Consider the following 49,225-nt stretch of genomic DNA (forward strand, 5'->3'; position numbering starts at 1 on the left):
TCGGAATAACCAGGAATTCTTAAGACAAACACCCATTGAAGCGCTAAGTCTTAGGAAGCTCCGTCTGTACCCGCAGGGTCAGAGGGAGAGACTTCACACCAGTGAGATCGCTACACAAGTATTAGAGTCGGGTTCAACCAAACATATGGAAGTTTTGCAAGGTCGCTATCTCAAACCGATTGAGTCGGGTAAAGGCAAGCTCAGGGGGGTGCAGCTAGAGACTGATGGAGGGGTGCAAACCGTGTATCTGCCGAAGTCGCTGCGAGCGATCGCCCAACAAGAGCTAATACCAGGCGAACCCGTCCGAATCTGGGCAGATCTAGACGGCAAATCCAAAAAGCAAAAGCTGCTAGCGCGACAGCTGATTCCCCTGACGCCCCGATCTACCGTTCTTGCCGAACGCCCTGATCGCTCTAAAAGAGCTGACCAGACAAAAGCAAAACAAACTGCCAAAGCCCCGCTAACGGTGCAGCTCTGTCAAAAAAAGAACTGCTGTCAGCGCGGCGGCGATGATCTCTGGCAAGACTTTGAAAAGCGCAGTGCTGACCAGCAAAGCTTTAAACTAGAGGCCATCGGTTGCTTAGGCGGCTGCAAACGAGGGCCTAACATTCGGCTGCTGCCAGATAACGTTAAGTATCGTCACGTTCAGCCAGAAGATATTAACGAAATTTTGCAGCGTCACGGCGCATAGCGCTCTAGAGCCTTACCTTTGTCTTAACCGGTTCATAATCTTACTGTCCCAATAGCTTCATACACTAAGTGAGCTTTACGCGCCTTAGTGAAGCTTTCATGCGGATAGGCGTTCGTAGAGCTGTATATCTAATAGGGTTATGTAACTACATATTTTGATAGATGCCAGGGACGATTGGGCTTACTAAGTGAGATTACCAAGCAGTGGCTTTTTACATCAAAAATCAGGGGTATGGCGACGGTTCTTCAGATTGGTCAGATGGGGCTAGATGGCCCTGCACTCATTGCTAAGCTCAGGCAGTATCAGCTGATGCCTAAGCTGGTGCAGGAGATGGTAATTGACGAGGCGATCGCCCCCATTGAATGCGAGGCGCAGATAGCGCTACAGGCTTTTTGTGCCAAGCGCGGCCTATTTTCTACCGAGCAGCAGCAAGCCTGGTGTGACCAGCAGCAGCAAACCCCCGAGCAGATGACGCTGGCCGCCATCAGAGAATGTAAGCTGCTGAAGTTCCAGGAAGAAACCTGGGGCGAGCAAATAGAGTCTTACTTTTTGCAGCGCAAAGCCCATCTCGATCAGGTGCGCTACTCGCTGATTCGCACGAAAGATGCGAGCCTGGCTCAAGAAATCTATTTTCGTATTAATGACGACGGCGCGGCCTTTTCTGAGCTGGCCAGCCAATATTCTGAGGGGCAGGAGGCCAAAACCGGCGGTCTGATTGGCCCCGTAGAGCTAAATGTGCCGCACCCGATTTTAGCGAGGATGCTGATGATCAGTCAGCCCGGTCAGCTTTGGGCCCCGACGCAAATTGGCGAGTGGCTGGTGATTACCCGGCACGAGCAGCTGCTTCCGGCCCAATTTGACCCGGCGATGCGCCAGCGGCTGCTGAACGAGCGGTTTCAGGCATGGCTTCAGCAGCAACTGCAAGACACCGCCGTAATCGAGCCTGAGCCCACTGCATCTGGCACCCCGACGCTGGCAGGTGAAGAACTAACCGCTCACAGCTGAATGCTGTCTACAGTTGACTGCCTACTGGCGACTGTTCCCTCACTGCCTGCTCTAACCACCGCCTTGAGCGTCCCGTGCTGCTCCCCTAGTTCGCTATGACCTACACCAAAGTCTCACTTGAACAAAGCCTGGGGGCGACTTTCCCCTTTGACCACCTGCCAGTAGCGGCCCTGGAGGCGATCGCCAGTAGCGGTCAAATGCTTCGGTATCGCATCGGTCAGCCGATCATGCGCCAAGAGCTAATGCCGCATCAACTGGTGGTCATTTTAGAAGGGCAGGGCAGACTACTGGGCGCTGACCCTTACCAAAAGACGCCGATGACGCTGGCGCTATTGCAGCCGGGCGCGGCCTTAGGCTTGGCCGGACTGGTGCGAGGCGTGCCCTGCGAGCAGGCGATCGCCTCTTCAGAAGTGATCGCGGTGGCCGTGCCGATCACCACCATTCGGCAGCTGATGGGCGAGCACAAGAAATTTTCTGAGGCGATCGCCAGTCGCTGCTATTTGGCAGAAGTGTTTGATCTGGTGGCTCAGTACTTTAAGACGCAGGCTCGCAGCGTTGGCGACCTGGCTAAAACTGCCCAGCGGCTGCAGACAGAGGCGATCACCGCTACCGTCAGCGCCGGGCCGATCAAGCTCACTGACCCCAACCCCCATCATCTGTGGTTCATTAGCTCTGAGACGATATCCAGCCATGCTGCCGGTAGCTGGCTTCTGCCTGAGATGCTAGATGGCCGCGTTACCTGCCAGCGCAATACCCGGCTCGTGGGTATTGACATGCGTCAGTTGGCTACTCAGCGGACAGAGTCGGATGGGGGAGCGATCGCGCTAGCCTCATCCACCGATCTTACAAAGGCCGATCTGACACAGACAGAGTCTACTGACGGTCAAAATGGCCATGCGCCGATTCCCCCCAGGCATAGCCGCCCGATTAACGACAGCGGTATGCCGGTCCCCCAAGATCCTATTCCCTATGCGCCCGAGCTTTCCTACGGCTCCAACCTGATTGAGGCCGGTTCAGCCCGGGCCAGGGCGATCAAGTACCCGGTGCTGCGCGGTCGCGGCGAAGTGGGTTCAGCCCTGGCCTGCTTTGCCATGATGGCGCAGCACTTAGGCATGCCTTTTAAGCGCGATGTGGTGCAGCGGGTGTTGTCCAACCAGAGCGAGCGATTGGGTCACCTGTCGCTGACGGCCTGCGGCGCAGTGGCCGACTTGGTGGGGTTAAAGCCGCAGCTTGCCAAAGTACCGGCAAGTGCCGTCGCTCGCCTGCCCAAACTAGCCCTGATCAAATGGCGAGACGGCTTTGCCGTGATCTACGAAACCTCCGAACGGGAATACGTTATCGGCGTACCCGCTGACAACAAGATTGTGCGCCACTCGCCGCAAGCCTTCGCCGAGATTTGGGGGCCAGAAGGGGAAATTTTACTGGTCGAAACCACTGAGCAAACGCCGCAGCAAAAGTTTGGGCTGGGCTGGTTTATCCCCTCACTAAAGCGCTATCGAGGCGTGCTGACAACAGTGCTAGTAGCCTCGTTGTTTGTGCAGGTATTTGGTCTGGCCAATCCGCTAATGGTGCAGGTAATCATCGACAAGGTGATTTTGCAAAATAGTACCGATACTTTGCAGGTGCTGGGCATTCTGCTAGTCGTCGTCGCCATCTTTGAGGCGATTCTCACCAGTTTGCGCACCTACCTATTTGTCGATACCACCAACCGGATTGACATGGCCCTCGGGGCCGAAATTATTGACCATTTGTTGCGGCTGCCACTGCGCTACTTTGACCGTCGCCCGGTGGGTGAGCTTTCTAGCCGGGTGAACGAACTTGAAAATATTCGTCAGTTTTTGACCGGTACCGCTCTGACGGTGGTGCTCGATGCGCTGTTTTCGGTGGTTTACATCCTGGTGATGTTTATCTACAGCGTGAAGCTAACCTTTGTCGCGCTGGCAACCATTCCGCTGTTTATGATTCTCACCTTTTTTGTCTCGCCGATTGTGCGCCGTCAGCTGCGGACTAAGGCTGAGCGCAATGCCGAGACCCAGTCTTTTTTGGTGGAAGCGCTCTCGGGTGTGCAGACGGTAAAAGCTCAAAATATGGAGCTAAAAACCCGCTGGAAATGGCAGGAAAAGTACGCTCGCTACGTCAGCGACGGTTTTAAAACCGTGCAGACTTCTACCACTGCCGGATCGGCCAGCGGCTTTCTCAATAAGCTATCGGGGCTTTTGGTGCTGTGGGTTGGGGCGACGCTGGTATTAGATGGAACGCTGACCTTGGGCGGCCTGATTGCCTTTCGCATTATCTCTGGCTACGTGACTCAGCCTTTGCTCCGCCTGACTCAGCTCTGGCAAAACTTTCAGGAGACGGCCCTATCGCTAGAGCGGCTGAGCGATATTATTGACTATCCTCAGGAGCAGGCCCCGGAAGATCGCGCTCAGATCCCGATGCCTGAGATTAGAGGCAATGTGCGCTACGAAAATCTTTCTTTTCGGTTTTCGCCTTCTGGCCCCCTGCAGCTAGTCAATGTCAACCTGGAATTTGCAGCGGGCGAATTTATCGGCATTGTCGGGCAGAGCGGCTCGGGTAAAAGTACGCTGATGAAGCTGCTGCCGCGCCTTTACAACGCCGAGTCGGGGCGAATTTTGATCGACAGTTACGACATCAGCAAAGTGGAGCTATATTCGCTGCGTCAGCAGGTGGGCATTGTGCCGCAAGATAGCTTGCTCTTCGAGGGCAGCATTCAAGAAAATATTGCCCTGACCAATCCGCAGGCCGATACTGACAGCATTGTCACAGCTGCAAAAATTGCCGGGGCTCATGACTTTATTATGGATCTGCCCAGTGGCTACAATTCCCGAGTGGGCGAACGGGGGGCTTCGCTCTCGGGCGGACAGCGGCAGCGAATTGCGATCGCCCGCACCGTCTTACAAAATCCTCGGCTGCTAATCTTAGACGAAGCCACCAGTGCCCTTGACTACGATACCGAAGCTCAGGTTTGCCGTAACCTGAAGCAGTGGGCCAATGGCCGCACCGTATTTTTTATTACGCACCGTCTGAGCACCATTCGCCAGTCCGACCGGATCTTGGTGATGGAAAAAGGAGCCGTCGTTGAGCTAGGCACACATGCTGAGCTGATGGCGCTCAAGGGTCGCTACTACTGCCTATCTGAGCAGAAGGGAGAGAACTAACGATGACCAGCACTTCTGACCAGCCTCAGGCTGTCAACGTATCTAGTAATGGCAATGGCAATGGCAGCAAGGCCCTAGTCAACGGCAGCGGCGCAGGGTTGCCCCCCAATGACAACCCGCCGCAGTTTGACGCTTACATACCGCAGTCATTCGATAAGCCGGTGATCTTAAGGCAGTCGCCGCGCTGGTCGAAGGCGATTGTCTGGGCGATTATGGGCGTAACCTCAGCCTCAGTGCTGTGGGCCTGCTTAGCTAAAGTCGATGAAGCAATTACCGCTCAGGGCAAGCTCGAACCCGAAGGCGTTGTACAGGTGGTGCAGGCCCCTGTGGGCGGCGTAGTAGAAGAGATTTTGGTCGAAGAAGGCGAACAGGTAGAGAAAGGTCAGGTAGTTGCCACTCTGGATGAAACCACGACTGCCGCGCAGCTCAAGTCCAGTGAGGAAATTGCCGAACGGCTGCGGGCCGAAAGTGCCTACTACCGGGCTCAACTCAATGGCTCAGTAGATGCAGTTGCCCCAGAAGGGGTGTCTACTGACTTGATTCAGCGAGGACGCGATCGCGCCGAACTCGTCGCCAGCAACCGCCTGTACCGGGCCCAAATGGACGGCGGTACAGCGGGCCTTAACCCCGAACAGCTAGACCGATTAGAAACCTCTCAGTCTCGGCTAAATTCGCAGCAGCAGATCAACCGCCTGCAAACTGATCAGTTCCGTGAGCAGATCGGCCAGACCCGCGTGCAGCTCAGCAATGCCAGGAGCGATCTGGCGACCAATCAGGAGATCTTATCCCGGCTAAAGGTGCTCAATGAGCAAGGCGCTGTCGCCGAACTCTCTTACCTCCAGCAAGAGCAAGAGGTGAATAATAAGCGGACAGAGGTAAATACCCTACAGCAAGAAATTGACCGACTGAGCTTTCAAATCTCTCAGGCGGAGCAGGAGGTCTCTCGCACCTCTTTTGAATCTCGCGAGAGCCTGCAAGACCGCATTTCAGTCAACGATCAGCGCATTGCCGAGATTGACAGTCAGCTCACCCAGCGAATTTTAGAAAACGACCAACAGCTCTCAGAGCTCGACGGCCAGCTTGCCGAACTCAATCAAAGCATTAAGTACCAGGAATTGACTGCGCCTGTGAGCGGCACTGTTTTCAATCTCAAGGCCAACCGAGCGGGCTATGTCGCCAACTCTACCGAGCCGATGATGGAAATCGTCCCTCAAGATGCGCTGGTGGCCCGCATATTCATCCCTAACAAAGACATTGGCTTTGTAGAAGTCGGCCAAAAAGTAGACGTACGAATTGATGCCTTTTCGTATAGCGAGTTTGGCGATATGGAGGGCACTCTGACGCGCATCGGTACTGACGCGCTCCCGCCGGATGAAGTCTTTCAGTACTACCGTTTTCCTGCGGAAGTAACGCTAGACGCACAGCAGTTTGTCGCCAATGGCAATGCCCTTAGCCTGCGCTCAGGCATGTCTCTCAATGCCAATATCAAACTGCGTAAGCGCCGGGTGATCACCTTCTTTACCGATCTGTTTGTTCGCAAGGTTGACTCTGTCAAGTCTGGCAGCTAACACCCCTCTAGAGAAAGAGACTACAAATGCTCACCTCTAACCTGAGGCAGAGATTGGCGTCAAAAGTTGAATTTTTGCATTGTTTTTATGCAAAAGCTACATACTTTTTGATGTCTTCATTGCGAAAGGTAAAGGTTGCTACAAATGTCGGTCAGCATAGTTGAGATCCTATAAAGGTAGTTTTTACCTGGCTTATGAATAGGCTTATGAATAACTTAGCGCCGCTTATTTTGCCTGCTGTTTTAGGATTATTGGCCGGTATGGGCCAGGGTGTGGTTACTTACCTAGCAGGTTTACCCGTGCCGCTAGTTGATCAGCTCTCGCAGCCTTTTGAGTCTAATCAGACGCTCAGAGATTAGTTTGGTACGTTACTGGGTGTGCCAAAACTGTATACGCAAATACAAAATAATTGTAAACAGTATACAGCGATACTAAAAAAAGTGAGATCATAGGGAGTGAAGGCATTACTACAGGCTAAACTCCCATGCGCTACAACCAGTTAAACCACGCTTCTACTGCTGACCGGGCGGTTGCCGGCATCTTTGTGGCAGGCGTAACGTTCGTTTTAGGCTACACCATTGTCCGCACTGCTTTAGGGCCAGTGCAGCAGAGCACGTCAGTTGACACTACGACTGATGCAGAAATTGTGATTCCGCACGAAGCTACGCTGTGGGCTGATTTTGCTAAGAGCTACTAAACACTGCTCTCCCAATTTTCAGATAGAGCAGTATCTTTTACGGGCAAAAGCTACTGCTTTGCTTTAGCTGCTTTCTTTGAGATAGCTGGAGACGCTGTGAGATACCAGCGCCAGCAGATATCAGCCCCTTTGGTAAGGCCAATGCGGGTGGTCTGAGTGATAGCAGCGGGGTCGGCGGCGAGGTGCTGAGCGACTGCGGGCGATCGCGCTTCTACCCACAGCCCCGAATTTGGGTGGATCTGCGTGCCTCGCCAAGATTCATCTAGCTGTAGTGTGCGGCACAGCTTACCTGGCCCGGCGCATACTCTAGAGAGCTTTTCTTTGGCTGGGTCTATCCAGCTCGGGCGCTGTTCTAAATCAATTGCTCTAATTAAAATAGTGCTGGCAAAGTCATCGCGATCAGTGACGATGTTGAAGCAGTGATACTGCCGGTAGATCCGATAGATATAGGCGATTCCGGCTGGCCCAAAGACGACTTCATTTCGCTTTGTTTTTTCCTGATAGGCATACATGGCCGGGTCGCCCGCTTCGTAGGCTTCGGTTTCTACAATGTGGCCGCGTACCGTCTCGCCGTTAATGTCTCGAACCAGAACGCAGCCGATCAAGTCTACGGCGACTTGCGGTGAAGGGCGGTTGAACCAGTCGGCTGTTAGCGGACGAGGGGCTGTAGAGTGAGGCATTTCTCCTATTAGCTTGACTGCCTGTGAAAATACGCTTATCTTCCTATCTTCTATGGTAGCGATCGCGCTTTCATACCATTCATGAAGAACCACGTCTAAATCTTCCCAGCCATCAGAGGCGATCGCTGCACTACTGGTATGCCTCAGAGTCTATGGACGTTTTTAGAGAGTAAATTCCGCACCAAAAGATTCAAGAAAATGACAGGAGAAAAATTGAAATTTGCAAACAAATAGGAGTTACGCATTGACAAATACAGTGTGACAATGCTAGGCGAAAGCAGTTTCCTCCACGTTTTCTAGAATAAACTGGCGAATGACCGGCACAAATAGCTGACGCGATATCTCATAGCAGTTGTTGATGATCCCTTTGATGCACATCGTCTGTAGCTTGCAAAAAGCACGTAGTGCACAAAAAACGTGATTACGAATAGCCTGTTCATCTCGCACATAAAAGCGCTCGATATTACACACCTGTTTAATCACTCTATGAAAACATTCAATCTGCCAATGCTCACTATGAACTTGCTTAAAGGTCTCTCGTGAGAGCTGTTTCAAAGCCTCTAAGTCTGGTCGATACAAGATGTAATATCGCTGCTCGTTTTTGAACGGCGCACAAAACACTTTGACCCAGCCAAATGCCTTGAGATAGACCATCAAGCCATCAGCTGTAATCTCTAGAGTCCCTATCTGCACTGACGTTCCACGCTCTACCGAGACCAGCCGATTATTCGCTACCCCAAATAGAAAACCCACTTTCTCGTTTCTGAGAAACTTCAGATTCTCTAGGCTCGAATACCAACTGTCTCCGGTCACCCACGACGGCTTCAGGCCCCAGGATTGAACCTCTAGCACCATCTCTCTAAAATAGTCGTTCTTCGTCTTGCCCGCTGCTTTGTCATACAGTCTGAAGTTGACCGGATAAGAATGACCGGAGGGGTCACTGTAGTACAGAGTAATTAGGTTGAGTCCCTTCACCGGTCGCTTGTGCTTGCCCGAGTAAAAGTAATCCACCAAGGCACTTTTGCTGGGGTCGCGATACGGTTTGTCTTCCACACTATCGTCTACGCTGAGCGTCCCGGATTCTAGGTTCAGCTCGCCTTTAACCTCGTCAAAGAGGTCTTTGGGCGTGTAACGTTCGCGTAATAAAAAGCGATTCACGCTATCGTGGCTCAAATCTGCCAAAATTTCTGAGAGCCGCACGCAGCTCACATACTTCGGCTCTGAGAGCAAAAATAAGGTGTAGAGCGTGCTATCGCACTGGGCTGTAGATGGTTTTGATAGCTCACGCATGGCCTAGCGATCACTCAAAAAGAAGGGGGCTCCTGCCAGCATACAGGCTGGCTACTCTGTCAATGCGTAAGTCCTAATAGTATTACGTTCCTCTCCTCCTCGAAAGATGACTACTCCTACGGCTCCATCCTCAGAATTCCCAGACCCTGGACCAGATTTTGGCAGCCATGAAATGTCGGCCCTGTCCCCCACCGCCCTGGCGCTTGTGGCAGACTTTTTTAAGGTGCTGTCTGAACCCAGCCGTCTTCAAATCCTCTGTGTTTTGAAAGAGGAGTCTAGAAATGTGAGTGAAATTGTCGAGGCGAGTGGGTTGGGGCAGACCAATGTCTCCAAGCATCTTAAAATACTGGCTCAAGCCGGTATCATATCTCGCCAGAGCTAGGGGGTCAGTGCTTATTACAGCATTGCGAACCCTTTTATCTTTGAGCTGTGCAACCTGGTTTGTAGCTCTCTGGCAATTCGCATGGAGCAGCAGTCTCAACTCTTAAAAGAATTTGCAGAGAGCGCTCACAGATCCTGATTGAATGCCGACCTGCCGATTCTTTCTCAGGAGACGGCGGGTCAGCACGCTATTTGGTTACGTTCTGAGCTGAGTTCGGCTAACAACAACTATGCTGCTACAGCCACATCAGCCATTTTGCGATAGGCTTCAGCGCAAGCTTTGGCATGAGGAGCAGTGAAGTAAGAGCCTCGCACCATCAGTGTAGCCAAGCTCCGACAGCCTTCAGCGACACATACGAGCGCATTTTTTCATGTTTGCGGTGCCCATGCAGGCTTCGGCACAGTGCTCACACTCCACCATACAAGCCATGAATTTATCGAAGTTAGATTGGTATTCTTCGTGTTGAAGAAGCATCGTGTTCACCTGTTGTTGGAGGCAAAATAAAGTGTAACAAAGTTTACTTCTGCCGGCACCCACCCGAAGAGCTAATGACAATCTCTTTCCCTTGAAGTAGGCCGATTTCACGCTGGTTTCATAATTGAGCTGTAGGCTGTATCGCCAGCGATCGCTTTTCGTATAACGGCCTATATTTTTGTTGTCTTTGTCGAGGTATTCGTTGGCAGATAATCTTTACAGAAAAGGATTGACTCTATACCCGGCTGTAGCGTTTACAGTGATTGCTGTGGGGTAATCGCCCCTAAAAAATCTGACTGAGGCTGGCTTCAACATCCATGAGACCGATACAACGAAGAGACTTTTTGCGGCTGAGTGCAGGCACCACGGCGGCCATACTGCTGTCCCAGTGTTCCAGGTCGCGGCCCCAGTCCACTGCGCCCATCTCTGCGCCCATCTCTGCGCCCATCTCTGCGCCCATTCAGTTTCAAAAGCAGACGAGCGAAGGCGGACTGCTCAGCCTGGATTTAGAGGCTAAAGCTCAGATGGTTCAGTTAGGCAATCGCCGCGCTAACTTGCTCACCTACAATGGTCAAATGCCTGGCCCGCTGCTAGAAGCCAGCCCAGGCGACAGGGTACAAATTCGCTTTACCAATCAGCTCGATCAGCCGACGAATCTCCACTATCACGGGCTGCACATTCCACCAACAGGGACAGGTGACAATGTTTTCTTAGAAATTCCTACCGGTGAAAGCCACACCTACGAATTTGAGATCCCTGAGAACCATCCCGCCGGAACCTTCTGGTACCATCCTCACTACCACGGGCTCGTCGCCGAGCAGCTCTTTGGCGGCTTAGCCGGACTCTTTATCGTCCGGGGCGCGCTAGACGAAATTCCGGAGATTAAAGCGGCTCAAGAGGAATTCTTAGTGCTTAAAGACTTCGCGCTCGATGACGGTGGCAACATTGCCGATACCGGCCATATGGCGGCAATGACTGGGCGAGTGGGCGGATTGCTAACGGCCAGCGGGCAGATCAATCCGGCGATAGCTATGGCAAAGGGCGGCCTGTTGCGATTGCGATTTTTAAATGCCTCCCCTTCTCGTTTCTTTCGCCTATCGCTAGAAGATCATCCAATGCACCTGATTGCCACAGACGGCGGCGCTATCTCGTCACCGGTTGAGTTGAGTGATGTTGTACTAGCCCCTGGCGAGCGGGCTGAGGTATTGGTGCAGGGAAATCAAAAGCCGGGTGACTATCGTCTGATCAACCGACCTTTCAATCCTGCGCAAGGCGGCATGATGGGTGGCACGATGGGGGGACAAAATTCAGACCGTGCTGAGACGGTGGCAACGCTCACTTATGACGGCGAGAGGAGCGAGATTTCTCTACCCAGTCAGCTCATCGCAGTTGAGCCCTTACCGGAACCGCAGACGACCCGGCAGTTCACATTGAACCACGGCATGGGCGGCGGTATGATGGGTGGCGGTATGATGGGTGGCGGCATGGTGTTTATGATTAACGGTCGAGCCTTCGATCCCAACCGCATTGATACTCAAGTGATGTTGGGCACTGTTGAAGACTGGGAGATTATAAATACGGGCTCAATGGCTCATCCCTTCCACGTTCACACCAACAAGTTCCAAATTGTCAGCCAGAATGGTCAGCCTATGCCTTATTCGGCATGGAAGGATGTGGTGTCGGTGAGCCCCGGCGAAACTGTTCGGATTCGGATGCCTTTTCGTGACCACACTGGTAAAACGGTTTACCACTGCCACGTGCTCGACCACGAAGATCGCGGCATGATGGGAATCTTGGAAATACAACAGGCTTAGAAGCTAGAGATGCTAAGCCATGCTACAAAACAGAAATTAAGGAAGACTGATGGAACTTCGCACTGCCCAGCTGATTTTGCCTTTGGGGAAAAACGATGGCGTCGCTCTCAGCTTTCGCGTGAAAGACGTTGATGAAGCTTGCGAATATCTCGAAGCCAAGACTGTAGAAAGCCAAGACTGTAGAAATCGTTAGTCCACCCTGTAATTTTGCCGATTTGGGAATTAAAGCAGCGCTAGCTCGCGATCCTGACGGTCATTTGATCGAGCTGACTCAGATGGGCGATATGGTAGGTGCAGACTCCAACGGATAAGCAGAAATGGGATTGAAGGTGCGGAAAAGCGATGGCTAAAAAGAAGCAGCGGCTAAAACTTTTATTGAACAGGCAGAATCTGATTGCGTTGGCCGTTCTACTGCTGTCTCTGCTAGTTTACGCCTGGGTGTCGACCCAGATAGACGCGAATCTATTAACGCCTGAAGGGTTACAGCAAGCCGTCACCAATGCGGGTATCTGGGGCATATTGGTTTATATTGCAGTCATTGCCCTGGCCGTAGTGATGAGTCCTATACCAGGCGCACCTTTGACGATCGCAGCAGGTGCTGTATGGGGCGCTATTCCGGCTGGTATTTACAGTGTCATTGGTGGGTTTTCAGGCAGCCTGATTGCCTATTTTATTGGGCGATCGCTCGGTCGCTCAGCCGTGAAAGCGCTAACCGGTAAAATCATCTACTTTTCAAAAGAGAAAGGAGAATGGCTATTAGGTGGACTCATCTTTGTGACTCGTCTGCTGCCAGTACTGTCTTTTGACTTAATCAGCTATGGCGCAGGGCTTACGGGGTTATCTCTACCCATATACGCTTCATCAACGCTCCTCGGCATGATTCCATCAACGCTGCTACTGACTTATTTGGGTGAAGCTTTTACGCTGGGTGCTTGGCCTGCGGTCACGCTCTCCTTATTATTCGTCGCGCTCCTGGTGCTTTTACCCTGGGGCATCCGCCGATACAACTGGTTTGGTTTACGAGACATCGTTCGTATCGAGTAGTTATCCGCTAAAGAAAAGTTTTCAACAATGGGAGCTTTGTTGATTTTGATGGCAACCATCCAGCAGTTCTGCCTTATTCTGTATTCTTTCGACTGACGAACAGCCGAGCTACAGCCTTCAATTACGCTGCGTCCCAAACATAGAGTGAAAATTGATTTGCAACGAAAGCCAACAAACTGACAGATAAATATGAAATCAAGATAAAATGGCGCTCTCTCACTTGAAACAATTCATACTTGTTGCAGAGGTGTGGGGCCTATTTCTGGAGAGAGATGAAGTTCTGAAAACCAGATGGTATATTGCCTTCATGCAAATTTTGAGAGAGCCACCGTGAGTGCCAATAAATCAACAACAGTAAAACCTTCCGATAGGCAAGACCATAAAGAGATGAAAGGCGGAATGCAGAGCAGCTACGCTCGGTTCTTCGCCATGATAGGCACCTCTATTGTCGTCATGTTCTTTCTTATGTACGTACACTCCTATCAGGTTCTTGACCACGCTTGGTTTAGTGAAACCAGAATGTTCATGGCGCTTATCATGGGTGCGGCAATGATGGTAATCATGCTATCGTTCATGCTCAATATGTACAAAAACAAGAAGGTCAATATCGCGATCTTCTTGAGTGCCATTGTATTGTTTGGGTCGTCTTTGTAGCTAGTGCGCAGTCAGATTACAGTCAACGACGTAGACTGGATGGAAGGCATGATTCCGCACCACTCGATTGCGATCTTGACGAGCGAGCGAGCCCGGATAGAAGACCCACGCGTCCGCGAGCTTGCCGACGAAATTATCGAAGGGCAGCGTCGAGAAATTAATGAAATGGAGTGGCTGATCGCTGACATCAACGAGAGCGGGATCGTCAATACACCTGAAGAAGCCGAAGCCAGGCTGATGCCAGAGTTCTCTTCTCAACCGGAGTAATTAGAGTCGTTGCGAAATAACGAAAATAGTCGCTGAAACCATTGACACCACGTAACAAAGCGATGATAGATGAATCGATCCTCATAGAATCTTCATATATGTTTTCTACTCTGAAAAGTGTCACTCACTTTTAGGAAACGTAGCCCATGGTTGCCTCAGCTTTAGCAGCGCAAAGCACAGTTCAAAGTACAGCTCCGTACCGATTTTTAGTCATCGGTCGGGGTAGCGAACTGTGGGGTGATGCGGCGGCGGGGCCGCAGGTAGCTAGGGCTGTCGCCGATTGGCAGCTGGCGTCGGTCGAGGCGCTAACGGTGCCTCACTTCACCTCGAACTTGGTCGAGGCGATCGCCCAGTCAGACTACATCCTTTTTGTCGAGGCCTGTGACGACAAGAGCTGCGCCCGTACGGTTCAGCTAGAGCCCATTGTGGGTGAGCCTCAGCCGGCGGGTACGGTGCTCTCTATGGCCTATCGCTGCGATCCGTGGGTTTTACTCAGCCTCACCCGGCAGCGCTATGGTTACGCGCCGCAGGCCTGGCTGCTGCAAATTCCTACTGAGCGCTGTGAGTTAGGTGAAGCCCTGTCTTCAACGGCTCAAAGGGGATGCGATCGCGCGCTTAGAACCATTGAACAGTTTTTTCGAACCTATCAGCAGCGCCCATACATGAGCCAGTCAGCCTGCTTGTAATCGGTTCGTTAGCACGATTTTGAACTACATTTTGAACTACATACTGCGAACTGTGGCTTCGCCATCTGTGACTTCGCCGATCAGCACTTCGGTGGCAAGGCCGATAAACAGTCCATTATCCAGTACGCCTGGAATATTGTTGATGTCTTTTTCCATCTCAGCCGGGTTGTCGATGCCGTTAAAGGTGACATCGAGCACCATATTACCCTGATCGGTGATGACTGGGCCGTCTTTTTTGATGCCCATACGCATTTCTACTTTGCCGCCGAGCTTTTTTAGGGCGCGAGTGACGGGGGCGATCGCCATCGGAATCGCTTCTACGGGCAGCGCAAAGATCGTGCCAATTTTGTTGCTCAGCTTGGAGCTATCGACCACCACAATAAATCGCTCAGCGAGCCCATCGATCACTTTTTCACGGGTGTGAGCTGCGCCGCCGCCCTTAATCAGATTCATCTGCGGATCAACTTCATCAGCGCCGTCAATAGCAATGTCAATATGATCCACATCGTCTAGCGTGGCCAGCGGAATACCGTGTTGCTTGGCCAATACCGATGCCTGAAAAGAAGTCGGGATGCCCTTAATATCTTTGAGTTCGCCTGAGGCAATCCGTTCGCCGATGAACTGAATGGCAAAGGCCGTCGTCGAACCAGTGCCCAAGCCTACAACTGTGCCAGATTTGACCTGCGCAGCAGCGGCGCGACCGACTTCCTGCTTCATCAGCTTGACGGGATCCATGAGGGTTTATCTCCTAAAACTGTCTTTGATCTATAGCATGGAGGAAAGCGGGTAGCGAGTAAAGTGACTGCATGGAGCCTATTCTCTCTTCTTCAAATCCTGGTACTTTTTCGTTGGGCGAGCAGCGCTTTTGGCACTGGCGCGGCTGGCGAATTCGCTACACCCATTTAGCCGAGTCGCCTGGCACTCAAAATGAACCCCCCTTTTTGTTGCTACATGGGGCGGGCTCCAGTCTGGAGCAGTGGCGAGCAAATTTGACCGCTCTGGCTCAAGAGCGGCCAGTCTATGCGCTCGATTTGGTCGGCTTTGGCGGATCTGAAAAGGTCGCTACTGAGTTAAATACTGACCTGTGGGTGGCGCAGGTGGCCGCTTTTTGGCAGAGCTATCTGCGTCGCCCGATGATTTTAATGGGCCATTCGCTGGGGGCCTTGGTAGCTTTGCAATCGGCTACAAGTCACCCCGAGCAGGTGGCCAGGTTGATTATGCTGACGCTGCCAGCGGCCCGCCAGGAACTAGGCGGTACGGCGGCGCAGGTGGGTGCGGTGGTAGAGCGCTGGTTTGCTTCACCCCTACTGCTTCGTCCTTTGTTTAAGCTAGTGCGCCGACCCGGGCTGATTCGCTCGGTGCTGCTGAAGCTGCATCTGGATGCCAGCCGGGTCGATCAGGTGTTGGTAGATGCGTTTGTGCGGCCCACTCAGGGGCGCGGCGCGGCGCGAACTTTTTGCTATTTGGTGAAGTCACGGACATCCGACAGCTTTAGTCCGATGACGCGAGATTTGATTCCCCTGGTGCAGGTACCGACACTGCTGCTGTGGGGTAAGCGCGATCGCGTCATTCCCATTGCTTGGGGCCAGTATGTCAATACGCTCAGCGCCCAGCTTACCTTCGTAGAAGTCGAGGATGCAGGGCACTTTTTTTACGACGAAAGTGCCGCTAATCTGCACGATCTAGTTGATCGGTGGTTAGCAGACCAGCTACCAGCGACGAACGAGAACTTGATAGACCCGAAGCCCTGAACAGACCTGACCAGTGGCGTTGCAGAAACTCTCGTGCTGACACAACAGCCTAACGCATATGACTGCTGGACTGTAGCTGTCCGCGAATGGCGCCGTTAGGATACTGAGGATTATGCACATTCACATAAAAATCTTCAGGGTTGTTGAGAATGCGCTGCACGATGCCCGTTTCGCCAGTCGGAAATTTACCTTCTTCGCCTTCAGTGAGACAGTCAGCGGCGTTGCCGTCTTCGGGGCCAGCTAGAGCGGCGACGACAGGGCCATTTTCACCCATCGCGCCTTCGTGAATGTGTGCTGCCATCCCTTCACCGACGGGTACCGTCTGCACACCCGAGACAAACAGTGAGTAGCACAGCGTGGTTTCATCGCCATCTATGCCAAACACATAGGCTTCGCCCATGCCGTTGGCATCACCAACCAACATGCTCAGGTCGCCATCTTCAGCCACTTCTGCGCTGCCATCTAGCATGGTGTGGAGAATGGTATTGGTATGTCCGGCTAGGGCGGGTTGGGTCGTCCCAACGCCTATAGTTAGCGCTGCCAATCCGAGTGCCCAGCTGAATCCTTGTTGCTTATTCATCATATTCCTTTAATTAAGTATGAGACCTGAGCGGCGGCAGGCTGTGCCACGGCTCATAATTCAAGTACGCAGCTCCCGTCGATTTGGATGCACCCAGCCTTGATATTGAGTGATTTATCGGCGATCTCTGCCAAAAGAGAGACCCAGATGCTCTATCAAAATAAGTAGTAGGATGGCCTCATCAGCGATCACTCCGCCCCCTTCATACATGGATTCTGCGCCGCTTAATCAGCCTGACTACGCCCCTCAGTCTGACATTGCTCTGTGGTCTGCGCTGCAAGCTGGCCATACCGATGCCCTGGGTCAGCTCTATGATCGCCACGCTAGCCTGGTTTACGGCATGAGCTTGAAGGTGTTGGGTAATACGCAAGAGGCAGAAGACTTAACCCAGGATATTTTTGTTAAGTTAGCTAAACAAGCGACTTACGATCCTCGACGAGGATCGCTGCGAACGTTTTTGATGATTTTGACGCGTAGTCGGGCGATTGATCGGGTGCGATCGCGCCAATCTGCTCACCGATCTAAGCAGCGCTGGAAGGCCGACTACAGCCCGCCGAATCCGAGTCTCCTGGTCGATGATGTGGTCGAAGGCGAACAGTCTCAGAAAGTGAAAGCAGCGCTGGCTCAGCTATCGGCGCAGCAGCAGCAGATTTTGCATCTGGCCTATTACGAGGGGTTCACTCAGTCTGCCATTGCCGAGCGGCTAGATGCCCCCTTAGGGACTGTGAAAGCGCGGGCGCGGCGCGGACTGCTGAAGCTAAGAAAAATTTTGCAAGAGACCGGGGAGCAGGCGAATGGATGAAGTAGCCCCATTGGAACAGCAGCTGTTGATTGCCGGGTATATTCTGGGCGATCTCAGTCAGGCAGAGGCGCGTTTGTTTGAGCAGATAGCGTCGGCCAATCCGGCAGTTTGGAAAGAGGTCGCGCAGCTGCAGCGATCGCTAGACTCGGCCTACAGCACTGAAACGCCGCCCCCGCCTGATTTAAAGGCGGCTGTCATGACGGCAACCCGTCCAGTGCAGCCCGACTCGCCTGTGATCGCTGCCGCAGACCGTCGCGCCCCGCAGCGATCATCCCCTCGACGTTCATTCCCGCAGTGGGCATTCGGTGGGCTTGGGGCAGCGGCAGCAGCCGTGCTGATTTTGGCGCTAGGGGTGCAAAACTATACGCTCCGGCAGACCCTTCAAGCCCTACAAGCGTCGCCTGTAGAGCAGCCAAGTACCGAAGTTGCTTTCTCCTTACCACCGGTTGAAAACAGTCAGCAAGGAACAGTTGAACTGCTGGTAAATCCAGATCAATTAGAAGCTACGCTCAAGGCTGAAGGACTGCCGCCCTTACCAGACGAGCAAGTCTACGCCCTGTGGACGGTCGTCGCTGATAACGTATCGGCTACAACTGACAGTAAAAATGCCATTTTGACCGCTGTTTTTACCGTCGATGATGCTGGCAATCAGACCCGGCAAATCGCGCTGCCTAGCGTGTTTCGCACTGATGGAACCGCGCCGACAGAGACGGGTAATCCGGTTAAGGCGATCGCCGTCACTATTGAATCCGCTGCCGCCCCGCAGCGCCACCAGTCGGGGCCAAGCTGGATACAGCGACTCTAGGCTAATGAGGGCTGCTGAGACCCGGACTATAAGAACGCTCTCTAGTCGCTGGGGTAAATGATCAAACTGACGGGCGACGCTGCTGCCAGCGATAGATAGCATCGGCCCGACGCTGAGCACGGCTATGGGCATTAATCTCAACGTATAGCCCTCGTCGGATGCATTCGTACGACGGTTAGCCCCTTAGTTCCCTACATCAGTAATGGCTACAACCGTTGTGTGCTGTGGGCTAAGGGGCTGAAGCTATAGATGCCTACCGGACTGCTTTGGTCTTCATACAGGGGGCTGAATAGGTAAAGAAAAGATAAAGGTACTGCCGGTGCCCAGTTCACTATGGGCGGTGATCTGTCCGCCCTGCAGCTCGACCAGACGACGGCAAATAGCTAGGCCCACGCCCGATCCGCCCGAGACGCGATCGCGCGAACGATCTGCCCGCCAAAACCGCTCAAAGACATGGGGCAAATCTTCTACAGAAATTCCAATGCCCGTATCGATGACCGCTGTCCAGACAAAGCCTGCTTCGGCGTAGACCCGAATTTTGACCTCACCTGCGGGCGTGTAGCGTAGGGCATTGCTCAGTAAATTTACCAGCACCTGCTCCACCCGAGCCGGGTCGCCCCAGACCGGCGGTAAATTTTCGGCCAGGTCAACCGTGATCTTCAGCTTTTCGACGCCTAATAGCTGATCGGCAAAGCGATCGCTCACTTGAGTAATCAGCGGTGCGATCGCCATCGAGCGCGCCTCAATCGGCAAATAGCCCGACTCCAGCTTAGAAAGCTCTTGCAAATCGTTGACCAGGCGCTGGAGCCGCTCGGTTTCGCGCACCAGACGGTTATAGGTATCGGGTGAAGGAGCGATCGCGCCGTCAGCTAACCCTTCTAAATAGCCGCGTATAATCGTCAGCGGTGTCCGCAGCTCATGGCTCAGATCGCCTACCAGTTCGCGCCGCCGCTGCTCCACGCCTTCTAAGTCATTGGCCATCCGGTTAAAGCTGTAGCCAAGCTGGTCAAACTCCGGAATATCTAAAGGCGGCACCCGCGAAGAAAAGTCGCCAGCGGCAAATTGCCGGGTAATCGTCTCCATCCGCAGCAGTGGCCGGGTAATCCGCCAGGACAGCCAGTAACTCATCGCTCCAGCAGCGGCACTCCCTAAAATGATCGACCAGATCATGCCGCGAATCCAGGCGTCTTCAAAGCCTCGCAGTAGCTGCCCTTTCACCTGCTGAATGCGCACGCCCTGACGCTCCATCCGCTCCAGCGTCACCACAAAATAGCGCGGCGTATAGAGGCGGCTGACCGAAGCTAGGGCAACGATGGCAACTGCCAAAACAACGAGCTGAGAAGTCAGCAGGCGACTGCGCAGATTGGCCTTGGGCTTGCCCCGTCTGGCGCTAGTCGAGCGGGGCTTGGTCGGTTCAGAATGAGCCGAGTGAGGCGGGGTAGGAGTAGGTTTGACCATAAAGATGACGATAGACTACTTGCCCTCATCTTCAAACCGATAGCCGACACCCACTACCGTCTTCACAAACGAGGGGGCCGACGGGTCTGGCTCAATTTTTTTGCGCAGGCGAGCAATGTGGGCATCGACCACCCGCTCATCGCCGAAAAACTCGCTGCCCCACAGCTTTTCAATCAGCTGAGCCCGGTTCCACACCCGTCCCGGATAGCTCATAAAAGTAGACAGCAGGTCAAATTCTAAGGGCGTCAGTTCGAGGTCTATCTTGGGGCTGTTTGGTTCTACCTGATTTTGGGTACCCTCCGCTCTAAGCTGGCTGGCGACCCGCTGATCGGTGTCTACTGTGAAATGAGCCGTTTGGTAGGTGTGAGAGGCTGGCTGACCGCCCTCTCTCAGGCTGCGTCGCAAAACGGCGCGCACCCTGGCGACGAGTTCGCGCGGGCTGAAGGGTTTCACCATGTAGTCGTCAGCCCCGGTCGATAGGCCGATAATGCGATCAATTTCTTCGCCCTTGGCAGTCAGCATCATGATGTAGGGGTCTTTTTTGTCTCGCTGCTGGCGAATTCTAGCGCACACTTCTAGCCCGTCAAGGCCGGGCAGCATCAGGTCTAAAATGATCAGATCGGGTTGGATGGCGGCGAAGCGCTCAATCGCGGTGCTACCATCTCGGCAAAGATGACAGCTGAACCCCTCTTTAGACAAATAAAGCTGGATCAGCTCAGCAATTTCAGCCTCGTCTTCCACAATTAAGATGTCCATGGTTGATTCTGGTTTCTAGTTGACTGGTTTACAGCGGGGGCTAGCCACCCTCGATCTTATAAAGGGATCTGGCAAAGGGATCTGGCAAAGGGATCTGGCAAAGGGATCTGGCAAAGGGATTTGGTAAGGAGACCCGGCAAAAACTGAGCGATCCTGCCATACCTATCAACTATTATTGATTTTTGGTGAAGACTCAAACAAATACTAGCCGCTTAGCTTGCCCCAGTTGAGGCGGTAGCCTACTCTCTCTAAAAGGGTAGTGCATCTTCTATCGGTCACCTCTATTAACAGTCTGGCGCACCGGTATCAGCATGTAGTTAAGCCTTTTGAAGGCAGGCGTTTGACAGACGTTATCCCTTGAGAGCACAAAAGCAACATGGCGCGCCTAAGTTCCCATCTAGTCAGAATTCCGCTATCCTATCGCCCATATCTTCGCCCCCATTTTTGGAAGTACCAGCGTTCTAAGCGAATGCTTTCGCCTATGCCTGCACTCACATTTGCCACCCTATCAGCAGAACTTGCCCAGGCCCTAGCTGAGCAAATCGATACGCCGCCAGCTACGACCGTGCGCTGCACGCTAGGCCGAGGCCGGGTACTGGTACTGGTTGAGTATCCGCTTGACAGCGCTCAAGCAGAGATAGCCGCTGAGCAAACGCTCGATTGGCTAGAGCCGTACTTGCGGCACTATTTTGATACGACCGGGCTGCCCGAAGAAACCGCCGATCTGGCTGCTGCTGGCGAAGCGGTTTCTGTGCGGCTATATCTGAAGCACTCTAGCGAAGCTAAGCCTTTTACGATGAGGTCGTTTGTCTGGAAGGTGGCCGATGGCTTTGACGACATTTTCAGCGAGTCTCAGGCGAGCCCGACGGTAGAGACGCGGGTGGTAAGCGATCGCCCCTACACTGACTGGATGGGTCGCGAGATAGTTTTCCATGCGGCTTCAGAGCCCATTGCTAGAGACCTGCTGCCTGATGCAGATGAGCTAATTCTTGCGGAGCTAGAGGAAGAATATCTCCATCTTGATCTAGAGGCAGAGACGGAGCTGGATTTAGATCCCAAGTTAGAGGCTGACTGGGAAGCAACGATTGTGCCTGATGAGCTGCCGATAGAGACAGATCCTGATTGGGAAACAGATCTCGATTTACATAAAGCGTATGCGCCGCCAGAGCTATCTGATCTGGATCTGACACCGGTAGATCTGCCGGAAGAACCAGCGGCTGAGTCCTCAGCAGCCGATTTCTTTAGCTTTGACAGCACTGAGAATGCCGCTGATAGCTCAGTAGCGCAGTCGGATAAGAGTCTGGCCGCAGATTTAGAAGAGGCACTAGAAAAAGCCTCAAAGCACAATTTTTCGGCCTATGAAGCTACCGATGGGGACAGCCCTGAAGCCACATCACCGGCAGATTTGTTTGATCTAGAGCAGGTGTTGTCAGATCAGGCAAATCTGTGGGATGGCGATAGTGCGGTTGTAGTAGAGGAAGATGCCGCGCTTGGGCAGCCAGAGGAGGCAGAGGCGCAGGAGAGCGGAGGCGCCGGAGAGATAGGGGATGCTGATCTGACCGGGAGCGATTTTGTAGATTCTAAATTGGCAGCGGCTGAGGCAGATGATTCGTTAGTGAGTGCTCAGTCTGGGTATGTTCAGCCGGAGAGTACTCAGGCTGAACATACTATGGACGCAGAGACAGATTATCTGGCAGCGCTGGAGTCGGCAGATTTTGAGTTGGAAGATTTTGAGTCAGCGGAGTCGGCAGAGAGGACGGATGATGACGCCGACGAGTATGAGCCTGAGGAGTATGGGCCTGAGGAGTATGAGCCTGAGGATGCGGCTTACTTCTTAGGGCATGGCGGCGATGGCGTTGAGTCGTTTGGATCAGTGGCTTCGGTAGACGAAGGGGAAGTACAGCGGCAGGGCGAACAGTGGCAGCAGTCTCGGGGCAATGCTCGGATCTTGGTCGGGGCACTGGGATTTGTAGTGGTGGGCGCGCTGGGGTTTGTGCTGACCCGGCCCTGTGTGTTTGGGCAGTGCGATCGCATTCAGGTGGCTCAAGCTCAGGGAGACGAAGCGATTGAGGATCTGCGTTTGAACGATTCTCTAGCAGGCGTCGATCAGTCCAGGGCTGAGCTTCAGCGCGCTATTCAACTGCTCAAGCCGATTCCGCCCTGGTCACGGTATCACTCCCAGGCACAGCAGATTTTGCCAGCGTATCAGGATCAAATTGGCGCGCTCGACCAGGTGAGTGTGGCTCAGGAAAAGGCATACCAGGCCGCTGTGAATTCTCAGAATCCGCCTCACCTGGTCTCGACCTGGAACCAGGTGGCCGCTGACTGGCGGACGGCAATCAGCGCGTTAGAGGCTGTCCCGCCTGACAGTCTGGTGCGCGACCTGGCTGAGCGCAAGCTGGTCGAGTACCGGGCTAATCTGTCTACGATTAAGCTACGGATCGATGCTGAATCGAAGGCTGAAGAGAGCATGCGTCAGGCGCAGCAGTCCGCTAGTTTGGGCACTCAGCAGGCTGAGCAGGCCGAGTCTGCAGCAGATTGGGAAGCGGCGCTAGCTTCGTGGGAGTCGGCGGTAAATAGCCTGAGGCAGATTCCTCAGGGGACGCAAGCCTACAGCGAAGCTCAAACGCTTTTGACTGACTACCAGCAAGCCGTAGAAGCCGTACGCGATCGCACCCAGCAAGCCCGTAGCAACAGCCGCAGCCTATCGCAGGCCAAACAGCTCGCCGTCGCCGCCCAGCAAGACGAAGCCGCCGAGCAGTGGAGCAGCGCCGCGCAAAACTGGACGGCAGCCGTAGTCCAGCTAAGAGCAGTTTCCCAGGCTACTGAGCCTCAGGCCGAAGCTCAGGCCCTGCTCAGCCTCTACACCAGCGCCTTGAGCAAAGCCGAAAACAACCTGGCAGTGGCCCTGCGCTTTCAGCCCGTCGAGCCCCGATTTTTCATGGCCTGTGGCACAACTAATGGCCAAAAATGCACCTACTCTATGCAGGGCGGCAACGTGCGGCTAGACCTTTTCCAAGGGTATGACAGCGTGATCGATCAGACGATTACCCCGCCCGATCAGCGGGCCGATATTGCTCCGACCGCTCAGATTGTCAGTCAGGCCAATCAGCTGCTGAAAGAAGTTACCGTGCTGAGTACTCAGGCTCAAGTTCCGCTCAAGCTATACGACGCTAAGGGTGATTTTCTAGCGAGCTATCAGCCAGACTTAAACGGGTTTGTTCGCTAGCGCCGGGGATCGGTTAGCTGCATGGCCGGGGTGAAAAACTGCTGCATAATGCCGTAGGTGACGATGAGCGCGGCGATGAGCGTCGCTAGGGCCAGCATGAACATAATCAACATTTGAAAGAGGGCGGCAACCAGCGGATCGGCTCCTGCCAAAATTTGGCCGGTGATGGCACCCGGCAAGGTGACCAGACCCACGACCATCATGGCGTTGACGGTCGGAATCAGCCCGGCTTTGATGGCGGCCCGGCGATAGGTGAGCGCTGCTTGAGCTGGCGTAGCACCCAAACTGAGATGGGTCTCAATTTCGACGCGATTGTTGCGTAAGGCATTGACCAGGCGCTCTCCGGCAATAGATGAAGCGGTCATGGCATTGCCCAGGACAATCCCCGTCAGCGGAATCAGATAGCGCGGGTCGTACCAGGGGTCGGGGCGAATCACCAGCACAATCACGTAGGTCATCGTCACCAGGCCGCTAGAGAAAATAGCTAGCCATACCCAGCGCAGCAGCCGGGGCAGGTCGCGATCAATCCGGCTGCGAGCGACGATAGCGGCAATGGTCGCCATGCCAACGAGCACGGCTAAGACGGCCAGCGGGCTACGGGTCGCAAAAATCACCGCTAAAAATAGCCCCACGCCCAGTAGCTGAACGATGGTGCGGCCCGTGGCGATCGCCAGCAGTCTCGATAGCCCCAGCCCCTGCCAGCTCGATAGGGCAATGGCGATCGCCATCATCCCCACGGCCCACAGCATTCCTACCAAGCTCGGTTCAATCATGGGTTACCCGCTGCAAATTCCACCTTTGGGCTGACAGTCGTGCGATCGCGCTACAGCTGTCTACAGCAGCGCCTATTCTCTTGCAAAATCACTATAGAATACATCCAGCTTATGCAAAGCTAGGGCTTCGCCGTCTCAAACCGGCTCATACGCTCAAATTCAGTTCAGTTGTGTCATCGGTGATCCATCTCAGGTATCAATGTGAACCAAGTTATCCAACCAGTTCCTCCCCTCGATCTCACCCGCCAGTACGCCACCATTGAGCGCGATGTTAGTGCGGCGGTGATGCAAGTACTGGCTTCCGGGCAGTACATCAACGGGCCTGTCGTCGAGTCGTTTTCTGAGCAGTTTGGTCAGTATGTGGGGTCTAAGGAATGCATTGTCTGCAACTCTGGCACCGACGCGCTGTATCTGGCCCTGCGCGCGCTCAATATTGGCCCAGGCGATCAGGTGATCACCTCGCCCTTTACCTTTATTGCGACTGCCGAAGCGATCAGCGCGGTCGGGGCGACCCCTGTTTTTATTGATATTGAGCTAGAGACTTTTAACTTTGACCCGAGTAAAATCGCTGCTGCTATCACGCCACAGACCAAAGCGATTATGCCGGTACACATCTTTGGTCAGCCGGTCGATATGGACGCGGTGATGGCCGTTGCGCAGCAGCATCATCTGCCAGTGATTGAAGACTGCGCCCAGGCAACCGGTGCCCGCTGGCAAGACCAGAAAGTAGGCAGCATCGGTCGGATTGGCTGCTTTAGCTTTTTCCCGACCAAAAATTTGGGCGGCTGCGGCGATGGTGGGGCGCTGACGACTGATGACCCTGAGATTGCAGCAACCGCTCGTCTGCTGAGAGACCATGGCAGTAAAGTGCGCTACCAGCATGAGGCAATTGGCATCAACAGCCGGCTAGATGCGGTACAGGCGGCTATTTTGCAGATTAAGCTGCAGTATCTAGAGCAGTGGAATGCTCAGCGGCAGGCAGTGGCTGATCGCTATCAGCAGTTGCTCAGCCCCATTACTGGCGTCCGTCCGCCTGTGGCTACGGTTGGGGGGCACAGCGTTTGGAATCAGTACAGCATTTTAATTGAGGGCGTGACGGCTGAGCAGCGCGATCGCCTGCGCACCCAAATGCAGGCTCAGGGCATTTCGACCATGGTCTATTACCCGGTGCCGCTGCATCGTCAGCCGGTATATGAAGACTTGGGCTACCAGCCTGGCTCTCTGCCCAATACCGAACAAGCCGCTGAGCAGGTACTGGCGCTGCCCATGTTTCCAGAGCTGACTGATGAGCAGCAAAACCGGGTGGTGTATGCCCTGAAAGATGCCCTAACCGCACTTTGATCCGCTGTCTGAAATCACATCGGCTAGTCGCTCCCAGCCAGCTATCGGGGCGGAATTCTATCTATGGGTCTGAGTAGGTTGTAGTTTTGTATACTAAGATGAAGAAACTAATATCGAACAAACTGCGAATGCTGTAACTGCTCGGAAGGTGCGATCAGAGGCAGTATTCCAAGGCACTCACCCATGGCGGTGTTCGCTTCTCCTAAGTACCTGAAGAGCACCTGGAGTAACCGCTGCCAGCCGGGCTTGCCTGCTGCTCAGGAGAACATATTTCGCCGACGCTATGACAGACCTCACAACCCCCGAAACAGCCACTAATCCGCATCATATGCGCCGCTATGACTGGCGAGCGATCGCCCGGTACTACCGCTGGCGTCCGCTCATCATCATCTGGCGCACGCTAGCCGTCTCTTGGATGCTGGGCAGCTTTGGCCTCAGTCTGCTGCTCGACCGACTCTTTAAACGCACTGCCTTCAATCAAGCTCGCCGGGCCGTTCGGCTGCGGCAGATTCTCACTCAGCTAGGGCCGACTTTTATCAAGGTGGGGCAGGCGCTTTCGACCCGACCTGATCTGATTAAACCCAGCTTTTTAGACGAGTTGGTGAAGCTGCAAGATCAGCTACCGCCTTTCTCTAATGAAATTGCGCGTCAGACGATCTACCGCGACCTGGAGCGCACCCCCGAAGAAGTTTACAGCTTTTTCTCTGCTGAACCAGTGGCGGCGGCTAGCTTGGGCCAGGTGTACAAAGCCCGGCTCTACAGCGGTGAGGAAGTTGCCGTCAAAGTGCAGCGGCCTAACCTGATGCCGATTATCTGCCGCGATCTCTACATCATGCGGTGGGCCGCTAGCTGGATTGGACCCTGGCTACCGCTCAACTTAGGGCACGAACTGACGCTAATTGTCGATGAGTTTGGTGGCAAGCTTTTTGAAGAAGTTGACTACCTGAATGAAGGGCGCAACGCCGAAAAGTTTGCGGCCAATTTTCAAGATGAGCCACTGGTGAAAGTGCCGACGATTTATTGGCGCTACACCAGTGCTCACGTGCTCACCATGGAGTGGATCAACGGCTTTAAGCTAACCGACACTGAGCAGGTGAAACAGGCGGGATTGGCCACTAATGACCTAGTAGAGATTGGCGTTTCTGCTGGGCTCAGACAGTTGCTAGAGTTTGGCTTTTTTCACGCGGATCCTCACCCTGGCAACCTGTTTGCTATGCCCGATGGCCGCATGGCCTATATCGACTTTGGCATGACCGACCAGCTCGATCTAGAGACCAAAGAAACCCTGGTCGATGCGGTGGTTCATCTGATCAATCGTGACTACACCGATCTGGCTAAAGACTTCGTTAAGCTGGGCTTTTTGACGCCCGATGTAGATGTCAGGCCGATTGTGCCCGCGTTAGAAACGGTGTTTGCAGACGCGATTGGGGCCAGCGTTGGCGACTTCAACTTTAAGTCAATTACCGATAAATTTTCGGAAGTGATGTACGAATATCCCTTCCGCGTACCGGCCAAATTTGCGCTGATTATCCGCTCTTTGGTCACTCAAGAAGGGTTGGCGCTGAGCCTCGATCCTGATTTTAGGATTGTTGAGATCGCTTACCCTTACGTGGCTCGCCGCTTGCTGAGCGCTGAGACGACTTCTCTGCGTCGCCGTTTGATCGAGGTGCTCTTTAAAGATGGCCGATTTCAGTGGCAGCGGCTGGAAAATCTGCTGCTGATTGCCCGCTCTGACCAGAGTTTTGACATTATTCCGACGGCGGGTTTGGGTTTTCAGTTTTTAATGTCAGAAGAGGGCCGCTATCTGCGGCGGCAAATGTTGCTGGCGCTAACTGAAGACAATCGCCTGCATACCGAAGAAGTGCAGCGGCTGTGGCTACTAGTAAAAGACGACTTGCATCCCAATCGACTGCTGGGCGCTGCTTGGGATGCGATCGCTGACTTCTCCAAAGAGCGAGCGGTCTCTTTTGTCCCGCCTGAACTAGTCGGCGCTTTTCAGCAAACGACCGGCCATCAAACCACCGGCAATCTGCCGAGGGAGCCTCGCGTCCACCTATAATGGGTTACTAAAGCGATTATTTCCCCTTAGTCTGTCTTCTTTAAGAGCCTTGCGCCGCTATGTACTACCCCCAAACGCCTCCCTACCTTTTACTGGTAGCGGGGCTGCTGATTGCTATCACCTCTGGCCTGGCTTTTTCCGCCGTGCTCAGAGAATCTGTTGGAGACTGGTATAAAAACCGCTCAACTCGCTCTATCTCAAAGCTTCAGGGCTTCGATTTGCAGCTTCCGTTTGCCGGTATCTGTTTGGGTAGCTGCGTTTTTCTCGCTTCTGGCATGTCCATTTTTGGGTTTACGGCCAAAATTGCCTATGCGATGGCGACGCCGCTAATCTTTTTAAGTGCCGGGCTGGTGTGGTCTCAGCTCAAGAAAAACCTAGCCGCGCTAGAGAGTGGCAACACTCGCGCTTTTGAGCTAGACGGCTTTTAGGTACGGCCTTTTTGGCTTTGCCGAACTCACTGCCCAGTTTGTAATTGCCCAGTTTGTAAGCTCGCAATTCGGTTGAGCTGGCGCTGGGCGAGGTTAGCGGCTTGAGCCTGATCCTGCGAGATGTAGATGTTGATGGCTGCCTGTAGCTGGGTTTTAGCTTCGTCGTAGCGCTGCAAGTCGGCTAGAGCTAGCGCCTGAGCATAGTAGGCATGTCCAAACGTAGGTGCCAGGTCAAAAGCGCGAGCGAATTCATCAACGGCGGCTTCTAGCTGGGCCTGGCGAACGAGCGTTACGCCTAGATTGTAATGGGCTTCGGGGTAGTTGTTGTTCAGCGCGATCGCATTTTCGAACGCCTGCTGCGCCTGAGCGTATTCACCTTGTGCCTGATAGATTAGGCCAATGTGATAATGAGGATCGGGGGCGGAGGGGCTGGCGGTGATCGCCTGACTGAACGATGCAAACGCCGCTGCCTGGTTACCCTGCTGCTGCTGAAGCAGTCCTATATTGTATCGGGCAAGTCCCAATTCGGGAGCTAGTTCAATGGCTCGCGTTAAGTAGCTCTCTGCCTGGTCGAGATTTTTGCCTTCTAGCAGCGCCGCCCCTAAGTTGACATAGGCTAAGGCAAACGTGGGGTCAGCCTGAGTCGCTTGCCAGAAAGCGGTCGCTGCCAACTGAAGCTGACTGTTTTGCCGTCGGGCCAGTCCTAAGTTGTAGTAGGCGGCGGCTGACTCTGGGTCGAGGGCGACGGCACGTTCAAAGGCTGCTACGGCAGCGTCAATGTCTCCCTGCCGGACTAAGCCGATGCCTTCTGCGAGGGCGCTATCGGTGGGGCTTAGGGCTTGAGCGGTTACTTGCGCAGTTAAAGGTGGCGTAGGTAGGTCTGCCGGGAAGGGGGCTTCAGCCATTCGGTGTTCGGCAGCGGCGATCGCTTTGTCTTCGGCAGCGTGAGCAGCCTGCGTTAGCAGGCCAGGGTTGACTCCCATTGAGAAGAGCAAAGCTAGGCAGGCTTGAGAGTGGGTCAGCCGTTTCATGGCAGCTATCTTTTGAGACGCTTCCTCTACTGTACTGGTAGGGCGATCGCTACTGACGGTTTTTTGTACCAGTTTATACCGCTTAAAGCTGCCTAGCTCGGTGATTCTCCTTTGCTAAGCGCCTGCCGCTGCCGGTATGGCGGTGACGCTGGCCAGATCAGCCGGCGATAAGTTGGGATTGACAACCTCGCCATCGCGAAACCAAACGACGCGATTGGTCAGGCGAGCGACATCGGGTTCGTGAGTGACCATGACGACAGTAATACCGCTTTTGTTGAGGTCCGAAAAGATGTTAATCACGTCTTGAGTGGTCTGAGTGTCGAGAGCACCCGTCGGCTCGTCGGCTAATATGAGCAGCGGCTGATTGACAATGGCACGGGCGATCGCCACCCGCTGCTGCTGTCCGCCTGAGAGCTGGTTTGGTCGGTTGTTGACCCGATTGCCCAGGCCCACTTGTTCCAACGCTGCGGCGGCGCGTTTCTTTCGTTCAGCGCTAGGAATGCCGGCGTACATCATCGGCTGCTCGACGTTTTCTAGTGCGCTCAGATGGTTCAGCAGATGAAACTGCTGAAAGACAAAGCCAATTTTACGATTGCGAATATGGGCAAGGTCGTCTTCGGCGAGCTGAGCCACGTCTTGCCCATCAAACAAATATTCGCCGCTGGTGGGCTGATCGAGACAGCCGACCATGTTCATCGCTGTCGATTTGCCCGAGCCCGAAGGCCCCATGATTGAGCAGTATTCACCGCGCTCAATGGTCATATCGACATTCCACAGGGCACGCACTTCGGTATTGCCGCTGCCGTAAACTTTGGTAATTTGGCGAAATTGGATGAGAGGAGACATGGCTTCGGCTGCGCTCAGCCAACGAGGTGAGTAGGAGTTGGGAGGTAGATATAATCAGGCGCTGCGAAGGGCGACGATGGGGTCGAGTTTGGCGGCCTGGCGAGCGGGGACGACGCCGAAGAAAAGGCCGATGCTGCCGGAGACGCCCACGGCGATGACGACGGCAGAGATAGACACGCCCGCTTCAAAGGGGGAAAAGGCTGCAATGAGGAAAATGCCGCTTGCACCCAGGGCAGTGCCTACAACGCCGCCAATTGCAGAGAGGATGACGGCCTCTATCAGAAACTGACTGAGAATGTCTTTCTGAGTAGCTCCAATGGCTTTGCGCAAGCCGATCTCTTGGGTGCGCTCACGCACGGAGACCAGCATGATATTCATAATGCCAATGCCGCCGACGAATAAAGAGATGGAGGCGATCGCAGCCAGCATCAGCGTCAGCGCACCAGTCACCGTATTGGCAATATTGAGCAGCGTATCCTGGCTTTGAATATAAAAGTCGTCGCTATCGGTCACCCCGTGTCGCAATCGCAGCAGATTCGTCACCTGAAATTCAGCGGTTTCCATGGCTTCTTGACTGTTAGCCGAGATTGAAATGAAGCTGACATCTACGCCATAAGGGGAAGTCCGCCCCACGATCCGGCTGGCCAGGGTTGTAATGGGTACCATCACCGAATCGTCATAGTCAAGACCCAGATTAGACCCCTTTTTCTCCAGTATGCCAACAATCTCAAAGGTGATGCCTTTGACGCGAACTTGTTGACCCAGCGGGCTTTTGTTTTCAAACAAGCGTTCGGCTAGGGTCGCGCCAACTACAGCAACCAGACTGTTGGAGCGCTGGTCGAGGTTGTTGAGAAAGCGGCCTTGGGCCACTTCAAAGCTGCGCACGGTGAGAAAGCCTTCGGTCGTCCCGACAATGCTGCTGCTGGCATTGCGGCTACCGTAGCTGATGATTCCCTGAGTCGTTTTTTCGGCGGCGACGGCGGTGACAGAGGGCACTTGGGAGGCGATCGCATCTGCATCTGCCACTACCAGGTTACGCGGCACGTCTAAATCTCCTAGCTGACGAGCCTCCCGGTTACCTGGCACGATAAATAACACGTTCGGCCCCAGGCTCTGCAACTGGCCGCTAACGTACTTTTGTGCGCCCTCACCAATGCCAATCATGGCGATGACAGAGGCATTGCCGATAATAATGCCGAGCATCGTCAGACTGCTGCGTAGCTTGTTAGCACTCAGCGTTTTTGTAGCCATTTTCAGGCTTTCAGTAAAATCCATCAGGGGCCACAACTCTGGCAGTACGCCTATAGCCTAACCAATTCTTTAGTCGCAGTGAGTCGTAGCAGGATAGTTTTTTAGAGGTCGTCACTCCCTGTGTAGGTGAAAAGGGGGCCAAAATCATTTTCTGATAGCGCCTGAGTCTGCTGCGGTTGAGCTAGTTCAGAGAGATCGAGGGGAGATTTCCACCAGTCGGGTAGTGAAACGGCGACTGACGAGCCGCTGAGACTGCTGCGCGGGGAAGCGAGTATCGCGATAGGAACAATCATTTCCTGCGGATTGATGCCGCCGTGGTAGCCGTGTTTTTTGGCTGGGCTGTAGCGAATTTTTTCTGTCCAGGGGGCGATCGCCGCAGAGCCTTCTATCAAGACACGCTTTCCTTTGATCTGAAGTTCTTGCTCGCTAGGCTGGTCGCTATTGGTGCGCCAGCGTTCGCCGCCGTCACCGGGCTGGTACTGGGTGCTGTTGTGGAGGATGTGACCATGATCGCTAGTGAGAATAACCACTCTGCTGGCATTCAGGGCAGATTGGAGGATGGGTTTCAGGACTTTAATATGCTCAAACGTCCAGCTTGTGTCTATCTGATCGCCTTTGCTGAGGAGGTCATCGACTGCGTTGATCACCAGCGCCACAATCTGGTGCTGGTCTGATTCGATAGCGCTGCGCAGGTCGGCGGCGAGCGTGGGGCTGTCAGTCGATTGGAGGGCGGCTTTGTGAAAAAGCAGCGGCGGGGCGTCGCGTTTGCAGTACTTAAGCAGGCTGGGATGCGCGGTGAAGCCCTGGGTTTCTTGGGGGGCTTTGCCTGACTGGATCTGACCGCAGAAAAGGCTGGTGCGAGAGGTCGCAGTGATAGAGGGAATGGTGGCTAGGGCAGGTTGGATGGGGCGGATGAGGTGCCAGGGCTGCTCTAGCGTGGAAAGTAGCTCGTGACAGACGGCCAGACTCATGCCGTCGATGACGATGAGCAAAACGGGATCTTTTTCGGCGAGGGGGGCGATGACGGCATCGAGCACATTCTCGATGGGGAGGATTGTTGTTTGGGTAGAGCCAACTTCAGTCCAGTCTTTGAGGAGATTGGCGAACTGATGGGACTGGGTTTCTCGAATGTGGGTGATGGTGTTGAAGAGCTGGCCATAGGCGGCACAAAGGTCTGGGTTGGGTTCGGCCAGTGGCAGGGTGAGTCTGGCCCAGTCGAGGAGGCTACCGGTGTCGGTGTGGTAGGCGATCGCCTCTTCCAAAGACTGCGGTTCAGATTGGGTTTCAGCAGGGGGGTGCTGGCGATCGCTCACTAACCACTGAGCCAGCCGCAAGGCCATTTCTACGCGCTGAATCCGGCGGCTCAGCGGCTCTATCTGTTCATGACTTTGAAGGGTTTGGTAGGTCTTCTTGAGTTTGTTTAAGTGAGTGGGGCTGGGCTTTTTCACTAGCGCAGTGAGCTGTTTGCTGAAGCTCGTGAGGTGCTGGTCAAAGCCTCGCTCTGAGATAGTGCTGAGGTAGGCAAACTCTTGGGCTCCTATTTCAGTGAGAATGGCATCACTGCGCTGGATTAGGGCGTACCGCGTTTCTGCCGGTAGGGGTTGCAGGCTTTGGTGAGCGGCTTTGCTCCACCGGCGCATGGTTTCAGGGCTGGGGGAATGGCCAGCCAGAAAGCGCTCTTCGAGTTTGCCGATGGCTTTGTCGAGCTTGCCTTGGGCAGCGGGGTGGTAGATGACGGCGGCGGCCAGGCCGAGAGGGAGGGCATCGGGCTTTTGGCTGTGGGCAGCGCAGTGGAGGATGGTTTTGGCGGTGGAGCCAGCGAGGCCAATAAGCCAGTCGGCGGCGGCGGTGCGAAGGTCTGGCGAGGTTTGCTGGTAGCGTTCTACATTCTCTGGGTGAGTTGACCAGGCTAGAAGTGCAGGCAAGTCAGGCCGGTTGGCTTGTAGATGAATGTGCTGATGCAGCAAAATGGGCCAGACGATTTCGGCATCTAAAAAGCCGCCTAGAACGGGCGGATAGCCGTTGCCTGGAATGGCGTCCATCAGGGCTTCGGGAATCCAACTGTGCTGAATTAGTCGCGGGTCAATATTGGTGGCGCTGAAGAGAGATTTGACAATTTGCCAGGGGGTGATGGTGAAGAGGCGCTGCTTGGCTAGGCGCAGGCAAATGTCTGCTTCGATGTCGTCGTCAGATAGGGGGGTGACAATCACCTGGATCAGATTTTGATCAGTGGCGCGTTCCTGGTCGCCCTTTTGGAGGGCAATCCGCAGTGCCAGAGGGGAGTCGCACTGGTCGATCCGGTAGGGCTGATTGCCGACTTGCTGCTGGCGATCGCCTGTCCACCGGCCCTGAGTGTGAATACCGATGACCTGGCTGCGGGGCGATCGCTTCCGAATTGCTTCGACCTGGGCTTTGATTTGGCTGAAGGTAGGGGCGGCGATCACGAGTTAGCACTCTCCTCTTGCACGATCCAACGAATGCCGAGGCGGAGAGTTTGCCCCGGTTTGAGGTCTTTGCCTAGCCGGGCCAGTAGCGTTTCAGCTTCAGGTAGGGTGAGATCGCTTTGACTGTCTTCGCTGACTGTCCGTCGGATGGGGGTGGTAGAAGCGGTAGTTTCTTCCTTTGTTGTAGTTTCGGGCGGCGTGACGGGTGGCGGTGTGACGGGTGGCGGCTGTGGTGGCTGGTATGTGAGGAGCCGGACGGCGGCACTGTGGGAGGCTTTGAGCGATGGCCCCAAGGCGACTACATGTTCGTCGCTGCTGAGAGTGTTAACTAGCGTTGCCAGAAGGTTGCTGGCTTTGGCCTGACGGTCGTCGGTGAGGGCGGTAATGCCTTCAAAGATGTCCCAACTGGTACTGTTGAGCGTGCCGGTGAGATTGGCGGCTTTTTTCAGGCATTCGGCCATGGCGGATTCGGAGGTGGCGATCGCACAGTCTGCCAGCACCTCAACCACCTCTTCTGCTTTAGCCGCGCTGAGCTGTTCTACCAGGGCGAGCGTCGTGGTGGCGGTCGTCAGTCGGTCATAGGTCTGATCGAGATTGAGTGTATCTGGCACGTGCTGCAAAGCCTGCACGTAGCTCTGACAGCTCTCTAGGGCGGCGGTGGCTCTGGTCTGTACTTTAGTCTCCAGGCTGGCGACGGTGCTGGCTTTGCGCAGAGCCGTGACAGAAATACCGAAAATGTCTCTGGCCCTTTGAATGGCGGTTGCCCACTGGGCTTCGTCAGGGAGCTTTTGTTCTCGCAGCTCGCAGTCACTGGGAATGTCTTTGATCGTGACATCGAACGGGGTATTGTGGCGGAAGAAGCTGCGTCCGGTTTGTTCGGCGTAGGTGAGGATGATCAGGTTTTGCAGTTCTTTAGAGAGGCCCATGGCTCGGGGCTGGTCGATCCACTGGCGGATCTGGCTGACCTGAGGAGCGCCGCTAATTTCGGCGATTTTTTTGACGAAGTGGTTTTTCCAGTGCTGGCCGAGCACAAAATGGGTTTCGGCCATTTCGCCGAGCAGCAGGGGATTGGCAATTTGTTTGAGGAAAGGGCGCATAGGCCGATCTATCTCTAATCGACCGTCGGCGGTTTGGGCGGCTGGGCTGATCTGCTCGTAAACCTTTTGCAGCGTGTTGATCCTGCTAACGTCGGTTTCAAAGTCGGGGGCGGCGGGAAATTCGTGGGCGAGAGCCTGATCTAGCAGATGTTTCAGGCCCTTTTCCAGGTTAGCGGCGGTGGGGGGCTGCAAGTCAAAGCCGGGTTGCAGGGAGACAAACTGTTCGTTTAGCTCCAGGCGAGCGGAGGTGCTGATAGCGCTTGGGGATTGGCTGATGCCGTAAGCGGCGTCTAAGTGGTTGCGTACTCTTTGGGTGAGGACGCTGCGTTGGTTTTCGAGCAGAGATTTGGCAGTTTGGCGATCTTGCAGGGAGAGATAGGTGGCGTATTCGGTGAATCTTTCGCCAGTGAGCACGTGCTCTAAAATAAGCAGCGTGCCAAGATCTTTTTTGGCGTCATCACTGAAAAAGGAGGGAATCCAGCAGAGGGTTTTGGCCCCACCTTTGTGCTTTCCTTTGAATTTTTCGCACTTTTGCCAGTCGTCTTTGGGAGAGCGGTTGGCTTCGTCGAAAGGGTAGTCGATGACTAACTTCCAGCGCTCGTCTAAATTTTCTAAAGAGGCGTCGGGCAGCTCCCAGATATTGCCAAAGACAACAACGCAAGATCGCTTAGTGTTTTTCCAGGTGAAGTCGTGATATTGCTCGAACTGCTCTTCTCCTTTAATGTTGAGCTGAGCGTAAACCATGTCGCGAATCAGGCGAATACGGTTGCCGCGATTGTCTTCTCGCTCGGCCTGTTTGAGAATGCTGTCGGTATCTACGCCGGAGAGCTGAATGGAGATGGTGGGGTTTGAAGATTCTTCGCCGATGCGGATTTCGCCGATGCTGGCAGCCCAGGTACGACAGCGCTCTAGCACAAGATTGCTTTCGCGGCCAGGAATGGGAGACTTGATGGTGCCGTGATTGAGATTGGCGAGGCGTTCGGCGCTGAGATTGCGGAGAGATTCGACTTCGGGGACGAGGGCTGAGAGCAGGAGCGTTTTGACCAGGCGGTCGTCGTTGCGGAAGGCGAGGCGTTTGGGGTCGGTGGGAATGAGCTGTTCGAGGTCTTCCTGATGACCGTGCTTTTTCTCTAGCTCGGGCAGGAGCTTTTGCTGGTAGAGGCGTTTGGCGTTGTTGAAGTGGGTGGCCATTTCGGGGCTAAAGGCTTCGTCACCGTGGGCGACGACATCGAACAGGTCACCGACGGGGACAATGTCGCCGACTTTGAGGGTGTCGCGGTGGTCTACTAGGAGCTGCATCATCACCTTGAGGGCGGTGCGCTCCCTTTGGAGCACGCTGGAGACGGCGATCAGAGTTTGTACCAGGGCGGGGCTGAAGGGGTAGACCTTGCGAAACATTTCTCGGTCGCCGGCACTGGTGAGCAGCGTATTCATCACCGATTCGCGTACCTTTGCGGTGGTTTCAAAGGCGGCATTGAGTTCTTCGCGGGCGGATTGGGTTTTGCATTTGAGGATGCGCTTTTCGGCGATCGCTGGCAAATTTCGATCTTCCAGCGTAATCCGGTCAAAGCGGCCTTCCCAGTGCTTGAGCGCGTCGCTAAAGTTGAGCCGTTCTGCGCCGGGGATGGAGTCGCCGATCAGTTCGCTGAGGTCGCGCTGGCGGGCGACAAAGCTGATGATGGGAACGGGGCGATCCGCATTCTGGGCTTCGACAAGTTTGGAGAGTTTTTGGCCTTCTTGGTGAATGAATTTGAGGTCGGTGGCGCGGCTGGCCAGCCAGAGAATGAGTTCGTCGAGAAAGAGAATGAGGGCGTCGTAGCCGAGAGCCCGGGCATGTTTGCTGATGACCGAGAGGCCCTGGTCGAGCGAGACGAAGGCTTCGCCCTGGCCGCTGGTCTGAATATCGTAAGAGTTGAAGAACTGCTTGATCAGAGCGCTGATCAGTTGGGAGCGTTCTTCTTGGCCGGGAGGGGCGCTGATAGCTGATTCAAATCGGGCGCTGTCCCAGCCGCCTGCAAGTTCGCCCCAGCCACTGTCGCTGCTAGTGCCTTCGCTGAGTTCGCTGAAAAAACTGTCGTCGCCCATTTTTTGGCGCAGGCTTTGGGCGTCGCTAAAGAGTCCTTCGGCCAGGTATACGCCGGGAATGGGCGCATCGGGGTGATGCTGGCGAACGAAGTCTACATAGCCGCCGAGAATGCCGGATTCCATGTCGTGTGCGCCGATCATGTGGTAGGGCACGAGGAGGAATCTTTTGCCGGTCATCCAGTCGTTGTGCTTGGTGATGACGGGGGCGAGTTCGCGGATGCTTTTGGCGGCGGGGATGCCCTGGAGAATGAGGTTGAGCACGGCCATGAAGTGACTTTTGCCGCTGCCGAAGCTGCCGTGGAGGTAGCTAGCTTTGCTGCTGTTGCTGCTGAGGGCGCTGCGGATGAAGGTGAGGGCGCTGTCGAAGCAGTCTTTGAGTTCGGGGGTAACGACGTAGTCGCGCAGGGTGGCCTCAGCGCGGGTGACGCCTTCGGTGAGCTTGAGCACGAAGTCGCCTTTTTGAACGCGCTCGGGGATTTCAATCAGGTCTTTAATAAGAGTCATAAGAATAGGCGTGAGGACTTCGTTGTAAAGCTTTTAGCTATCTGCTGCGATAATGGTATCTATAGATATGACAACTTTAGTCATCGTTTGGCTAGAGGCATCGCCTAGCTTCCGGACAAATCGCTGTAGGGCAATGCTTCGCATCTGTAATGTGTCGGCTGCGGAAACTTTGCTGAGGCCATTGCTGGCGCTGGCGTGCATCTTGATGTGCCACACGTTTTGAGCGAAATTGGCTTTCCAATCTGTGATCGGCACAACTAGCTTCACAGGCAGCTTCCCAATTTTATCGGCACTGACGACGATGGCAGGACGGGTCTTTTTTATTTCTGAACCCAGCGTTGGGTCAAGGTTGACTAGCCAAACTTCGCCGCGTTTTGGAGTCATCATATTAGTACTCAATGATGTCGTCTACTGGCCAATCTTTCCATTCTGTATTTTGCTCATAATATGCCTGCATTGCTTCTGCCTGTTTAGCAAGGATCTCCCCTCGTTCCTTGGGAGGTTTTCTTAAAATTTCGAGCCGTTCTTCTATGGTGAGGTCGTCTTCATCGTCTTCGTCCTCGGCAGGCTGCGGTGTTGACTCGATTGGGCTATCGTCAAAAATCGACGGTTGATGGGCGATGCCTTCTGACTGGAGGAGTTCTTGCACGAGTAGTTGCAGCAACAGTAGCTTGTCTGTGCTGGATAGCTCTTTGACGGTCGGGATCAGTTCGGTGATGGTCATGGCTTGGTAACGATGAGGGTAGGTAGACTACTGTTTTCCGGGCCTGGGGGTTCCTTTTATTGTGTCGTAAAAGTTTGGTTTACTGCTTTCGTTTGCTTTTTTTCGCTTTCTTAGCTTTGGCGGGGGGTTGCCAGGTGCTGATGGCTTCGAGGGTGGTGCTCATGTCTTTGGCTTCGTCCTGGATGAAGGTTTCGTAGAAGTCGCCCATTTGCAGGCCGTCGAAGTCGGGGTTGGGGGCGTTGTGCCATTGCTTGAGCCAGGGGAGTAGCTCGATCAGGCTGGCCAGGAGGGGCGTGAGGCGGGGGTCGCCGGTGCCGCCGAAGCGTTCTTTGACATCCATGTAGTAGGTGCTGATGGCTTGGGCGAGCTGTAAGGGGTCGTAGCCTGCCCAGGCAATGACGGGGAGACCGTCGGGGCCTTCGCAGTGGGGAAAGCTGAGCCAGCGTTCTTTGGGCACGTCGAGTTTGCCGCGTAGTTTCCAGTGGTGGGTTTTGAGGAAGTCGGTGCTGGTGTATTTGGGGGGGATGGGGATGGGGCCGATTTCTGTTTCTTTGAGGCGGTTGGCGGCAGTGGTGTCTAGATAGTCAGGGTCGGTTGGGGGGAGTTGGGTGCGGGCGTCAATGGCGTCTTCGTGGCGTTGGCGGTGCCAGGTGTGTTGCCAATCTGCGCGTTTGCGGAGGCCGGTGGGTTTGTAGCGGAAGATGGGGAGGTGGGGGACGGCGGCTTTGTGGGTGAGATCGTCGATGAGGGTTTGCACTTTGAAGGCGGGGTCGTTGCGGTAAAGTTCGCCGACCTGGAGGAAGTCGGTGTCCTGGCTGGCGATGTCGGTGAGTTTGGCGGTGGAGATGAGGGTAGGGGTGGTGATGTGGGCGGTGGGCGTAGCGGTGTCGTTGAGGCGGCCATCGAGGTCGAAGTAGCTTTCGAGGCGGTTGAGAAGCCAGGTTTGGAGGGCTCGCTCTAGCTGGGAGTCCCAGGGTTCGGTATTCCAGCGACGTTTGTATTCGGGCTGTTCGATCAGGCGGATGTTTTTGTTGGTTTCGATCAGGTGGATGCGGCGTTCGACGAGTTGTTTGTAGTCGTCGGGCCAGTGGGTGGGGAGATCGGTGATGGGGGTAGAATTGTGGCGGTCAAACCAAGCAGTTTTCAGCTTACCTGCCTGAATTTGTCGAGCCATGATAATCTCAAATGCTCGCTCTCCGAGCTGAATCGAGGGTAATTCTTTTCCGTAAGTCAACTCTTCCTCAATAAGGCCATATAGCTTGTAGCAAACCCAATCTAGCTCTTCTTGTTGAGAGATCATTTGAGATAATGTTTCTTCCCACTGTTTTAGGCTTGTTGCAATTCTCTCTTGCAAACCATCAATTTTGTCTTGAAGCAAAATTTCAGGCGAGTTCAAGGTCAACGAGCTAGCTAAGGCATCCAGATGTCTGGCCCTGTCAGTTGGATATTCTTTTGCAACAGGGAAAGACTGTAAGCCAGTTCCCGCAAACTCGTAACGTTCGTCCCACCAAGTTTTGCGAATACGGGCTCCTTCGCTTCCTACTTGATCCCCTCCCTTAGGGAAGAAAATCTGTTTCATCCAGAAGCAGGCGATCGCACTATTCAGCAGACCCAGCAAAGCCAGATGATCATCCTCAGTAGCCCCCGCAGGCAGCTTGATTACAGGCGCTGATTGTTTGAAGACTTTGCCACCGCGATCTAGGACGAAGTGGTTGTGGGTGGCTACGAAAGCGAAAGGTATCGACATGGGATTTCTAAACCGATGAGTTAGAAAACGATTCCATTCCCACCAAGTGCGGTCTAGTTCCCGATGATCGCCTCCCAGCTCACGTCTTCGCCAAAGAATTTCTTTTTGCGGCCATAAAAAACGGTGGACAGCTAAGCCATCTTCTTCAGAAACAGGCTTCAGTTCTTCATTGTACGGAAACAAAACATATTCTGGTTCGTGAAGACCCCAATCCCGAACTTGTTCGCCTTGAACCATAATCAGTTGGTGCGCAGGCTTTACTCTTTTACGGGAAAGAACGCCGCTTGGCATCAAATAAGTATCATCAGCACGAGTAAGACACAAAGAGCATATAGTCTCGATAACATTTTCCAGCCTTTTAGGATTTGATTTTTCAATAACAGTTTTGAGTTCAGTTGCTCCACCGCCCCCAATCGACCACGGGTGCTTATGAAATAGATCTCTTTTTGAATCAGCTACACTAACAAATTCACTTTCCGATCCTTCTACATCAATCTGTTCAACGATTGCTGACCAAACCAAACCTTTCGCTGCATCCCCCGGCGTACTCGGCTCTCCCCGTATCCCCATCACTGTACGAATCACACCCGCCATCGGAACCCGCTTCCGCCCGAACAAAATCACCGTCGGCGTCCCATGCCCCGGAATATACGCCCCGCTCGTATCAATCACATGAGTCAAATCCACCTTCGGAAAAAACTCTTCAATCAGCTTCTTACCAAACTCTCGTTTCATAAAAGAGTTCGCAGTAATTTGCCCCGTAAACCCTCCTTTAACCGCCAAGCCAAAAATCCGCTCCATAAACGGCACAGCCAGCGAATACTGCCGGTAACAAGTCTCATACCGCTCCCGATAAGCCGCATTCAAAGCCTTATCTCTCGGCACAATATACGGCGGATTCGCCACCACCGCATGAAAATACCCCGCCTGCAAAATCCCATTCAGCGCCGCCACATCTTCCGACTGAAAATGATGCGCCATCGGTGCCCACTCCCCCAGCACCAACTGACTCCCCTCCCCATGCAGCAACGAATCCCCACAGGCCAACCGAAACCGAAACCCCGGCGCATTCTTTAGCTTATCTATCCCACTCGCCCGCATCGCCGCCAACAGCAGCCGAAACCGCGTAATCGCCACCGCATAAGGATTCACATCCACCCCATGCACCGCCTCCAACGCCCGCTGCGCCAGCGCCCTCACATTCGTCCCCGGCTCCCGCCGCAGCCACCGATCCAAAATCCGCTCAAACGCCCCCAGCAAAAAATGCCCGCTCCCACAAGCCGGATCAATCATCCGAAAATCCGCCAGCCCATCTGATAACCCGAACGCCTCAATTGCCGGATCAAGCGTCCGATCTAAAATAAACTCCTCCACAAAAATCGGCGTCTGCAATAGCGCATACTGCTTCCGCGCCGCCGCCGACAAATCTTGATAGAGATCTCCCAAAAACCGCGTATCCCATCCCGCATCGGCAAAATCATGCACCAGCGCCCCCGTCCCCGGCTCAATCTGCTGAAAAAACCGCAGCAAATCCCCCGCCGCATCTCCACTCAGCCAGTTCGGCAGCGCAAATATCAAATTCTGCTCTAAGAAAATCGCCCCCATCCCCGGCAGCTTCCCCAGCGCCTCAAACACCGCCAGCAAATACTCCCGATCCGTCTCAGTCGGATGCGCCCGAAAATATAGCTCATGCTCATCGCGCGCCTGCTGCAACCGATTCTCCGGCTCAGTTGGCCCCGCAAGTCGCGCCGACTCCACCAAGCCATTGTCTTCTAAAAACCGGGCAAACACCGCCCCCAGCACCCAGGCCACCGCCACCTGAGTCGCATAGCCACTGCGCCACTGCTCATAGCTCAGCGCCGTTCGCTCCGCCTTTTGCGCCCGGTCATACTCCACCCGCAAAGCCGCCTTTATCTCCGGCAAATCCCCCCGCTCCGCCAGATCTTTTTCTAGCCGCTGAAGCAGCTTTTGCAGGTCAGAAAGAAGATGCGATCGCTCAATCATAAAAACTCAATAAACAAAACCAACCCACCCATAGATTCCCATAAACCTGTCGGGCATCTCGAAAAATAGCGACTATTCCTAAGGGGCGAGCGATCGCCTCACCGCCTTCACCACCGTCAAATCTGTCCCCGTCTTCCGTAGCCCTACCCATTCATTCAACTGCGCCGCACTCACCTCAGGAAATGCCCCGCTCCGCTCCACCTCGGTATAGCCGCCCGCCACCTGTAAGCATAGAATCACCAGCCGCCCATCCCGATACAGCCACAGCTCCGGCACCCCCATCGCCTGATAAATCTCCATTTTTTGCTCGGAACTGCTGGCAATATCCACCTCGATTGCCAGATCCGGCGGTAGCGTCGTTGGCCCAGCCATCCCCTGCCCCGCCTCCACACTGCGAATATAAAAACAGCTATCCGGCTCAATTCCCTTCACCAGATCCGGTCGATTCAGCGTCGCCGACCCCAAACTATTAAAATCGCGATCTAGCGCCTCCGCCAGCGTCAAAACAATCGCCGCCAGCACCCGATTGACCGACTCATGTAGCTGCCCCGGCATCCTAATCTCCAAAACACGGTCGCTATAGGCAATTCGCGCCCCTCGATCTTCACCCAGCGTTTGCAGCAGCGCTAAATACGCCTGCCAGGAAATCTCCTTTAGCCGAATCGCACTGCCCGGAGCCAGCTCTATCTCATGGATCGGTGCGGCCAGCGTTACTGCCATATCAACTCCCTCATGCTTCCTACCAGTTTACGGCACAGCTTCTGTCCCCGGCCCCACCCGCTGCCCTTTGCGCAACCACTCATCGGTCACCTTCGCCCGCTGCCCCGGACTCAGCAGCGGCACCGCCTGCCCCTCGATCATCGCCTGCTGCCCATTGGGCACCAGCACCCACAGCCCCGGCAGCCCATCGGCCTTACCCACCTGCTCCCGCAACCGCTCCAGCAGCGTCATCTGGTCATAGCGCGCCAGCAGCCCCGGATAAATCAGTAGCACCGTTTGAGTCGCCTGCATGAGCTGGGCCTCCACCAGCGGCATCGCCCGCCCCACCAGCAGCATCAGCTTATCCCAGTCACCCTGCCCCGGCGTCGCATCCGTCTTCAAAACCAGATCCCAATTCACCCGCGACTGCTGCGTTACCTGCCGCAGCGACTCAATAAACAGCGCCTCATAGTCAATGAGCTGTAGCGGGAAGCGATCGCACAGCGTTTGCCGCGCCTCCGGATAGCGCCTCGGATCGGCCAGCAGCGCCAAAAAAGCCCCCTCCCGTATGCCCCGCCTCAGCTTATCTTCCAACAGCCGCGCATCCGCCTCCGCTGGCGTGATCTCATGACTACTCGAAGCCGCCCCCGTCATCAACCGGGCCAAATTTGTCGTACTGCTCAGCGAAAACTGCTCTCGCGCCTGATTGACATAGCAACCCTGCGGGCTATGCCAGACCAAGTTCGGCATAAACTGCTGCAACAGCCTATCTAATGCCGGTCTTCCGGGCAGCTCAGCCGCCTCCGGATAGCGCCCACTGATGCGATCTCTCACCTGCGCCACCGTCAGCGACTGCGCCCCGTACAACGCCCCCTGCGACAGCCGCAATGCCCGCTCCGCCTCCATGCCGCTGGGGTACAGCTCCTGACGGCTAGAGAGTGCCGCCTGCTGAGAAGCCGCCGCCGCTAGCTGCAACAGTCGCCGCTCGGGTAAAGGCGCTGCTGCCGCCGGAGGGTCAATCTCTTGCAGCTCCAAAATCGCCCGCTCTGGAGCTACCAGCGGATCTTCCTGCGCCAGCTGATCGGCCTTTTCGCCCAGATTGCGGCCATAGGTAGCCCAGTCGCTATCAGTGGCAATCAAGGTACGGTCGCCGACCTGCAAGATTACAAATCTCGGGCTCACCATCGTGCGCTCTACTTCTGTGGCTGAACGGAGAAGGGCGATCGCCTCCCGGGTACGCATTTGCGACTCCTCAGTTAGCGACCCCCGCTTCAATAGCAGTGCCAGCGCCACTTCTTCGGCAGTCATCACCCCACCTGCCTGCTGCAAAATATCCAGCACGTCATTTCTAAGCTGAGTCACCGCTGGCGTTTTGGCCCACCGCTTTTGAAACTTGCCCGCTAGCTGACTAATGCGCCCTCGCGATAGGCCAATTTGACTGGCCACAGCCGTATGGCTAGGCCAAAAGTCATCCACGCTCGTGTCTAACCCAAGCAGCACGGTCAAGGTACGCTGCGCCGACTCGCCGTCTTTACTGCTGGGCTTCGCAATCTGCTGCACCAGCCGGTCTACACTCAGGCTTCCCGACGCTGCCTGCGCTGCCAGATAGGCTTCTTGAGTGTCACTACCCAAATCGCTGAGGGTAGGGGTGCCGAGGCGCGATCGCAGTTCCTGAGACACCGCCAAAATCTCTCGCCGGGTCTTATGCCCCACCCCTTTCATCCGCTGCAATCGGTAGCGAGACGTTTTGATCAGGTCTTTCACCGTCAAAATATTGACCAGATCCAGCGCGTTTGTCGATCTCGCCCCCAGTCCTAGCTCCAAAATAGGGGTCTCAAAAGTCGCACTGGCCAGCAATTCTTTAAGCGCCGTCTCGTCCTCAGCCTCTAGCAGCGCCCCGGGTTCTTCAATCGCATCAAAGCATCTGCGCCAGGCCCGCAACATTTCTTCTCCATTGTCAAATCGTTCCTGAATATCGCGCCGAAAAGCCTGCTCAAAAAACTCTGTTAAGGGCTTTCTCAGCGCCGTCTCAAATCGCTCCGGCTCCAGCACAATTTCTGCCTTCAGATAAGACGGATCGCTCACCCCATCGCCCCATACTGGCAGCGTTCCGGTCGTCATCTCATACAGCGTGATACCAACCGCGTAGCGCTCTGCGTAAGAGTCCCACTGAGCAGGCTGGCGCACACTCAAAAGCGGATCTAAATAGCCGTTTGTTCCCGCCTTGATATTGTCTCTAGGCGCGCGCGATAGCGAAAAATCAAACAGCATCAAATGCAGCTTGCTCCCCTTCCCGATCTGGCCAATGGCAATGTTATCCGGCTTAATATCCCGGTGACTCACACCCTGCTCTTCTAAAAAGTTCACTACGCCTAGCAGATCTTCTCCAAACCGCTGAAGCATATCAATTCTCAGCGGCCCTTCTTTACGAATTCGCTGCCCCAACGTCTCAATCAGATATTTATCGCGCTCTACCAGCACCGGCTGCATCAAAATGCCCAGCCGATTGCCTACTTCCACCGTCTTATAATATTCAACAATATGTGCATGACGCAGCTGACTCAGCACCTCCGCCTCGTCTTGAAGGCGACGATTGTGCTCCGGATCATTCGCCACCTTCAGCACATAGTCCTTGCCTTCCGCTTCTACCAAAAAGCCCACCGAGCAGGCTCCCTGCCCCAACCGTTTGCGAATGGGGAAATTACCCCTCAGCACATCGCCCTGCTGAGCATCGTTCGGATTTTCGACCAGATTGTTTTCTGGCTGAGTCAGAGACTCTTCCACCATGTCCAGCGTCAGCAGCAGATCAGCCACCGTCTCAGTGCGATGCTCCACGTTGGGATTCGTGCTGTCTAAAATTAAATGCTGCAAACTTTCGGGTGCCCCGTTCAGCACTGAGCTGATTTGTAGCCCGTTGGTTTCCCGCAGCTTTTGGCCAAGCTCTAACCCGTTGGCGGCAGGGGGTTGGCCGGAGAAAAGGTAGAAGGCGATCGCCCCCAGCGAAAAAATATCCAATTCCTCGCCGATCACATCCGCATTGCTCAAGGCTTCTGGCGCTAAATAGGCCGTATTTTCGTTCTCCAGCAATCGATCAATATGAGCCGTCGCGGTCACCTCATAGCTGGCCCCTGCCGAAACTGATCCCGCCCGATAGCCCAACTGCCAGTTCGTGATCTGCACTTTCGGATGGCCCGCCCGATCTTCTGAAACCAAAATGCTGCTAGGGTTCAGCCCCCGATGAATTACGCGCTGCCCGTGAGCAAAGCGCATTGCTTCCACCAGCTGACGCATCAGATCTAGCTGCACATCAATGCCCAAAGGCTCCTGCCGCTGCGCCAGATAGTGATCGAGACGCACTGCCTGAGGATTGTGCTCCAAAATCAGCGCTGGCCCTAGTTCATGCTCACTTAGCGCATAGGCGCGCAAAATTCCAGGATGCTGCAAAGACTCCAGGAGCTGAAACTCCCGCTTCGCCGCCCGGCCAATCATCGCCTTATCTTCTACCGAAGCCTCACGCCGCACCAGATAAAATCGCACCCGCCGCTTCATCTTTTCGACCTGAACATGCGTCGCCGACCAATCCTGATAGCCCGGGCCATCGTCAATAATTTTCTCTAACAGGTAGTCGCTCACCTTCCGCGACTTCTGTGAGGGCCGAATCCCGGACTGCTCCATCGCCTGACCCACCAGCTTGGAAACGGGTCTACTGTAGGGATTGCTGTATGAGGTGTTGAGCGATCGCACTCCCTCACACTCCCGCCGCATGATCGCCGCCATAATCCCTGGTCTAGAAGGCCCATCTCTCAGGCACACCTTTTGTCTTGCTTCGAGCGGCAAGCTCAGCGTCAAATTCTTAGCAGACAAAAAGACCAGCGGCTCCAGAAAGGGCACCTGCTTACCCTTAAACGCTCGCTGCCTTTCTAGCAAAGACTTCAGGCGCTTTGATTTCAAATTTGTCAGCTTCAGCGGATTATTATTGCTCCGCCTTCTGCCATCTGGAAACTCTACAGTCCAGGTGCCCGCATCGCCCGATACTCGCCCCGGCCAGCTTTTGATTTCTATCAGGAAAAAGCCCTGAGGCGTAAACACCAGCAAATCGACTTCGTTAATGCTGCCATCCGACGCGATAAATTCAAAATTTGACCAGGCCCGATAGGGTTCATGGCCCGGAAACTGGTGACGGATAAATTCCAGCGCCTCCCGCTCATGGTCAAAATTTGACTCAGTGACGGTAATCCAGTTTGTGGATGCGCTCATAGTTCAGTCAGTACGGGTAGGCTGTGCTGATTCTAAATCATGAATACACTTTCAACCACGGTGGTTTGCAGGCTATTTATGAAGCCGTACTGCTGGCATATGGGCTAACTGGAGATGGATGCTAGCTGCTTAGCCCAGTCTGTGTCGGCTGTCTGAATTTCGCTAGCGGGCAGCATTTTGCGCAGGCGCAGCAGTTCTGAAATGGCGGCAATGTCGCGATCGCGCCCGATCCCTGAGACAGCCATCACCTGCTCATCTTTGACATAAAAAGCGAGAAAGTCTTTCTCGTCTAAATTGCCTTGAATAATCGTATCGTCCCAATCTTCAGCATGACCTACGTAGCGCAGCTTCATGTCAAACTGCCCTGTCCAAAAGAAAGGAACGGCGTCAAAGGGGACCTTTTGTCCGGCCATATTACAGGCGGCAATTTGCCCGTGCTGCATCGCCAGTCGCCAGTGTTCTATCCGCACGGGCTGACCGGTAATGAAGTGCGGAAACTGGGCAATATCGCCAGCGGCATAAATACTGGGCGTCGCTTGCAGATACTGATTAACTAATAGGCTGCCGTCTTTTTCATCCATTAGCAGCCCTTCGATAAAGTCTGTTGCAGGCTGGACGCCAATGCCTACGACAACTAGATCGGCTTCTAGCTTTTCACCGCTCTCTAGTTCTACCGTTTCGACTTTGTTCTCTCCGTGAAAAGCCTTTGCCTTTGTCTCTAGCTTGAACTTCACACCTTCAGACTCATGAACCTGGCGAAACAGCTTGCCTACTGATTCTCCTAATACGTTCTTGAAGGGAATTTTGTGCGATGCGACAATAGTTACGTCCAGTCCTTGCTGTTTTAAGCTAGCGGCTACTTCCATGCCGATGAAGCCATCGCCGATAATCACGGCCTTTTTTGCGCCTTTGGCCGCTCGTAAGATCTGCTGGGCATCTTCAGCCTGCCGCAGTGTGAATACATTAGATTTATCTGCCCCCTCAATAGGTAGCTGCCGAACTTGTCCGCCTGTCGCTAGCAAAAGCGCGTCATAGCCCAGCGTGTTGTTACCATAGGTCACTTGCTGTGACTCCACGTCTAGCTTGCTGACCCTGGCGGAAGTCTCCACTTCGATACCGTACCTTTTATAAAAATCAGCTGAACGAAGCAGGTCCGGGCCTTTGACTTCGTCGCTCTGCAGGTAGGCTTTGCTGAGCTTGGTGCGGTCGTAAGGTAGCTCACTATCGACAGTGAGCATGACGATGCGGCCTTTGTAGGCTACCTGTCTGAGCATCTGTGCGGCTGCGCTTCCGGCTGCGCCCCCGCCGACAATGACAAACACTCGCTGGTCGCTTTGCGGATCTGGCTCAGTCAGGTCAGGCATGACGTGCTCTTTGCCGTCTTTTGGCAGCTCGACGTAGACTGTGCCTGACTCGACTTGAACGGGATATTTTGCTAAGTTATCGCATCCGGGGGGCTCGATTTGGATACCTGATTCGGCATCGTAGCAAGCGTTGTGCCAGGGGCAGACGATGCGGCCAGCGTGCAATATTCCTTTGGCCAGGGGTGCGCCGTAGTGAGAGCAGTGAGGAGCGATCGCACTAAACCCCGATTCAGAGCGGATCAGTAGAATCTCTTTCCCAGCAACAGAAAACTGCTGCATATGTCCTACTTCCAGGTCATTGACCTGACATACTGTTTCTCTTTGAGAACTCATTGACTGCTCCTTTAGCTTGCCTGCTGCCGCCGATATGCGTGCTATCTGTCACAGTAGTGAAACTCGCTGCCCCAAACATCTCTCATTCGACACAGGCAGTCCTGACTTTTGTTTTTGCTGACCCCGTTTATTTGCTGCTGCTGTAAGGAGGAAAGCGTTGTTTCTGCCAAGATCTAATTTTCAACAGATATAAAACAATCTTGTCTCATCGTCTGTGAGCCAGAGACCGACGCTGTGACCCAAGGTGGTTGCGCAGCTCTAGTTGCGGCCAAAGGTCAGATTTTCTAGGCTCTGCCCGGGCGGCAAGTCAATAAACAGCAATTCCAAATTCCAACTAACGGACAGTGCTTGCGAAGAAACGTATCAGCCGTTCAGCGAGAAATGGAGTAAAGTTCACAGCAGCCCTAATCCGCCAGGACACAGCCG

At 54.4% G+C, this 49,225-nt stretch carries 35 protein-coding genes and 2 pseudogenes; 19 read left to right on the forward strand and 18 right to left on the reverse strand.

The window, feature by feature from the left end; translation table 11 throughout:
- The 6 genes from CKL79_RS15995 to CKL79_RS16015 form a co-directional block, all read left to right on the forward strand.
- The coding region (locus CKL79_RS15995; RefSeq protein WP_205879116.1) for a (2Fe-2S) ferredoxin domain-containing protein at positions 1-691 on the forward strand (691 nt) is incomplete at its 5' end.
- A gap of 231 nt (positions 692-922) precedes the next feature.
- Positions 923-1,696, forward strand: coding sequence for a peptidylprolyl isomerase (locus CKL79_RS16000; RefSeq protein WP_121970587.1), 774 nt, complete (start codon positions 923-925; stop codon positions 1,694-1,696).
- Between the two features lie 95 nt (positions 1,697-1,791).
- The gene (locus CKL79_RS16005) at positions 1,792-4,875 is read left to right on the forward strand and encodes a peptidase domain-containing ABC transporter (RefSeq protein ID WP_121970588.1); all 3,084 of its coding nucleotides are present in this window, start codon (positions 1,792-1,794) and stop codon (positions 4,873-4,875) included.
- Between the two features lie 2 nt (positions 4,876-4,877).
- Positions 4,878-6,443 carry an HlyD family efflux transporter periplasmic adaptor subunit gene (locus CKL79_RS16010; RefSeq protein WP_121970589.1) on the forward strand — a complete coding sequence of 522 codons (1,566 nt, stop codon included), beginning with the start codon at positions 4,878-4,880 and terminating at the stop codon, positions 6,441-6,443.
- A 206-nt stretch (positions 6,444-6,649) separates the two neighbouring features.
- A complete protein-coding gene (locus CKL79_RS23215) occupies positions 6,650-6,802 on the forward strand; it encodes a hypothetical protein (RefSeq protein WP_170944083.1) in 153 nt (50 codons plus the stop codon).
- Between the two features lie 125 nt (positions 6,803-6,927).
- On the forward strand, positions 6,928-7,140 hold the full coding sequence (locus CKL79_RS16015) for a hypothetical protein (RefSeq protein WP_121970590.1): 213 nt from the start codon (positions 6,928-6,930) through the stop codon (positions 7,138-7,140).
- 50 nt (positions 7,141-7,190) lie between these two features.
- Here CKL79_RS16015 and CKL79_RS16020 read toward each other — a convergent pair whose 3' ends face one another.
- Entirely contained in the window at positions 7,191-7,820 is a 630-nt protein-coding gene (locus tag CKL79_RS16020; RefSeq protein ID WP_121970591.1) for a DNA-3-methyladenine glycosylase, read from the reverse strand.
- Between the two features lie 267 nt (positions 7,821-8,087).
- Positions 8,088-9,110 (reverse strand): transposase, encoded by a 1,023-nt coding sequence (locus CKL79_RS16025; RefSeq protein ID WP_121970592.1) that lies wholly within the window; start codon positions 9,108-9,110, stop codon positions 8,088-8,090.
- A gap of 172 nt (positions 9,111-9,282) precedes the next feature.
- On the opposite strand from CKL79_RS16025, the pseudogene CKL79_RS16030 reads away from it, so the two are divergent.
- The 6 genes and pseudogenes from CKL79_RS16030 (at position 9,283) to CKL79_RS16055 (ending at position 14,431) form a co-directional block, all read left to right on the forward strand.
- Positions 9,283-9,630, forward strand: a pseudogene (locus tag CKL79_RS16030) (metalloregulator ArsR/SmtB family transcription factor).
- 653 nt (positions 9,631-10,283) lie between these two features.
- Positions 10,284-11,780, forward strand: coding sequence for a multicopper oxidase family protein (locus tag CKL79_RS16040; protein WP_121970593.1), 1,497 nt, complete (start codon positions 10,284-10,286; stop codon positions 11,778-11,780).
- Positions 11,781-11,829: 49 nt separating this feature from the next.
- Positions 11,830-11,973, forward strand: coding sequence for a hypothetical protein (locus CKL79_RS23220; protein WP_170944084.1), 144 nt, complete (start codon positions 11,830-11,832; stop codon positions 11,971-11,973).
- 149 nt (positions 11,974-12,122) lie between these two features.
- Complete coding sequence (locus CKL79_RS16045) at positions 12,123-12,824, forward strand: TVP38/TMEM64 family protein (protein WP_121970594.1); 702 nt, start codon at positions 12,123-12,125, stop codon at positions 12,822-12,824.
- Between the two features lie 399 nt (positions 12,825-13,223).
- Positions 13,224-13,745: pseudogene (locus CKL79_RS24390) on the forward strand (DUF305 domain-containing protein).
- Positions 13,746-13,891: 146 nt separating this feature from the next.
- Positions 13,892-14,431: a hydrogenase maturation protease gene (locus CKL79_RS16055; protein ID WP_121970595.1), complete on the forward strand. Its 540-nt coding sequence runs from the start codon at positions 13,892-13,894 to the stop codon at positions 14,429-14,431.
- A 36-nt stretch (positions 14,432-14,467) separates the two neighbouring features.
- On the opposite strand, the gene rpiA is transcribed toward CKL79_RS16055, so the two are convergent.
- Entirely contained in the window at positions 14,468-15,166 is a 699-nt protein-coding gene (rpiA, locus tag CKL79_RS16060) for a ribose-5-phosphate isomerase RpiA (protein WP_121970596.1), read from the reverse strand.
- 71 nt (positions 15,167-15,237) lie between these two features.
- Here rpiA and CKL79_RS16065 point away from each other — a divergent pair, with 71 nt between their 5' ends.
- Positions 15,238-16,182, forward strand: a complete 945-nt coding sequence (locus tag CKL79_RS16065; RefSeq protein ID WP_121970597.1) for an alpha/beta fold hydrolase — start codon at positions 15,238-15,240, stop codon at positions 16,180-16,182.
- A 49-nt stretch (positions 16,183-16,231) separates the two neighbouring features.
- On the opposite strand, the gene CKL79_RS16070 is transcribed toward CKL79_RS16065, so the two are convergent.
- Positions 16,232-16,765, reverse strand: a complete 534-nt coding sequence (locus CKL79_RS16070) for a CHRD domain-containing protein (protein ID WP_121970598.1) — start codon at positions 16,763-16,765, stop codon at positions 16,232-16,234.
- Between the two features lie 205 nt (positions 16,766-16,970).
- Here CKL79_RS16070 and CKL79_RS16075 point away from each other — a divergent pair, with 205 nt between their 5' ends.
- Together CKL79_RS16075 and CKL79_RS16080 are read left to right on the forward strand one after the other, a co-directional pair.
- Positions 16,971-17,564, forward strand: coding sequence for a sigma-70 family RNA polymerase sigma factor (locus CKL79_RS16075; protein WP_121970599.1), 594 nt, complete (start codon positions 16,971-16,973; stop codon positions 17,562-17,564).
- Positions 17,557-18,369, forward strand: a complete 813-nt coding sequence (locus CKL79_RS16080; protein WP_121970600.1) for an anti-sigma factor — start codon at positions 17,557-17,559, stop codon at positions 18,367-18,369. Before CKL79_RS16075 ends, CKL79_RS16080 begins: the two co-directional genes overlap by 8 nt.
- A gap of 273 nt (positions 18,370-18,642) precedes the next feature.
- Here the strand turns inward: CKL79_RS16080 and CKL79_RS16085 are convergent, their stop codons facing one another.
- Positions 18,643-19,827 (reverse strand): HAMP domain-containing sensor histidine kinase, encoded by a 1,185-nt coding sequence (locus CKL79_RS16085; RefSeq protein ID WP_121970601.1) that lies wholly within the window; start codon positions 19,825-19,827, stop codon positions 18,643-18,645.
- A gap of 15 nt (positions 19,828-19,842) precedes the next feature.
- Positions 19,843-20,583: a response regulator transcription factor gene (locus tag CKL79_RS16090; RefSeq protein ID WP_121970602.1), complete on the reverse strand. Its 741-nt coding sequence runs from the start codon at positions 20,581-20,583 to the stop codon at positions 19,843-19,845.
- A gap of 481 nt (positions 20,584-21,064) precedes the next feature.
- Between CKL79_RS16090 and CKL79_RS16095 the strand changes: the two genes are divergently transcribed.
- A complete protein-coding gene (locus CKL79_RS16095; protein WP_121970603.1) occupies positions 21,065-23,812 on the forward strand; it encodes a hypothetical protein in 2,748 nt (915 codons plus the stop codon).
- Here the strand turns inward: CKL79_RS16095 and fetB are convergent.
- The gene (gene fetB / locus CKL79_RS16100) at positions 23,809-24,585 is read right to left on the reverse strand and encodes an iron export ABC transporter permease subunit FetB (RefSeq protein ID WP_121970604.1); all 777 of its coding nucleotides are present in this window, start codon (positions 24,583-24,585) and stop codon (positions 23,809-23,811) included. The genes CKL79_RS16095 and fetB overlap by 4 nt on opposite strands.
- 201 nt (positions 24,586-24,786) lie before the next feature.
- Here fetB and CKL79_RS16105 point away from each other — a divergent pair, with 201 nt between their 5' ends.
- From CKL79_RS16105 to CKL79_RS16115, 3 genes are all read left to right on the forward strand, one after another.
- The gene (locus CKL79_RS16105; RefSeq protein WP_346427065.1) at positions 24,787-25,926 is read left to right on the forward strand and encodes a DegT/DnrJ/EryC1/StrS family aminotransferase; all 1,140 of its coding nucleotides are present in this window, start codon (positions 24,787-24,789) and stop codon (positions 25,924-25,926) included.
- Positions 25,927-26,209: 283 nt separating this feature from the next.
- Positions 26,210-27,985, forward strand: a complete 1,776-nt coding sequence (locus tag CKL79_RS16110; RefSeq protein WP_121970605.1) for an AarF/ABC1/UbiB kinase family protein — start codon at positions 26,210-26,212, stop codon at positions 27,983-27,985.
- 59 nt (positions 27,986-28,044) lie between these two features.
- Positions 28,045-28,413 carry a hypothetical protein gene (locus CKL79_RS16115; protein ID WP_121970606.1) on the forward strand — a complete coding sequence of 123 codons (369 nt, stop codon included), beginning with the start codon at positions 28,045-28,047 and terminating at the stop codon, positions 28,411-28,413.
- 26 nt (positions 28,414-28,439) lie between these two features.
- Here the strand turns inward: CKL79_RS16115 and CKL79_RS16120 are convergent, their stop codons facing one another.
- The 11 genes from CKL79_RS16120 to CKL79_RS16170 form a co-directional block, all read right to left on the reverse strand.
- A complete protein-coding gene (locus CKL79_RS16120) occupies positions 28,440-29,444 on the reverse strand; it encodes a tetratricopeptide repeat protein (protein ID WP_121970607.1) in 1,005 nt (334 codons plus the stop codon).
- A gap of 114 nt (positions 29,445-29,558) precedes the next feature.
- Positions 29,559-30,290, reverse strand: coding sequence for an ABC transporter ATP-binding protein (locus CKL79_RS16125; RefSeq protein WP_121970608.1), 732 nt, complete (start codon positions 30,288-30,290; stop codon positions 29,559-29,561).
- Positions 30,291-30,344: 54 nt separating this feature from the next.
- Positions 30,345-31,565, reverse strand: a complete 1,221-nt coding sequence (locus CKL79_RS16130; RefSeq protein WP_121970609.1) for an ABC transporter permease — start codon at positions 31,563-31,565, stop codon at positions 30,345-30,347.
- Between the two features lie 77 nt (positions 31,566-31,642).
- Positions 31,643-33,985 (reverse strand): BREX-2 system phosphatase PglZ, encoded by a 2,343-nt coding sequence (gene pglZ / locus CKL79_RS16135; RefSeq protein WP_121970610.1) that lies wholly within the window; start codon positions 33,983-33,985, stop codon positions 31,643-31,645.
- Entirely contained in the window at positions 33,982-37,671 is a 3,690-nt protein-coding gene (locus CKL79_RS16140) for a phage resistance protein (RefSeq protein WP_121970611.1), read from the reverse strand. Before CKL79_RS16140 ends, pglZ begins: the two co-directional genes overlap by 4 nt.
- Positions 37,672-37,704: 33 nt before the next feature.
- Positions 37,705-38,055, reverse strand: a complete 351-nt coding sequence (locus CKL79_RS16145) for a type II toxin-antitoxin system PemK/MazF family toxin (protein WP_121970618.1) — start codon at positions 38,053-38,055, stop codon at positions 37,705-37,707.
- 4 nt (positions 38,056-38,059) lie between these two features.
- Positions 38,060-38,395, reverse strand: a complete 336-nt coding sequence (locus CKL79_RS16150) for a hypothetical protein (RefSeq protein WP_121970612.1) — start codon at positions 38,393-38,395, stop codon at positions 38,060-38,062.
- A gap of 79 nt (positions 38,396-38,474) precedes the next feature.
- Complete coding sequence (gene pglX / locus CKL79_RS16155; RefSeq protein WP_121970613.1) at positions 38,475-42,146, reverse strand: BREX-2 system adenine-specific DNA-methyltransferase PglX; 3,672 nt, start codon at positions 42,144-42,146, stop codon at positions 38,475-38,477.
- A 78-nt stretch (positions 42,147-42,224) separates the two neighbouring features.
- Positions 42,225-42,866, reverse strand: coding sequence for a Uma2 family endonuclease (locus CKL79_RS16160; RefSeq protein ID WP_121970614.1), 642 nt, complete (start codon positions 42,864-42,866; stop codon positions 42,225-42,227).
- A gap of 27 nt (positions 42,867-42,893) precedes the next feature.
- Positions 42,894-47,102 (reverse strand): BREX system serine/threonine kinase PglW, encoded by a 4,209-nt coding sequence (gene pglW / locus CKL79_RS16165; protein ID WP_121970615.1) that lies wholly within the window; start codon positions 47,100-47,102, stop codon positions 42,894-42,896.
- A gap of 104 nt (positions 47,103-47,206) precedes the next feature.
- Complete coding sequence (locus tag CKL79_RS16170) at positions 47,207-48,799, reverse strand: FAD-dependent oxidoreductase (protein ID WP_121970616.1); 1,593 nt, start codon at positions 48,797-48,799, stop codon at positions 47,207-47,209.
- Positions 48,800-49,225 lie beyond the last annotated feature (426 nt).

Origin of the sequence: Leptolyngbya sp. BC1307 (genome assembly GCF_002286735.1) — a bacterium.
GTDB lineage: Bacteria > Cyanobacteriota > Cyanobacteriia > Phormidesmidales > Phormidesmidaceae > Phormidesmis.

Excerpts from the sequence above, each read along its gene's own strand:
- CKL79_RS16000 (WP_121970587.1), top strand. The coding sequence starts at position 923 with ATGGCGACGGTTCTTCAGATTGGTCAGATGGGGCTAGATGGCCCTGCA.
- CKL79_RS16005 (WP_121970588.1), top strand. The coding sequence starts at position 1,792 with ATGACCTACACCAAAGTCTCACTTGAACAAAGCCTGGGGGCGACTTTC.
- CKL79_RS16010 (WP_121970589.1), top strand. The coding sequence starts at position 4,878 with ATGACCAGCACTTCTGACCAGCCTCAGGCTGTCAACGTATCTAGTAAT.
- CKL79_RS23215 (WP_170944083.1), top strand. The coding sequence starts at position 6,650 with ATGAATAACTTAGCGCCGCTTATTTTGCCTGCTGTTTTAGGATTATTG.
- CKL79_RS16015 (WP_121970590.1), top strand. The coding sequence starts at position 6,928 with ATGCGCTACAACCAGTTAAACCACGCTTCTACTGCTGACCGGGCGGTT.
- CKL79_RS16020 (WP_121970591.1), bottom strand. The coding sequence starts at position 7,820 with ATGCCTCACTCTACAGCCCCTCGTCCGCTAACAGCCGACTGGTTCAAC.
- CKL79_RS16025 (WP_121970592.1), bottom strand. The coding sequence starts at position 9,110 with ATGCGTGAGCTATCAAAACCATCTACAGCCCAGTGCGATAGCACGCTC.
- CKL79_RS16040 (WP_121970593.1), top strand. The coding sequence starts at position 10,284 with ATGAGACCGATACAACGAAGAGACTTTTTGCGGCTGAGTGCAGGCACC.
- CKL79_RS23220 (WP_170944084.1), top strand. The coding sequence starts at position 11,830 with ATGGAACTTCGCACTGCCCAGCTGATTTTGCCTTTGGGGAAAAACGAT.
- CKL79_RS16045 (WP_121970594.1), top strand. The coding sequence starts at position 12,123 with ATGGCTAAAAAGAAGCAGCGGCTAAAACTTTTATTGAACAGGCAGAAT.
- CKL79_RS16055 (WP_121970595.1), top strand. The coding sequence starts at position 13,892 with ATGGTTGCCTCAGCTTTAGCAGCGCAAAGCACAGTTCAAAGTACAGCT.
- rpiA (WP_121970596.1), bottom strand. The coding sequence starts at position 15,166 with ATGGATCCCGTCAAGCTGATGAAGCAGGAAGTCGGTCGCGCCGCTGCT.
- CKL79_RS16065 (WP_121970597.1), top strand. The coding sequence starts at position 15,238 with ATGGAGCCTATTCTCTCTTCTTCAAATCCTGGTACTTTTTCGTTGGGC.
- CKL79_RS16070 (WP_121970598.1), bottom strand. The coding sequence starts at position 16,765 with ATGATGAATAAGCAACAAGGATTCAGCTGGGCACTCGGATTGGCAGCG.
- CKL79_RS16075 (WP_121970599.1), top strand. The coding sequence starts at position 16,971 with ATGGATTCTGCGCCGCTTAATCAGCCTGACTACGCCCCTCAGTCTGAC.
- CKL79_RS16080 (WP_121970600.1), top strand. The coding sequence starts at position 17,557 with ATGGATGAAGTAGCCCCATTGGAACAGCAGCTGTTGATTGCCGGGTAT.
- CKL79_RS16085 (WP_121970601.1), bottom strand. The coding sequence starts at position 19,827 with ATGGTCAAACCTACTCCTACCCCGCCTCACTCGGCTCATTCTGAACCG.
- CKL79_RS16090 (WP_121970602.1), bottom strand. The coding sequence starts at position 20,583 with ATGGACATCTTAATTGTGGAAGACGAGGCTGAAATTGCTGAGCTGATC.
- CKL79_RS16095 (WP_121970603.1), top strand. The coding sequence starts at position 21,065 with ATGCCTGCACTCACATTTGCCACCCTATCAGCAGAACTTGCCCAGGCC.
- fetB (WP_121970604.1), bottom strand. The coding sequence starts at position 24,585 with ATGATTGAACCGAGCTTGGTAGGAATGCTGTGGGCCGTGGGGATGATG.
- CKL79_RS16110 (WP_121970605.1), top strand. The coding sequence starts at position 26,210 with ATGACAGACCTCACAACCCCCGAAACAGCCACTAATCCGCATCATATG.
- CKL79_RS16115 (WP_121970606.1), top strand. The coding sequence starts at position 28,045 with ATGTACTACCCCCAAACGCCTCCCTACCTTTTACTGGTAGCGGGGCTG.
- CKL79_RS16120 (WP_121970607.1), bottom strand. The coding sequence starts at position 29,444 with ATGAAACGGCTGACCCACTCTCAAGCCTGCCTAGCTTTGCTCTTCTCA.
- CKL79_RS16125 (WP_121970608.1), bottom strand. The coding sequence starts at position 30,290 with ATGTCTCCTCTCATCCAATTTCGCCAAATTACCAAAGTTTACGGCAGC.
- CKL79_RS16130 (WP_121970609.1), bottom strand. The coding sequence starts at position 31,565 with ATGGATTTTACTGAAAGCCTGAAAATGGCTACAAAAACGCTGAGTGCT.
- CKL79_RS16140 (WP_121970611.1), bottom strand. The coding sequence starts at position 37,671 with ATGACTCTTATTAAAGACCTGATTGAAATCCCCGAGCGCGTTCAAAAA.
- CKL79_RS16145 (WP_121970618.1), bottom strand. The coding sequence starts at position 38,055 with ATGACTCCAAAACGCGGCGAAGTTTGGCTAGTCAACCTTGACCCAACG.
- CKL79_RS16150 (WP_121970612.1), bottom strand. The coding sequence starts at position 38,395 with ATGACCATCACCGAACTGATCCCGACCGTCAAAGAGCTATCCAGCACA.
- pglX (WP_121970613.1), bottom strand. The coding sequence starts at position 42,146 with ATGATTGAGCGATCGCATCTTCTTTCTGACCTGCAAAAGCTGCTTCAG.
- CKL79_RS16160 (WP_121970614.1), bottom strand. The coding sequence starts at position 42,866 with ATGGCAGTAACGCTGGCCGCACCGATCCATGAGATAGAGCTGGCTCCG.
- pglW (WP_121970615.1), bottom strand. The coding sequence starts at position 47,102 with ATGAGCGCATCCACAAACTGGATTACCGTCACTGAGTCAAATTTTGAC.
- CKL79_RS16170 (WP_121970616.1), bottom strand. The coding sequence starts at position 48,799 with ATGAGTTCTCAAAGAGAAACAGTATGTCAGGTCAATGACCTGGAAGTA.